The sequence below is a fragment of the Boudabousia liubingyangii genome, from assembly GCF_001907245.1.
GTDB lineage: Bacteria > Actinomycetota > Actinomycetes > Actinomycetales > Actinomycetaceae > Boudabousia > Boudabousia liubingyangii.
Genome location: NZ_MQSU01000004.1, coordinates 288357 through 346027, shown reverse-complemented (window position 1 = coordinate 346027; position 57671 = coordinate 288357). Strand labels below are relative to the sequence as shown.

The following is a 57671-nucleotide window of genomic DNA, read 5'->3' as shown; positions in this document are numbered from 1 at the left end:
TTCCGCCTTGGATGTCTCTGTGCGAGCACAGATTCTCAACCTGCTTACCGATCTAAAAGATGACCTAGGCCTTTCAATGGTTTTCATCTCCCACGATATTCAAACCGTTCGTTACGTTTCAGACCGTATCGTGGTTATGAATGCGGGCAAGATCGTAGAAGAAGGACCTTCGAAGCAGATCCTCGAAAATCCCAGTGATCCTTACACTAGGACGCTTCTTGGAGCTGCTCCGACCCTACTCCATCCGGAACTTGGTTAGAACTTTTTATCACCCAAAAAGATCTAGAGAAGAGGCTTAATATCGTGTCAGACCATCGGTACGTTGTCGGGATTGACATCGGTGGCACCAAAACTGCGGTTGGCGTTGTTTCAGATGAGGGACATATTCTTCATCAGGGAGAATGTCCAACTGATACTAAGGGCGGCCCCGAGCAGATCATCAGGAATGCCTGTCAACTAGTTGTCGAAATGGATGACTATGCAGCAGCACAGGGATTGCCACTTCTAGCAATTGGGATCGGCTCAGCGGGGGTCGTAGAACCCGGCACCGGTCGCATTTCCTCCGCCACGGACGCCATTCCTGGTTGGACAGGCACCGAATTACGCCAAGACATTCAGAAAATCACTGGACTTCCGACTTGGGCTGAAAACGACGTTCATGCCCATGGTCGCGCAGAAGCCTGGTTGGGCGCTGGTAAAGACGCCTCGTCAATGCTCCTAGTTGCAATCGGTACTGGCGTGGGCGGTGCGTTCGTAATCGACGGACAGAGCTTCCTTGGACAAAATGGCGTAGCCGGGTTAGTAGGTCACTACCCCATTCCACAGGCAACCGGGATCGATTGTACGTGTGGTGGAGAAGGCCACTTTGAAGCCCTTTGCTCTGGTCCGGCAATTTTGGATGCCTATAAACGTGCCGGCGGATCCGCAAAAGATACTAGGGAAGTTGAAGAACTAGCTATCAATGGTGAGGACTTGGCAAAGCGAGTCTTCCAGGAGTGTGCGACAGCTACTGGTCAAGCACTTGGCGGCTTAGCCAATCTATTGGATCCAGAGGTTATTGTTCTGGGCGGAGGAATGGCCAATGCTGGTGACCTTTACTGGGAGCCACTGCGGGCAGCGTACCAAGCGGAACTAATTCCGTTCCTTAAAGATAAACCCTTATACCCAGCCAAACTAGGTAGATATTCTGGCATCATTGGTGCCGCCAAACTAGCATTCGCAAATCTTGACTAGGAGATATTTAAATGACTCTCAAGGAACAACTCGAAGGCAAACTCATTGTCTCCTGCCAGGCTTACCCGGGTGAGCCGTTACGCGAGCCACACATCACCGCAATGATGGCCAAAGCCGTCGTCGAGGGTGGTGCCGCAGCCGTTCGCGTCCAAGGTATCGAAGATATTAAGGCGACCGCTGAAGCCGTAACGGTTCCAGTAGTTGGCCTGTGGAAAGACGGTCACGAGGGGGTTTATATCACCCCTACCCCGCAGCATGCTCGAGCCTGTGCCGAGGCGGGTGCAGACATTGTCGCCATCGACGCAACAGACCGGCCTCGTCCTGATGGCTCAAGCTTTGCTGACTGTGTGCGCGCCACCCACGAAGCTGGAGCATTGGTAATGGCCGACTGCTCTTGCCTTGACGACGCTGTGCGCGCAGAAGCAGATGGTGCAGACTTCATCGGCACTACCCTAGCGGGTTACACCGAGTCTCGTCCTAAAACCGAAGGCCCGGACCTTGAACTTGTCAAAGAGGTTCTAGGTGCAGTGACAAAACCGGTCATTGTAGAAGGTCGAATCCACTCCCCCGAGGATCTTAAAGCCGTCATGGAGCTAGGTCCTTGCTCAGCCTGCGTAGGTACGGCGATTACGCATCCGACCTCGCTAACCAAGTGGTTTGTAGCTAAGCTACCAGCCTAAGGATCCGCCTGGAAATAGCACCGGTAGCTTTCGCGGAACGTGGGAGTACTTAGCCACTCTTCCAACAGACAAAAAGGGGCCCGGATTCATCATCCGGGCCCCTAAATGCTGTCTAAATCAGCCTCTTAGAGTAGCGCCAAAACGCTTCTCTAGCTGAGCACAGATTCGCTTACGGATATCCTGAATCTCTGCCGCGGTAAGAGTCTTATCCTGCCCACGCATACGAAGGGCAAAGGCTAGTGACTTCTTATCTGCACCGAGCTGTTCAGAGCGGTACTCATCGAATAAAGCTACTGACTCTAGCAACGGTCCCGCAGCCTTCTTGAGTTCAGTCAGCACATCGCCAACGGCTAGGTCTGCCGGCACGATGAAAGCAAGATCTTCCTTAGCGACCGGGTAAGTAGAGATAGCCTTAACCTGGAAGGGATCACCCGAGATCTGTTCAATCAAAACCGAAAGATCAAGCTCGAGCGCTACTGAACGAGCCGGCAAGTTATAGTTCTTGACTACCTGCGGGTGCAGTTCGCCAGCATAACCAATCACTTGCAGTTTCTTACCTACTCGCAAACGTAGTTGTGCTACCCGACCCGGGTGGAACGGAGCCACAGATTCGCGCGAAATAGGTAGAATTCCTTGGCCTTGCAGGGCACGGAGGTTAACGCCAGTGGGTTCCTCCCCCTCGTAAAGCGGAGCCGCAATAACGAGCTTCGCACCAAGGACATCAGCTACCAAACGAGCAGTTTCTACGGCATCCGCCCAATCGTAATCACGGGCAGCATTAAGGGGTGCAGGACCAGCGTTCTTGCCACCCCAAACAGCACCCAAGTGCCACGGCTGAGCCGGTACCTGACGGTGAATCTGAGCAAGTTCTTCCTGTGAAGGAGCAAAGCTCTTCGGAAGCTCAGCAGGTTCACAACCATCCGGTAGCGTTACCATTCCAGTTTCGAAGATCGCAAAGTTCTCATTGCCTCGGGCCACATTTCGCTGAGCGACATCGAGGAGCGAATCCAAAACTGAAGTACGCATGAACGGAGCGTCATCAGCCATCGGATTAGCTAGTCGAACTGCCCGACGACGCGTATCTCCCGCCGGAATCATCTGCAGGTCATGCGCCGCTCCGATGAACGGGTATGACAGGACTTGAGTCAAATGGTTACCACAGAGTGCAGTAGCGACCTCTCTGCGGGCACGAATCGCCGGGGCCAAGCCGCGACCGGCAACGGCTTGAGGCAAAATCGAAGGAATCTGATCATAGCCTTCAAGACGAGCTACTTCCTCAACTAGGTGAACCGACGCTTCAATATCCGGACGCCATGAAGGAACGGTTACGCACCAAGTTTCCCCGGCTTCCTCGATCTGGCAACCGATCTGGGTGAGGGCCTCACGGACCTGAGATTCGGTGTATTGGACTCCAATTAGGCGTTCAGGGAAGCGCCAATCGAAATCAATCACCGTGCGAGGGGCAGTATTGTTGACGTCGCCAACAGCCGACTCAACCTGAGCGCCACCGTATTCAACTAGCAGGTCAACTGCACGCTGCAGGGCTGCCGCAGGTAGCTCCGGATCGGTGCCACGTTCAAAGCGCTTAGCTGCTTCGGACGGAAGCTTGTGCCGGCGCGCGGTTCGGGCAATAGAAATTCCGTCAAAGTGCGCAGCCTCGAGAAGCACTGAGGTGGTAGCTTCCGAAACTTCTGAACTCGCGCCACCCATGACGCCTGCCAAACCAAGGATTCGTGCACCAGTGTTACCTTCTGGCGAATCTGAGATGACCAAATCTTCTACCTGTAGTTGACGATCGACATCATCTAGGGTCTTCAAAGATTCGCCTTCATTCGCACGACGAACCACGATCGGTGCGGCCACCTGCGCTAAATCGTAAGCATGCAAGGGCTGTCCCAGATCAAGCATCACATAGTTCGTGACGTCAACGATCAAGGAAATCGGACGCATGCCCGCAGCGATCAAACGCTTTTCCATCCATGCGGGAGTCTTTGCAGCCGGGTCAAGATTCGTTAGGACACGGGTTGCAAACCGATCACAACCGACATTTCCGCGAATCGGAGCCTGATCTTCAAGACGGACCTCAAAAGCATCCGCACTAGCAGCGGGGACCTCAAGTTTTTCAACAGGATCAACGAATGCCGCACCCGTGGAGTGCGAGTATTCGCGCGCCACACCACGCATGGAGAAGCAGTAACCACGGTCCGGGGTAATGTTGATTTCTAGGAGTTCTTCTCCCAGGCCCAGACGCGACACGAGATCAGTGCCAACCTCAGGAACGGGGCCGTCTAGGTAATCCTGAAGAATGATAATGCCCTCGGAAGATTCGGCTAGGCCGAGCTCAGTTTCCGAGCACATCATGCCATCTGAAACATGCCCGTAAGTCTTACGTGCGGCGATTTCGAATCCGCCGGGCAATACAGCGCCAGGAAGCGAAACAACTACGTAGTCTCCGACCTCAAAATTGTGGGCACCACAGATGATCCCCCGAGAAGGAAGATCGGAAGGTTCTTTTCCGGTACCTGGTTCGTCATTGTACTGACCGACATCTACGCGACAGTAATTGATAACCTTACCGTTTGATTGTTCTTTGGGATCGCGGGTTAGGACCTTACCCACTACTAGGGGTCCCTGTACTGCAGGGGGCACGATCTGCTCTTCTTCTAGACCCACCTTTACCAGTGCGGCGGCGAGCTCTTCAACGGTAGTTTTCGGGTCGACGGCGACGTGTTCGCCCAACCACTCTAAAGAAACATATGGCATGTCACTGTCCCCTTCCGAAAAGACCAAACTGCTGGGAGAAACGAACATCGCCCTCAACGATGTCGTGCATATCAGAAATACCGTGACGCAACATCAAAGTACGTTCAATACCCATACCGAAAGCAAAACCTTGGAATTCTTCCGGATCAATTCCGCAGGCGCGCAGCACGTTGGGATTAACCATGCCGCAGCCACCCCATTCGATCCATCCCGGGCCGCCCTTCTTCTGCGGGAACCAGAGGTCCATTTCAGCACTGGGCTCAGTGAAGGGGAAGAATGAGGGACGTAGGCGGGTCTTGGCTTCCGGGCCGAACATGGCCTGGGCGAAGTGGTCGAGGACGCCCTTTAGGTGTGCCATCGTAAGGCCACGATCCACCGCTAGGCCTTCTACTTGGTGGAAGACGGGAGTGTGGGTCGCGTCTAGTTCGTCTGAACGGAATACCTTACCAGGGCACGCCATGTAGAAAGGCGGTTCCCCCTGAGTCATGGTGCGTGCCTGAACTGGTGACGTATGGGTGCGCAGCACTAGGTGAGGTGAAGAGTCCGCGCCCTCGTTAATGGAGGCAGGATCAATGTAGAAGGTATCCTGCATGGCTCGGGCCGGGTGATCCGCGTCGATATTCAGAGCATCAAAGTTGAACCATTCGTGTTCAAGTTCTGGACCTTCTGCGATGCTCCAACCTAGGCCAGTGAAGTAATCACCGATTTCTTGCTGTAGCAGTTCTAGCGGATGGCGGCCTGCCGGTAGGGCTCGTTCTACAGGAGCAGTCACGTCCACGGTTTCTGCGGCAAGTGCGGCGGCAAGTTCCTGCTCAGCTAGTTCTTCGGCACGTTGGTCGTAGGCAGCTAGAATTTCATTCTTTGCTGCGCCTACCTTTTTACCGAACTCGGCGCGCTTTTCAGGCGGAACGTCCTTCATAGCTTTTTTAGCTGAGGTAACAACGGATTTATCACCAATCCACTGTCCTTTAATCTGTTTTAGATCAGCGACTGTACTTGCGCCGGCGAATGCTTTTTGTGCTCCAGCTACCGCTTCATCAAGCTGGTCAAAAAGGGTGCTTTGATCGGCCACGTTTGGCTCCTCCATCTAGTGCTCCCAAAATCGGTTAGACAATATCGTGTACTATTCTATCGCGCTTGCCCATATTGAGCTTTGCAGTGTATTGAGGTTCGCTTTTATTGCCTTAGCACGGTATGGTTTTTCTATGAGTATTGAAGCATCAGATCTAGCCAAACGTGCGCCCCTTGGGGACCTAAAACCTGGTCATGTTAGCCCCAGATTGAAGGTTCCGGCGGAAATCGAACGTCCCGAGTACCTATTCCATGATGGTCCGGAAGTTGTTACTGCCGCTGAAATTAAAACTCCGGAGACGATTGAGCGGATTGCTCGCGCGGGAGAGATTGCCGCGAATGCGGTGGCCCTAGTTGGACGCGCTATCAAACCCGGAGTTACCACGGATGAACTAGACCGTTTGGCGCACGAATACCTTATTTCCGAGGGGGCTTACCCCTCCTGCTTGGATTACATGGGCTTCCCGAAATCGATTTGCACCTCTATTAATGAAGTAATCTGCCATGGCATTCCTGATGATCGTCCCCTAGAAGAGGGCGATATTATCAATATCGACATTACGGCCTACAAAGATGGGGTTCACGGCGATACTTGCGCAATGTTTACCGTGGGAGAAGTCGATGAAGAATCTCAAAAGCTCATTGATGTGACTCGCAAGTCTCTAGAACGTGCGATCAAGGCAGTTAAACCCGGCCGAGAGCTTAATGTCATTGGTCGTGTAATCGAGTCTTATGCGAAGCGCTTCCAATATGGGGTAGTTCGTGACTACACCGGTCATGGGGTGGGCGAGGCCTTCCACTCTGGGCTAATAGTCCCTCACTACGACTGTGCTCCCAACTATGACACGGTAATGGAAGAGGGTATGGTATTCACAATTGAGCCCATGCTCACACTTGGCACGGTAGAATGGGAACAGTGGGATGATGACTGGACGGTAGTTACCGCTGACCGCGGACGCACTGCCCAGTTTGAACACACTATCGCGGTCACCGCCGACGGTGCCCGGATTTTGACACTCCCGACAATTTAACGGGTCTCTGACCCGCTGTTTGGGCTCAAAGATTGAGCCTCATAGAAAGGAAAGACATTGATTGCCTTCGGAATCGATATTGGTGGTTCGGGGATCAAGGGCGCCCCGGTAGATCTTGAAACCGGTGAGTTCGCTGCAGAACGCCTTCGCATTGAAACGCCTCAGCCCTCTACCCCGGAAGCCGTTTGTGCTACCTGCGCCGAGCTAATCAACCACTTTGACCTAGATCCTGAGGTTCCGATTGGCATTACCTTCCCGGCGCCGATGAAGCACAATACGATTCGCTTCGTGGCTAACCTTGATCAGGCCTGGACGGGACAGAATGTTTCCGCCCTGATGAAAGAACAGATTGGGCGGGAAGTAATCGCCGTTAACGATGCTGACGCTGCTGGCTTTGCTGAGACTGCCTTCGGTGCCGCCAAGGACGTGCCGGGTCTGGTCATTGCTACCACGCTGGGAACCGGAATTGGTTCAGCCCTGATTTATAACGGTGTCCTAGTTGAGAACTCTGAGCTAGGCCATCTAAAGATGTACGGGGACTCGGCCGAAAAGTATGCTGCTGCCTCGATCCGTAAGCTAGAAAACTTGAGCTGGCCCGAATGGACTGCGCGTCTGCAGGAATACTTCGGCTACGTAGATATGCTGTTCTCTCCCGATCTCATCGTCGTCGGCGGCGGGGTTTCTAAGAAGCATGAGAAATTCTTGCCGAATATTAAGCTGGGATGCCCGATCGTACCGGCACACCTGCGGAACACTGCTGGCATCGTTGGTGCCGCTGCATTGGCAGCACAGGCTAAAGCTGAGGGATGAGCCGCCCGATACGCCGGGTTCTGTCGCGCCGGTAAGGCATAATGCCTGCCGGCGCGGACGGCCATTTATCTAGGCGCAACTGTTACCAGAAGGCTCTAGCAACCTACCCGTGGACTATAAGAGCTAATTAGCGTCCACTGTTTGGTCTTGCTCCCGATGAGGTTTACCTAGCAGATGAAGTCACCTTCACCTCTGGTGGTCTCTTACTCCACCGTTTCACCCTTACCAACTATCCGTTGGCGGTCTGTTCTCTGTGGCACTAGCTCGCGGGTCACCCCGGGTGGCCGTTAGCCACCATCGTGCTCTTTGGAGCCCGGACGTTCCTCGGCAGTAAAACTGACGCGACCGTCTGGACGACTCATCCGCCCAAAACCATACCACGAAAGCTCTTAGTAATGATTATTTTGCTTCCTCCCAGCGAAGGAAAGAACTTCCCGGACCCAAGCACTAAAAGTTCTGCCAAGGGTCAGCTGAGCAGGTCGGAGCTATTGGCGGCTTTACCTTTCAATCAAGAGTTACAATCCAGCCGAGAACAAGTTCTAGACGAATTAACCTCTCTCCCTCTGAGCGAGGAAACCTTTGAAACTGTTGGGGTCACTATCCGAAAACAAGACGAGGTGGCGGCTACTTTAGAGATGTTCTCATATCCTCCCCAAGCGGCTCGGGAGGTTTATTCCGGGGTGCTATATCAAGCCGCCGATTGGAATCAGTGGAAGTCCAACGCAGTTGCTGAAAATTGTTTTGTCGTTTCAGCACTCTGGGGACTCGTCCGTCCCTCTGATCTAATCCACGCCTACCGCTGTCCGATGGGCACTAAACTCCCCCAGCTAGGTGCCTTAAAATCGTTTTGGAAGCAACCGATTTCCAAGGTCTTAAACCGACTTGCGCAGGACGAACTGATCGTTGATTTACGATCCGGAACCTACCAATCGGTTTGGCCGGCCACCCAAAAACAGGCCGAACAAGCTAAGTGTGTTTTCGTCCCAGTCAAGGTAGTTACCTTGGTAAAGGGGGTCGAAAAAGTTGTCTCCCATAATGCGAAACACGCGCGCGGAGAGCTAGCCGGCTTCCTCGTCAAGAATAATCTGAGCTGCAAGACTCCTGAGGAGCTCTTACAGGCCGCCCAAGCAATGGCCTTAGATGGAGGGTACTCAGTGCGCGAAGCGCGCCTAGAAGATAAATCTGAGCGGGTTTTCGAGCTGATTTTAAGGACCGAATAAACGCGACAGCTCCCACCCCTGAGCACTAAGCGATTACTTCATTACCGTCCTGATCATGGATTCGCACTAGAATCCATTCAAAATCATCACTACAGACTAATTCATCAACCGGGGCGGTCCGGATTCGTTCCCATTCGGTGGCAGAGAACTGGATCGTCATTCCTTCTACCTGACGACCATGCAAGGCCACAGCCCCGATTCCGCCGGTTGATTTTCGAATTTCGTCGTATTCCCTTGTGAGTTCTTCACCGGCTACTTGCATAGCTGCCTTACGTCGGTCGATGAGCGGCTGCGCCTGTGACTTCAGATCAGCGAGCTCATTATCGCGCTGTTCATGAAGGTCAGATACCTGGGAGGACAGTTCAGACAAAGAAGTTTCGGTCTGAGCAATACCTGCTTCTAGCTGCTCGACCTCGGACTCTAAATCAAAGTGTTCCTCTTCAAGATCAGAGATACGCTTCTCGAGCGTGGCGATTTCTTCAGCACGAGTATTGAGCTCTCGGAGGTCCCCTAGTCCGGCCTCCTGCCTTTCCTGCTGCACCTTAAGACGAGCAGTGGTCTTTTCAATATCCGAGTCAAGTTTCTTCAGTGCTCGCTGAGCATCATTGCGTGCGGCTTGAGACTGGGCCAGAGTACGAGTGAGCTCATCTTGCTTGCCACGCAACTCCATGATCTGTTCATTCTGAGGCAGATGCTGCGAGTCATACGAAAGGCGCGCTAAACGAGTATCGCAATCTTGCATCTCTAATAGGGCAAGTTGCTGTTTCGGGGTAGCCTTCATCTCACTGTTCTCCTTCACCGGTGGGAAGCCACAAAACCCAAGGTTCCGTAACTGCCTTTGATACAACTACTTCAATGTTAAAGCCGCACTCTTGGAAGCGCTCTTGCAGCGCCTTCTGTGCTAGTTCACACCAGACAACTTCAGTGGCCCAATGGGACCCACATAGCAAGAATGGCCGGCCACCCTCGAGATGCTCAGAGGCGGGGTGATGACGTAGATCGGCAGTCAAGAAGACATCTGCTCCGGCCGCTCTAGCATCTGCCAGCAGGGAGTCGCCCGCTCCCCCACTAACTGCAATAGTCTGTACCTGAGCATCTAGCTCCCCGCCAGCTAAGAGGCCCTGTGGCCCCGCAGGCAAGGCATTGGCCACCCGTTGCGCGAATTCCCTGAAAGGTATCGGTTGAGGAAGCTTTCCCACGCGCCCGAGGCCAGGGTGAGTGTCATTGCCGGAAGAAATGAGAGGCTCAGAATCATTTAACCCGACGGCTTCAGCTAAAGCTTGGGCTACTCCAAACTGGGCCACATCAGCATTGGTATGTGCGTTAAAGAGTGCACAACCGCCAGAAATCAACTGATGAATTAACTTACCTTTCGGGTCATCAACAGGCACAAAAGAGGTACCTCGTAGATAAAGCGGATGGTGAGTAAACAGCAGGTCGTATTGACCGGTGAGCGCCTCTGAAACCGTTTCTTGGACCGGGTCAAGAGCTAGCAAAATCCGCCTAACCGGGGCTGCAGGATCACCGCAAATCAAGCCAACGCGATCCCAATCTTCGGCCAACTCTGGGGGATACAAAGAATCTAGGATCGTCCTAACTTCGGCAAGTGTAGCTACCTTATCTAACTCTTTACTCATAGGGAAAGTGTAACGGAGTTGCGAAAACAAAAGCGAGCCTAATGAAAAAATCATTAGACTCGCTTCATGGTGGGCCCGGCCGGACTCGAACCGACGACCCCTTGGGTGTAAACCAAGTGCTCTAGCCAACTGAGCTACAGGCCCGAAGGTGGTTGCGTGAGACCTAGCTAATCTCAAGAGAGGAGGGAGAGAATAATACGTGGTAAACAATGTTCACCAGCAACTAAACTCACGCAACCGTGCTTGAGAATAACACGGAAAAGTCTTAAATCAAAACCGAAACTCTGATTTTTGAGAGACGCAACACATTATTTTGTTATAAATCACTATTGCCGCTTACGTGCCGCTAATCGCATCCCGGACCATTCTGACCCAAGCGCCTTAGCAGATGTCGTTGACAACCCTGCTACTTTAGCAGCTTCTGAGATTTCTGCAGGAGATACATGCTGATCTAGGCCGGCTTTGGGAGTCAAAACCCAAATTTGTCCGCCATTTTCTAGGTTAGATAAGGCATCCACAAGCAGATCAGTGAGATCCTCCACATCCCCATCTTCGGCTCGCCACCAGATGATCGCACCATCAACCATGTCAGAGTAGTCCTCATCGACAAGTTCAGAACCGATCTGCTCAGCGATCTGGTCGCGGAGACTTGGATCGACATCCTCATCCCAATAGAACTCCTGAACCACCGTATTTGGCTCAAACCCAAAATCGTGAGTGGCACCTTGAGTTGACACTTCCGGATATCCCCTTTCAAAAATCTTCTAGCGGAATTGCTAGAAACAATTGCTAGTGCCTAAAATCTCAGATTTTCGCAATCCGCGCAAATCAAATTAGAAACCGCGGAAACATGCGGGTATATTTGGGCAGAAAGTCCCTTTACGTCGCAAAAAAACGCGTTTAGAGAGACAATATTCTAGTAAGTATTCGAATGGAAGCCAGAACGGCTTCTATTAGTCACGAGTGGAAGAAGGATCCGTGAGCGAACTCAACGAGACCAGCCCCCTCATCAACGGCCTGCTAAGCCAGGTCCCTGATATCGATCCAGAGGAAACTAAAGAATGGATCGAATCCCTTGATGGGCTTATTGAAGACAAGGGCGGACCTCGCGCCCGTTACATTCTTTTGTCGCTACTTCGCGAAGCGCGTTTGCAAAACGTTTCCGTTCCGCAATCGCTAACCACCCCCTACGTAAACACCATTGGTGTGCACCAGGAACCCTACTTCCCCGGTGACGAAGTTACGGAGCGTCAGATCCGCCGTTGGATCCGCTGGAACGCAGCTGTTCTAGTAACCCGCGCTCAGCGTCCCGGCGTTAAGGTTGGCGGTCACATCTCGTCCTACGCTTCTGTCGCTACCCTGTACGAAGTCGGTTTCAACCACTTCTTCCGCGGCAAGAACCACCCCGGCGGCGGTGACCACGTATTCTTCCAGGGCCACTGCGCACCCGGTAACTACGCCCGCGCCTTCCTAGAGGGACGCTTGACCGAAGACGACCTCGACGGTTTCCGTCAGGAAGTAAGCCACGACCATGGCATTCCTTCCTACCCCCACCCGCGCCAGATGCCTGAGTTCTGGGAATACCCCACCGTTTCGATGGGCTTAGGCCCCGCCGAAGCTATCTACCAGGCTTGGTTCGATAAGTACCTACATGAACGTGGTATCAAGGATACTTCCCAGCAGCACACTTGGGCCTTCCTTGGTGACGGCGAAATGGACGAGCCCGAATCCCGCGGCATGCTCCAGCTAGCCGCCCAGCAGGGCCTCGATAACCTTACCTTTGTGGTCAACTGTAACCTGCAGCGTCTTGACGGCCCGGTCCGCGGTAACGGCAAGATCATGCAGGAACTGGAAGCATTCTTCCGCGGCGCCGGCTGGAACGTCATCAAGGTCGTTTGGGGCCGTGAATGGGACGTGCTATTAAACGCCGATAAGGATCGCGCTCTAGTCAACCTAATGAATGAAACCCTCGACGGTGACTACCAGTCATTCCGCGCGAACGACGGTGCCTTCATCCGTGAAAACTTCTTCAACCGTGATCCTCGCACCAAGGCGATGGTTAAGGACTGGACCGATGAACAGATTTGGGCACTAAAGCGTGGTGGCCACGACTACCGCAAGGTCTACTCTGCATACAAGGCAGCTATGGACCACACCGGTCAGCCGACCGTCATCTTGGCACACACTGTTAAGGGCTACGCACTCGGCACCCACTTCGCTGGTCGTAACTCCACTCACCAGATGAAGAAGCTAGCCATTGATGACCTCAAGGCATTGCGCGATCGTCTGCAGATTCCGATCACTGACGAACAGCTCGAGGCAGATCCTTACTTGCCGCCTTACTACAAGCCGGAACCGAATGACCCGGCCTTGCAGTACATGATTGAGCGTCGTGAAGCCCTTGGTGGCTTCCTACCCTCACGTCCGCGTCAGGATGGCGAGCTTCCGATGCCTGCCGATAAGATCTTCAACTCTTTCAAGGCTGGTTCCGGCAAGATGGAAGTTGCCACCACCATGGCCTTTGTGAAGATGCTTAAGGACATGATCAAGGACAAGGGCATGGGCAAGCATATTGTCCCGATCATCCCGGATGAGGCCCGTACCTTCGGTCTTGACGCGATCTTCCCAACCGCTAAGATCTTCAACACTCATGGTCAGAACTACACCCCGGTAGATGCTTCCATGATGCTGTCCTACCGCGAATCAAAGCAGGGGCAGATTCTGCACACCGGCATTAACGAAGCCGGCTCTGCTTCCGCCTTCCAGGTTGCAGGCACGTCTTACGCCACCCATGGCGTACCGATGATTCCGGTATACATCTTCTACTCGATGTTCGGCTTCCAGCGCACCGCAGACCAGTTCTGGGCTGCCGGTGACCAGTTGTGCCGTGGCTTCATCATTGGTGCGACCGCAGGCCGCACCACCCTAGCCGGTGAAGGCACCCAGCATATGGATGGCCACTCCCCGATTATTGCTGGCACCAATACCGCAGTGGTCCAGTACGATCCGGCATACGCCTACGAAATCGCATACATCGTCAAGGATGGCTTGAACCGTATGTACGGCCCGGACCAGAGCCGCGACCGTAACGTCATGTACTACCTAACCGTGTACAACGAGCCCATCCACCAGCCTGCAGAACCCGAAAACGTTGATGTCGATGGCATCCTCAAGGGTATCTACCAGGTTGCTGGCAACGGCGAACAAAACCAGGTTGATCTACTAGCCTCTGGTGTGGGTGTCCCGTGGGCCGTCAAGGCTCGCGAGCTACTTGCGAAGGACTGGGGCATCAACGCCGGCGTTTGGTCGGTAACCAGCTGGCACGAGCTACGTCGTGATGGTCTAGCCGCTGACAAGCACAACCTGCTGCACCCGGAAGAGGAAGCACAGACCGCCTACCTCACCCAGAAGCTGCAGGGTCAGTCCGGTAACTTCGTTGCTACCTCTGACTACGATCACCTAGTTCAGGACCAGATCCGTAAGTGGGTTCCTGGTAACTACTCGGTCCTAGGTGCTGACGGTTTCGGTTTCTCCGATACTCGCCCAGCTGCCCGTCGTCACTTCTTCATCGATGCCGAATCCATGGTTGTCGCGGCACTATCTCAGCTAGCCGAACAGGGCAAGCTAGATCGCCACGTCGTCAAGGAAGCCATCGACAAGTACGACCTATTCAACGTCAACGCCGGTACCTCCGGTAACGACGCAGGTGAAGGCGAAAGCGACTGATAACAGCTTGCGCTAAGCAGAGCTAAACTTTGGCGGGGTATCCGAAAGGGTACCCCGCCAAAACTTTTTAGCACCACCCTTTCAGACAATACCTTGCATCAGGTTTTAACAATAAAAATGTTGGGTGCTGAGGTCATTCCTCAGCACCCAACACTATGATTTTGCGACTTCAGCTCTTAGAACCCGTAGTCGGGGATCGGCACGATAGGTGCAAACTCTTCCGGAACCTGATCCTCATCGACTGGAATCTCTACCGGACCTGAGTAAACCGGAACCGCAAGATTTTCAGGAGATAGAATCTTATCTACCTGTTCTTCAGCTAGTAAGCCCTTTTCGATCACTAGATCACGAACCTGACGACCAGTGGCCGCAGCTTCCTTACCGATCAGGTCACCATTGTGGTGGCCAATGATGTCGTTGAAGTAGGTGATGATACCGATCGAGTTCATCACGTATTCCTTGCAACGTTCTTCATTAGCTTCTAGGCCCTCTACACAGTATTCACGTAGGGTACGGCAAGCATTGGTGAGTAGACGCAACGACTCATATAGAGACTGCATAATCACCGGTTCCATTACGTTCAGCTGCAACTGGCCAGCCTGAGCAGCCATCGTGACCGTAATGTCATTGCCGAACACCTTGAAGCACACCTGGTTTACGACCTCAGGGATTACCGGATTTACCTTTGCTGGCATAATCGAGGAACCGGCGGCGCGTTGAGGCAATCTAAGTTCCGCCAAGCCCGCACGAGGACCAGAACCAAGAAGACGTAGATCGTTACAGATCTTGGAGAGCTTCACTGCAGTGCGCTTCAAAGTTCCGTGCATCGAAACGTACTGTCCGGTGTCCTGGGTAGCCTCAATGAGGTTTGCGGCGCCTACTACCGGCGAACCGGTAACCTCAGCTAAACGTTCAACAACCCTAGCAGCATATCCAGGCGGAGTGTTTAGGGCAGTACCGATCGCGGTAGCACCTAAGTTGGTTTCCAGAAGCAAACTGGCATTATTTTCTAGACGAGCATCTTCTTCTGCTAAGTTGATAGCAAAAGCGGCCATTTCTTGGCCCAGGGTCATAGGCACAGCGTCCTGTAGCTGGGTACGTCCCATCTTGAGAACGTTGCGGAACTCTAGGCCCTTTTCTGCGAAAGCATCGGCCAGACGGGCAAGCTCCACTCGGAAAGTGCTGACGCTAGCGAAGGTAGCTAGACACAGACCGGTTGGGAAGGTGTCGTTGGTCGACTGTGAACGATTAACGTGATCATTGGGATCAATCACCTGGTAATCACCGCGGGGACGCCCAAGCATTTCTAATGCCAAGTTAGCGATAACTTCGTTGGTATTCATATTTACCGAAGTGCCAGCGCCACCCTGGAATAGATCAATGGGGAACTGATCCATGCACAGACCATGATCAAGGATCGCGTCGCAGGCGGCAACGATTGCATCGACCCGCCACTTTCGCATCGTGCCCAAATCACCATTGGCTAGTGCACACGCTTTCTTGACCTGCACCATTGCACGGATCATTTCGGGGAAGTCATTCAGGGTCATACCTGATATCTGATAGTTTTCGATTGCGCGTAGGGTATGAACACCCCAATATGCGTCAGCGGGAATTTCCCGCGCACCTAGGAGATCTTCTTCGGTCCTGGTTTCGCTCATGAAATACACCTCAAGATTGTGATTATGATCGGACTTAGTCCACTCCAAATTCTAGACGTGATTGTGACTAAAAACTACCTGAAACACTTTAGGATTCAGTGTCTTGAGTTACATTTGTTAGAAATGTAAACATATCCTGCGCATTATGCCATTGAGCAACCATGTCATCGCTCAAACTGACCTTAAATTCCTCTTCTATTTGGGCCACAATTGCCCAGATTGAAAGTTGATTCAACCCCAGTTCAGAAAAGCTCTTTTCGAGCCCAAAGTCTGCCGCCTCACCCGGCAAATAAGGAACTATGATGCCAACTAGCTGTTCTAATAAACTATCAGTCGAGGCCGACTCAACCTCTGGAGTATTAGTCTCCACCGCTGAAAGTTCAGCAGCTTCTGCAGACTCAAATTCCGAGGTACTGTCTTCTTCTTCGAGTTGCGCTTTCAATGCCGCTAAGGCTGACAGATCCACGTTCTCTCACCCAACCTGGTGCAACCAACGAACGGGATTTTCGGGCTGTGCTAAACGGAAAGGTTCAAGCTCTTCGTCCCAAGCAGCTCCAAGAGCCATTTCCAGCTCATCACGCATTTGTTCAGCCGTTAGCCCCGCCTGTAATGCGCGCCGAACTCGAAGTTCTGAAACCACTGTATTACCGCAGGAATCGAGTTGGGAATAGAAAATGCCCAATGAGGGCGTATGCATCCAGCGTCCCCCATCAGCATTCACAGAAGGATCTTCCGTAACCTCGAACCGTAGGTGTTCCCAACCTCTAAGAGCTGAAGCAATACGCGCACCGGTACCAGCGGGACCCATCCACGCTACCTCGGCACGATACATACCCGGGCAAGCGGGCTGCGGGACCCAATGGAGTTGCAAAGGCGCACCTAGGGCATCCGCTGCTGCCCACTCGAGATGTGGACAAAGCGCCTTAGGTGCTGAATGCACAAAAAGTACACCGTGCGTTTGTGACCCGGTCATAGTGCCTCCTTTTGAGGGTCGTCTTCCCCTACGTCCTCAAAAACACTAACCAGTGCTACGGCTAGTGCCAGTATAGACGGATTGGGGCATCAGACTCAAATGAGGCACCCGCGTGTGGCAGAAAGGAAGCCTAGGATAGCCCCGAGATTACACCCTCGTCATCGATATCCATCCCTAGAGCAGCCGGCTTAGCCGACAAACCAGGCATGGTCATCATGTCCCCCGCTACCAACACCACGAAACCTGCGCCAGCGGATAGGCGAACCTGACGAATTTGCAGTTCGTGTCCTTCTGGCGCACCTAAGGCCTTCGGGTCGGTGGAGAAAGAATACTGAGTCTTAGCTACACAAATCGGCAGGCCAGTGTATCCGGCTTCCTCGATCTGCTTAAGACGTCGCAAAGCACTAGGAGCAAAAGAAACCGAATCAGCGTGATAGACCCGCTGCGCTACCTGCTTAGCTTTCTGCTGATAGTCATCCGCAAGGTCATAGGCGAAAGAAACTTCAGGTGCCGGCTCAGCTAGTAGTCCCAAGACAGCATCGGCCAATTCCAAAGCTCCCTGAGAGCCCTCGGCAAAGTGAGTAGCCGGAACGACCGGGCAATCCAGGAGCTGCTGGACGGTAGCTACTTCCTCGTCAGTATCGGACGGGAAACGGTTAAGAGCCACCACTACCCTAGTGCCGAAGACGTCCTTCAGGTTCTCTAGGTGACGGTTAATATTGACAATGCCCTCAGCTAGTTTTTCAGGTGCTGGATTATTAAGTTCCTTCACGGGCACTCCAGCTTGATACTTAATCGAGCGAATAGTCGCCACCAAAACCGTCACCTCAGGCTTTAAATCACCTTGACGACAGAGAATATCGAAAAACTTTTCTGCCCCTAGATCCGCACCAAACCCTGCTTCAGTGATTGCTACATCGGCAACTGACAGGGCCGCTCTAGTAGCAACTAGCGAGGAGCAGCCATGGGCGATGTTGGCGAAGGGACCACCGTGTACAAAAGCAGGATTGCCCTCTAGCGTCTGCACTAGGTTGGGCTTCATAACGTCCTTTAGGATTACTGCCATAGCCCCGACAGCGCCTAGCTCGCGTGCCGTGACCGGCTGCTTATCTAGGTTCAGGCCAATCACGATATTGCCTAGCCGCTCTTTAAGATCACTAAAATCACTGGCTAAACAAACAATCGCCATGATCTCAGAGGCCGATACAATATCGAATCCGTCCTCGCGCAGGAAACCATTGAGAGGGCCTCCCTGACCAACAGTGATCTGACGAAGAGCCCGATCATTCATGTCCATGACTCGACGCCACCAGATCTGTCGGGCGTCAATACGGAGTTCATTTCCCTGGTGAAGGTGATTGTCGATCAGAGCAGCCAAGAGGTTATTAGCCGCCGCGATGGCGGGAAAATCTCCGGTGAAAGCCAGATTGATATCTTCCATAGGGATGACCTGTGCGTATCCCCCACCGGCGGCACCACCCTTGATTCCAAAGACGGGTCCCATGGAAGGTTCACGAAGTGACAGGGCGGCGGAAGTACCGCGGGCGTTGATGGCGTCGGCTAGACCCACCGAGGTAGTGGTCTTACCTTCCCCGGCCGGGGTTGGCGACACGGCGGTCACTAGGACTAGCTTGCCCTTGTTGGAGCTTTCTTTAAGTGCCGCGGGTTTAACTTTAGCTTTGTTGTAGCCATAAGGCTCTAGTTCCTGGGTTGGTAGCCCTAGTTTTTCAGCAAGTTCGATGATGGACTGAGCTTTTTCTTCTGCCGCGCGGGCAATTTCAAGATCGGTGAGCATATTTTTCCTTTATGGGAGGTAGGGACGAAAAGCGCCCTCAGCAAATTAGCCGAGGGCGCGTTAATCGTTAATCCATGATCTTGCGGACTTCTTTCATTGCCCGCGCACGGGTCTTGCGATCTAGACGATCTAGGTAAAGGTGACCATCGAGGTGGTCACATTCATGCTGTAGACAGCGAGCCATGAGCTCTTCGCCTTCGACGGTAATTTCTTTTCCGTCAAGGTTGAAGCCGGTAACGCGCGCGTACCAGGCACGCTTAGTGGGGAACCATAGATTGGGAACCGATAGGCAGCCTTCGTCTCCGTCTTGGTATTCGTCGAAGTTCAGTTCGTCAATGACGGGGTTTAGGACGTAGCCGATTTCGCCATCGATATTCCAAGAGAAGGCGCGTAGAGAGACACCAATCTGGTTTGCGGCTAGACCGGCGCGGCCGTCAAGATCTACGCCTTCCAAGAGGTCGTCGACCAAGGTCTTAACGCGTTTATCTGAAAAATCGGTAATCGGTTCACAGGGGGTCCGAAGGACCGGATCGCCAACGACGCGGATATCTCTAATAGCCATGGTTACTTTGCCCCTTCTTGGTGAGCATTGATCATTTCGGTTAGGCGAGCTACAGCCTCTGCAACCGGCAGCTCAAAACGTTCACCCGAACGACGGTCACGGATTTCGACCTGGCCATCCTTCAAGCCGCGACCGACAACAAGCACATAGGGCATGCCCAACAACTCGCTATCCGCAAACTTCACACCAGCAGATACCTTCGGACGGTCATCGTAAAGAACTTCGAAGTTCTGGCTTAGCTCTTCAGCTAGCTCTTCAGCGGTAGCAAAGATCTCTTCGCCCTTACCGGTTGCTAGCACGTGCACTTGGAAGGGAGCTAGGTCCACCGGCCATGCTAGGCCTGCATCATCACAGTTCTGTTCTGCCAAAGCAGCTAGGACACGTGAAACGCCGATGCCGTAAGAACCCATGGTAACAACCTGAGACTTACCGTTTTCGTCTAGGACCTTGAGGTCAAGAGCTTCAGCATACTTGCGGCCCAGCTGGAAGATATGTCCGACCTCAATACCGCGAGCTAGCTCTAGTGGGCCAGAACCGTCGGGAGCCGGATCCCCTTCACGGACCTCAGCGGCCTCAATAGTGCCGTCAACTTCAAAGTCGCGACCCATAACTAGGTTAAATACGTGGTGATCTTCTTGGTTTGCGCCAGCGATCCACTGAGTACCAGCTACTACGCGCGGGTCAACTAGGTAGCGCACGCCGGCAAGTTTGTCGTCTTCGTCGTTGCTTTCGGCACGAGCCGGAGACTGGGGGCCAAGTACCTGCGGACCGATGAAGCCGGCAACCAATTCGGGGTGCTTAGCTAGGTCTTCGGGGGTAGCCATCTCCACCTCGGCCGGGGAAACTGCCGCCTCCAAACGCTTCATGTCAACTTCACGATCACCTGGCAAACCAACCGCTAGCACCTCACGGGTACCATCAGGATGAACCAAAGTAACCATGACGTTCTTCAGAGTGTCGGCAGCGGTCCAAGCGCGATCTTCACGCGGGAAATCACGGTTAGCCAGTTCCACCAGAGATTCGATGGTCTTGGTTCCGGGGGTAGGCTTGACCTCTGCTTCCGGTAGGCCTTCGGTGCTTAGAGGGTCAGGCGCAGTGGTGACAACCGCTTCTGCGTTCGCAGCATAGCCACCCGGAGAACGCACGAAGGTGTCTTCACCAATCTCGCAGGGATGCAGGAATTCTTCAGAACGTGAACCACCCATAGCACCGGCGGTAGCTGAACAGATAACTACCTCTAGGCCAAGACGGGCAAAGATTTTCTGGTAAGCCTCGCGCTGTTTAGCGTATGAATCATCAAGTCCAGAATCGGCTAGATCGAAGGAGTAGGCATCCTTCATCACGAACTCACGGCCACGAATCAGACCCGCACGAGGACGCGCTTCATCACGGTACTTGGTCTGGATTTGGTACAGGGTTAGTGGTAGATCCTTGTACGAAGAATAAAGGTCCTTTACCAGCAGGGTAAACATTTCTTCGTGCGTAGGTGCCAACAGATAGTCGTTACCGCGACGGTCAGCTAGGCGGAAGAGGTTCGGGCCGTATTCGGTCCAGCGGTTAGTAGCCTCGTAGGGTTCCTTAGGTAGTAGCGCCGGGAAGAGAACTTCTTGGGCACCTGAGGCATCCATCTCTTCACGAATAACAGCTTCAATCTTGCGTAGTACTCGAAGGCCTAATGGCAACCATGAGTATACGCCCGGGGCAACGCGGCGGATATATCCAGCGCGCACTAGTAGTTTATGGCTGTTGACCTCAGCATCAGCTGGGTCTTCGCGCAAGGTCCGAACAAAATAGTTGGACATTCGGTTTAGCACAGTATTGCCCCTTTAAATAGCTTTCTGATATTAAAACTGGTTCTTCTCAGATACTTGTATCGCTAGCGATTATAGTACGTCGACGTCCGGTTGGCCGGACCCGGGTTCCAAGCCCATCTGTTTGGCCAACTCGTTGGCTTTTTCGATCAGGGTTGGAACGATTTGGTCTTCGGGAACGGTCGCAACGACCTCGCCCTTAATAAAGATCTGTCCCTTGCCGTTTCCGGAAGCGCAACCTAGGTCCGCTTCCCTAGCCTCGCCCGGTCCGTTAACGACGCAGCCCATTACGGCCACACGCAGCGGGACGGTAAGGTCTTTAAGACCCTCAGTAACGTCCTCGGCAAGCTTGTAGACATCAACCTGGGCGCGGCCACAAGACGGGCAGGAAACGATTTCTAGGGTACGTTCACGCAAACCAAGAGACTGCAGAATCTCAATGCCCACCTTAACTTCCTCAACGGGCGGGGCCGAAAGCGAAACCCGGATCGTGTCGCCAATCCCGCGTGAGAGTAGCGCCCCAAAGGCGGTAGCGGACTTGATCGTTCCCTGGAAGGCAGGACCTGCTTCAGTTACGCCCAAGTGGAGTGGCCAATCCCCCGCCTCAGAAAGCATCTCATAGGCGCGAACCATAGTTACCGGATCATGATGCTTCACCGAGATCTTGAAATCATGGAAACCATGCTCCTCGAATAAAGAAGCTTCCCAGACGGCAGACTCAACGAGCGCTTCCGGCGTGGCCTTACCGTACTTTTGTAGCAGGCGCGGATCCAGCGAGCCCGCATTCACGCCGATCCGCAAAGAACAGCCATAATCCGAGGCAGCCTGGCAGATATCCTTAACCTGATCATCAAATTTACGAATGTTACCGGGGTTTACACGTACTGCGGCACACCCGCCCTTGATCGCCGCAAAAACGTACTTCGGCTGGAAGTGGATATCCGCGATTACTGGAATATTGGATTGTTTCGCAATAATCGGAAGCGCATCGGCATCTTCTTGACGAGGACAAGCCACACGTACGATATCGCAGCCAGCCGCAGTTAGTTCCGCAATCTGCTGCAGAGTCGAGCCAATATCGTGAGTTTTGGTGGTGGTCATCGACTGAACCGAAACCGGCGCATCGCCACCGACTAGGACGTCACCAACCCGGATTTGGCGGGTCTGCTTACGAGGACGGATAACCGGGCGTGGTTCTTTAACCGAGGGCATTCCCAAGGAAACTGATTCAGCCAACTGAAACTCCAATCGAAATCTCGCCCTAGACAACCGGGGCGACTATATCTGCTACAAATAGGATAACCGTCATTAGCAACAAAATGCCCATTACCCCGTAAGAAAGTGGGATTAGCCTAGCCACATCCGCTGCCCCGAGGTCATTTTGTCCCCAAAGCTTGCGCTTTGCTTTCCGGGCGCCTTCGAAAAGTGCCCCAACAATATGACCACCGTCTAGGGGTAGCAATGGAATCAGGTTAAATACGAACAGTGCCATATTCAAGGCTGCCAAGATCGACAGGTAGGCGGCTAGCTTATCTAGCGGACCCACGAGCGGATTTTGGTTTCCGCCCACGGCGGCACCCATTTGGACCACCCCAAGGACTGAAACTGGTACTTCCTTTTCCTGCTCGTAATAGCCAAAGATTTGACCGGCACGATGCCAAAGAGTCTGTGGAAGACGAATAATGAGTTTAGCAGTGCCGGTGAACTGGTCAGAAACCATGGTAGACATCTCTGCGGCGGTGGCACGTTGACGCTGGATTTCAGGAGCAATCCCGATCATCGAACGACCGTCTTTGACCTTTACCGGTACCGACATGCTTAGGTGTTCGCCCGCTCGATCAACCTCTACCTTAAGTTCCTGCCCTTCAGGCTGGGCTGAGATCTGATCGACTAGGTTTTGCCAGCTTGAGACGGTCTTCCCGTCCACACTAAGAATTTTGTCACCGGGCTTGATCCCGGCCTGTGAAGCACCACAAGCAGTAGCGGGCGTATCGCAGGCGACTACCTCAGAAACCACGGGGATGGGTTTTAGCATGCCAATGGCTCCCATTGACAGGACCGTAAAGATCACGGCAAGCACCAAGTTGGTAATGGGTCCACCTGCCATGACGATGACCTTTTGCCACCAGGAGAGCGTGTAAAAAGGACGCAAGTCGGGGTGTGCTTGGATCTCTTTTGCAGACTCTGCACGCGCTTCCTCGACCGCATTTTTCGGTGCTGTTTGTTCCCCAGATTCAGCCTCGTTAGCCGCCTCAGGTACGATCCGGTCATTTACCGGAGTGGGGCGCAGCATTCCAAGAATTCGTACGTAGCCACCAAGCAGGATGGCTTTCAAATGGTAGGTGGTGGTGCCGATTTTCCGTTTCCAGATCGTCGGGCCAAAGCCCACGGCATATTCGGGCACGCCGGCCCCGAAGTACTTAGCGGGAAGGAGGTGCCCGAACTCATGGATAGCGACGGAAAAAATCAATCCAATCAGCAATACCAAGATCCCAATGGTCTGCCCCACTTACACTCCCCTTCTATCAGCTGTTATCGATGTTTTAAAGTCTATGCGCTTAGGCCCAGCAGCTGCTGAGCACGTTTTACGGCCCATGTCTGAACCTCAAGTAGCTCTTGTAGCTCAGTGATCGCTACGGTCTGGTGTTCGTCACAAACCTGTCGAACCGTATCGACAATGCCTAAGAACCCGCACTTACGGTCGCGGAAAGCTTGCACCGCTACCTCGTTAGCAGCATTCATTACCGCCGGGGCACTACCGCCTTGTTTAGCTACCTGTCGGGCTAGCGTGAGAGCGGGGAAGGCCTCGTGATCTACCGGTTCGAAGTCCCAGCTGAAAGGCTCAGAAAAATCCTCTGCGGGGGCAACGTCGCTTAGACGTTCAGGCCATGAGAGTCCAAGAGCGATGGGAATCAACATCGAAGGCGGGGACGCCTGTAAAAGCAGCGACCCGTCATTCCACAAAACCCCTGAATGAATATGGGATTGAGGATGAATCACCGGTTCAATCGCTTCAGGATCAAGATCGAAAAGCAGATGGGCTTCGATGAGCTCTAGCGCTTTGTTCATCAGGGTTGAAGAATTGATGGTGACCACTGGGCCCATGGCCCAAGTGGGATGTTTAAGCGCATCCTCGACTGAGACATCAACTAGATCTGCGCGTTTCTTACCCCTAAAGGGCCCACCCGAGGCGGTAAGAATCAGCTTCCGAACTTCACTACGTCCGGTAACTACCGGCATCGTTAGGCCTCGTTCGTGCAATCCAGATTGTAGGCACTGGTGAATGGCACTGTGTTCAGAATCGACGGGGACGATTTGTCCCGGATATTGCTGGTGGGCATTAACTAGCGGCCCGCCAGCAACTAGGGATTCTTTGTTCGCTAATGCTAAGGTAGCGCCGGTGTCTAGGGCTGATAAGGTGCTGCTTAGACCAATGCCACCGTTTATCCCGTTTACCACTACCCCACTAGCCGAACAGGTAGCAGCGGCTTGTGCTGAGGCTCCAGTGCCAGTAATAATCTGGCGTTTTAGCTGAGCAACACCGGTTTCCTGTTCTCGCAGTCGAATCAGGTCCGCTAACTCATCTGCCCTGGGTTGCTCAATGGCAATCGTAGGCGCCTGGAACGCAACTGCTTGGGCAGCAAGTAGTTCTAGGTTATTTCCCCCGGCCGATAGCGCGGTTACCCTAAATTTCTCAGGGTTGCTTTCGATAACCTCTAAGCATTGAGTGCCGATTGACCCAGTTGAACCTAAGAGGACAACTTCTCGCACTGGTTACTCCACGGCAAGCATTACTTCGAGGACACGGTTCAAGTAGGCATCCACGACTGCCTCATCATAGGCTTTTGATCCCCTAGCGGAGCGGAATACAACAGTTCGGACGTCATTGGCAGTCAGATCTGAACCATCATTAAAAAAGGCCGAAATCACGTTCATGAATTCATCGACTTCAGAACGACGGTAGCCGGGATACCCACGCTTAGGAGAGGGGAAACGCTGGCCAGCTTCAGACAAAAGACGTGGGTAGAGGGTAGCGGCCCGCTCAGCGACGAAATCAAGCCAAGCTTGCTGCCCATTTCGATTGACGAAATCGGCACGGTCTCGCTTTACGAAAGCAGCAATGAGTCGATCCAATGTGGTATCTACTTCAACCCGCGAGTATCCGCCACGCTCTTCTTTAAATACCTTTTCAAGCACGGTATTAGCATCGATCTCGGTTGAGTCGCCCTCATATGCCGCCCGTGCCTCTTCCAAGAAAGCATCGACTTCAGCTACGCTGTAGCCCTTTCGCAAACTACCAACTCTGCTAAACATTAGTAATCTTTGCCCTCCTAGCGGCACTCTTTTGATTATTAACCTCGGTGGCTAGCTGACCGCAAGCTCCGTCGATATCCGACCCTCGGGTATCTCTAATAGTAGTCGTAATTCCATTTTCGCGAAGCTGACGCACAAAGGCATCTTGCTGTTGCTTTGTGGAAGCTGTCCAGATGGACCCGGGAGTGGGGTTCAATGGAATGGGATTGACGTGTGCCCATCCTTTACCACGACGGTTCAGCTCATCAGCTAGGAGCTGAGCACGCCAGGTGTGGTCGTTCATGTCCTTGATCAGGGCGTATTCGATTGAGACACGCCGTCCGGTAACGCTGTAGTAGTGGTAGGCCGCATCGAGCAGCTCCCCCACCTTCCAGCGTGAGTTAACCGGGATGAGTTCATCTCTTAGCTCGTCATCAGGAGCGTGGAGGGAAACAGCCAAAGTGACCGGGATTCCTAGGTCAGCAAGTTTGTAAATTACTGGAACCAAACCCACCGTCGAAACGGTGATTCCGCGAGCTGACATACCAAATCCCTCTGGGGCAGGATCAGTCAGGCGCTTTAGGGACTGGACCACGGCCGGATAGTTAACCAGTGGCTCCCCCATGCCCATAAATACGACATTAGATAGTCGAGCAGAGCCGGTACTTAGAGCTCCGCTCTCTGAGAGGATCATGGCATGGCGAACCTGTTCGATGATCTCTGCCGTAGAAAGGTTACGGGTCAGTCCCATCTGTCCGGTAGCGCAGAAGGGGCAGGCCATACCACAGCCAGCTTGAGAGGAGACGCAGAGTGTGGTTCGTCCGGGATAACCCATTAGGACCGATTCAACTCTAACTTCGTCGAATAGTTCCCAGACCTGCTTAATGGTCGAGCCTCCGTCAGCCTTGAGCTCAGCGACTGAAGTGATGAGACTTGGACATAGCTCTGAAGCTACGAAGTCGCGCATTCCCGCGGGCAGGTCGGTCATTTCTTCCGGGTCTGCTAGTTTTGCGCCAAAGTAATGTCGCGAGATCTGGTCCGCACGGAATGCTGGGAAACCAGCTTCTTTAAGCACATTTTTACGGTCTGCTAGAGACAGATCAGCAAGGTGAGCTGGGGGTTTCCCCTTTCGTTTTTGAGAAAAGGAAATTACGGGTTTGGCATCAGGTCGGGTTGCGCCCTGTGGGGGTTCGTCAGTTGGGCGTACCTGCCTGAGGTTCTTCGCCTTTAGGGCAGCGATTCGAGGATCAGTTTCCACTGGTTTTCACCATCCAAAAGCCATATGCATAATCAGGAAACAGGCCGGAGCGGTTACTAGCAAGGAATCGAGTCGATCCATTACGCCTCCGTGGCCCGGGAGGATATTACCCATGTCTTTTAGGCCGAGGTCGCGTTTAAGGAGTGATTCAGCTAGGTCGCCGGCTGTGGCGGTTACGGCGCACAAAAGTCCGAGGATGATTCCCCACCAAGGACGGGCCCCCATCAGGTACATGCCAATCGTGCCAATTAGCAGCGTGGCAGTGATGGAACCGGCGAATCCTTCCCAGGATTTCTTCGGAGAGATGGAAGGTGCCATAGGATGCTTCCCGAACATGACTCCGGCAATATAACCACCAGTATCGTTACCCACGGTAATAAGTACGAAAAGCAGCACCGGCCAAATTCCACGGAGCAGCAGCAAAACTGCGAAAGAAGCTAGAAGTGGTACGTACCCTAAAGCAAATGCCGAAACCGCAATATTTCGCAGGGTCTGCCTAGAGGAATACCCCGAAACTAGATGCCAGATGATGGCAGCTCCTAAAGCGGCGTAATAGGAAACAAACGCCGCTTCCATTCCCAGTTTGAAGGCTGATACCAAAATGCCAATCGCACCTACGGCCATTACTGGGTAGGCAATGTCTGCGTGGGCTCTTTCGAAAGCTGCCTTCAGCTCAGACAAAGCGATTAGCGAGCCGATACAGGCTAGGACTAGGAAGCCAACAGGGGTAAAGACCATCGAAAGCACTAGTACGGTAGATAGCACTACTGCTACGCCAATTGCAGCGGGTAGGTTTCGACCGGCTTTCGAGGTACTCTTAGGCGCCCGCGCGGCGTCCTCTAGGGTTACAGGGACACTGGGCGGGCGTCTGAGATGTTTACGGGTGGTTTTTAGTTCTGCCATCAGACGGTAAGAAGCTCTGACTCCTTAGCAGAAAGAATCTCATCGACCTCGTCAACGTGACGCTTGGTTAGAGCTTCTAGTTCCTTTTCTGCGCGTGCTACTTCGTCTTCGCCGGCGTCGCCGTCTTTCTTCATCTTATCCAGTGATTCCTTGGCATTACGACGAATACCGCGGATGGAAATACGACCATCTTCAGCTTTCCCCTTAGCCTGCTTGACGTAGTCTTTACGGCGTTCTTCGGTTAGTGCCGGAAGGGTAACGCGGATAACGTTGCCGTCATCGGTGGGGTTTACGCCTAGGTCAGACTCACGGATGGCCTTGAGGATTTCGTTGACAGCGCCGCGATCGAAGGGGCTGATTAGCACGGTGCGGGCTTCAGGGATCTGGAAGGAAGCCAGCTGCTGCATCGGGGTGGGAGCGCCATAGTAGTCCACCATCAAGCTGGAGAACATGCCTGCGTTTGCGCGACCAGTGCGGATAGCTGCGAATTCTGATCGAACCACGTCGACAGCCTTGTCCATCTTTTCTTCTGCTTCGAGCAGTACTTCGTCAATCATTGACAGCCTTCTTTCTAGTGGGCTAGTTTTTCGCTGGTTACGAGGGTTCCGATCTCCTCACCGAGAAGAGCAGAAGTGACGTTTCCAGGATCGTTCATCCCGAAAACACGCATGTTTACATTATTATCCATGCAAAGGGAAAATGCTGCCGCATCAACGACTTTTAGTCCCTGAGCCAAAGCTTCTTGGTAGGTGACCTGCTTTAGCAGTTTAGCTTCAGGATCTTTCCGGGGATCAGCAGTGTAAACGCCGTCAACACCGTTCTTGGCCACTAGTACTTCATCGCACTTAGTTTCGAGGGCGCGCTGAGCAGCGACGGTATCGGTTGAGAAGAAGGGCATACCAGCTCCGGCGCCGAAGACGACGACGCGTCCCTTCTCTAGGTGCCTGATGGCACGTAGCGGAATGTAGCTTTCCGCGACCTGTCCCATGGCGATTGCGGTCTGTACGCGGGTGCTTACTCCCTGTTGCTCAAGGAAGTCCTGTAGGGCAAGGGCATTCATCACGGTGCCAAGCATTCCGACGTAGTCTGCGCGTGCCCGATCGAATCCGCGCTGTGATAGTTCGGCGCCACGGAAGAAGTTGCCGCCGCCTACTACTACGGCGATTTCTACACCGGCTTGGTTAGCAGCTTTGATTTGCGAGGCAATGTCGGCGAGGACGTCCGGATCAAGCCCGATGGTGCCACCACCGAATACTTCTCCGGATAGTTTTAGCAGGACTCGTCTACGCGACGTTTCAGTGGTCATAGAAAGAACCTTTCCTTGTGCACAGTGCTTTAGCTTAGTTTACCGCGAATAGACAAACAAAGAGCCCCGGACACGGGGTCCGGGGCTCTTTAAGTTTAGTCTCAGGCGCCTACGTGGAAACGCTTGAAATCTAGAACCTGTCCCTTGGTGGCGTCAACGATCTGACCCACGGTGGACTTGGGATCCTTAGCGAAAGGCTGATCCAGTAGGCAGTTCTCCTTGAAGAAGCCACCTAGACGGCCTTCGACGATCTTCGGTAGTGCAGCTTCCGGCTTGCCTTCGGAACGGGTTAGCTCTTCAAGAGTGTGACGTTCCTTCTCAACGACCTCTGCCGGAACGGATTCGCGGCTTAGGTATTCGGGCTGGTAAGCAGCGATGTGCAGAGCAACATCGTGTGCAACCTCGGCGGCGGCAGCATCGGTGGCTACTAGCACGCCAACCTGCGGGGGCAGGTCGGGGTTGGAGTGGTGTAGGTAAGAGGTAACAACCGGAGCTTCTAGACGAACCATCTTGGAAACAACGATCTTTTCACCAATCACGGATGCGATAGAGTCGACTAGGTCCTGAACGGTACCCTGCTCAACCGGAGCGGATAGTAGGGACTCTAGATCATTAGCGCCGGATTCTACGGCAGCAGCTAGAACCTGGTTGGCGAAGTCGATGAACTTTTCGTTCTTAGCAACGAAGTCAGTTTCGGAGTTAACTTCAACCATTACGCCGACCTGGCCGTCGCCCTGATCAGCAATGCTGGACAGTACTAGACCAGCGGAGGCGCTACGACCTTCACGCTTGGAGAGGGACTTGATGCCCTTTAGGCGGATGATCTCTAGAGCCTTTTCGAAGTCGCCTTCAGCTTCTTCGAGGGCTTTCTTAACATCCATTAGGCCTGCACCGGTCTTGGCGCGTAGGTCCTTGATGTCAGAAGTAGTGTAGTTAGCCATTAGCTTTGACCTTTCGCTTTAATCAGGCTTCTTCGGATTCAGACTTAGCTGATTCTTCAGCTTTTGCTTCGGGAGCGGCTTCAGCGGGAGCTTCAGCCTTCTCTTCGGAAGCGTCAGCGTTTAGTAGTTCGCGCTCCCATTCGGCTAGCGGTTCACCTTCAGCAGCTTCTTCAGCACCGTTCTTGGCGCCGGAGCGGGCGACTAGGCCTTCTGCACAGGCGTCTGCAACGACGCGGGTTAGTAGTGCAACGGCGCGGATGGCGTCATCGTTACCGGGGATACGGTAGTCAATTTCGTCAGGATCGCAGTTGGTGTCAAGAATTGCCACAACCGGGATGTTTAGCTTCTTAGCTTCAGCAACCGCGAGGTGTTCCTTCTTGGTGTCAACAACCCAGAGAGCTGAGGGGACCTTGGCCATGTCACGGATACCGTTTAGGGTGCGTGATAGCTTGTCCTTCTCACGACGCATCATTAGCAGTTCCTTCTTGGTGTACTGCGAAGCTGCGACGTCTTCGAAATCGATCTGTTCTAGTTCCTTCATGCGCTGGATACGACCGGCGACAGTCTGGAAGTTGGTTAGCATACCGCCTAGCCAACGGTGGTTAACGTAGGGCATACCTACGCGGGTAGCCTGCTCCTGCACGGTTGCCTGAGCCTGCTTCTTGGTTCCAACGAACAAAACGTTGCCACCGTGTGCAACAGTCTGCTTTAGGAAGTCGTATGCAATGTCAATGTCAGCAACGGTCTGCTGCAAGTCAATGATGTAAATGCCGTTACGTTCGGTGAGGATAAAGCGCTTCACCTTCGGGTTCCAACGACGGGTCTGGTGACCGAAGTGAACACCTGCTTCTAGGAGTTCACTCATCTTGACGACTGCCATTTCAATCCTTTCCACGCCTTTTGGCGCGAGGACACGTTAATGTCCTTTTTCTTTGTTTCAGTTGCTTACAGATTACTTTTGCAATCTGCCCTAGTGCCCCTAGGCTTAACCAAGAAGGGAATCCTTCCGACTGCGGCTAAGCACTTATTTCAATTTGAAATGCGGGCACGCGAAGTCGCCCACGAGTGGGCGCTAAAGAGATAATAACGTAAAACTCAAACTTTCTCTTATTTCCCAAGGGGATATTGCCGTTCTCGTGTCGACCTTCACAAAAGGCTTCCACAAGTTCCGTTTTCCCCAATCTGAACTCGCTGATTCCCTCCCCTTTTACTTCGAAAGATATTTTCTCGGTGGAACATCAAAACTTCGGAAGGGAAATAATGCACTCGAATATTCTCCTGATCTTTCGTGCTCTCAGTTTTCCACTGATGGCCAATATCCTATTTCTCTCCTCCTTTATTGGCGAAGCACCGCAGTTTATCCCGGATCCGACCATGACTATCGGTACGGTTACTAGAACATCTCTGCCCAGCTCAAGTGGGGATAGCGTTTCTTGGGATGGAAGTTTCGCGCGGCCCTTGCGGTCCCTTAATGTATTAGTCCCGTTCTCAGCCCCGGATTCGCACTTCGGCGCTGGACATCGGGTTGTTACCTTGAGTTGCCATAGGGGCGAAACGATATTCTCCCCTGCCGCGGGAACAGTTTTTGCCAGTGGTGAGGTTTCCGGAACTAAGTACTTTTCCATCCGCCATCTAGGAAATTTCAGAACCACTTTCACTGGCGCTACCTCTTCGCTACCTGTAGGGGAAAGTGTCTATCGCTCCCAGGCGGTCGGGGCTTGCATTTCTGAGCGTCTAATGTGGGGCGGAAAGTTTGATAAATACAACTATCTTGACCCAATCTCGCTTATTTCCGACACTAGGCTATTGCTCCCCTAGTTTAGGCACGAGGAAATGCCTGTAAGTAGACCTTCGCTAGACGCGCTTGATCGACGTGCGTATATCGTTGTGTAGTGCTCAAGGCCGAGTGCCCAAGATAGTCCTGCACGACTCTAAGATCAGCGCCTGCTGAGAGCAAATGTGTGGCGGCAGTGTGCCGAAGATCGTGTGGTGAAATATCGGGCACACCAGCTTGTATAGAGGCTTGGTGTACTTCGTTGCGTACTTGCCTCTGATCAAGGCGGTTCCCTCTATTACCCAAGAATAGGGCTTTCTCTGCCGGACTTATTCGGAGCATCGGACGCCCAGCTTTTAAATACGCTTCAAGGGCCCGAGCCGCTGGAATCCCGAAGGGAATAACTCTTTCTTTTTGTCCCTTACCCATAACTCGAATGGTTCGATTAGCAAAATCTATATCTTCGACATTCAAACTAACAAGCTCGGAGACACGCATCGCGGTCGCATAGAGCAGTTCCAAGCAACACCAGCGCCTTACCGCATGCGCTAATTTCTCGCGGTCTCCCAGGTCCCGTTGCAAGATCGCTTCAGCTTTTGCAGTTTTTAGTAACTGCGTGACTTGTTCGGTGCTTAACACTGATGGCAAGTGCTTTCCTAGCTTCGGCGTTTGAAGACGTGAAGCGGGGTTATTCTTAACGATTCCTTGCTGTTCGGCCCATTTAAAGAAGGTTCTTAGAGTGGCAGCTTTGCGGGCGACTGAGGCTCTTCCCAAGCCAGCTGAGACCTGAGCACCGAGCCAAAGTCGTAACATTGGATAATCTATTTCATCAAGTGTTTTCAGACCTTTATGTTCTGCTTTCAGGTCGTTAAAACAAAGCGTTAAATCTGAGATATAGGCTCGAATAGTATGCTCACTGTAACCTTTATCAAGCGCCAAATGCTTTTCAAAGGCAGTTAGCTCTGCAGTTGCATACCGGTTTTCCATACCCTGATTATGTCACGAGTTTCTTCCCATCCGTTGGTATCTACCATTGGGCGTTTTAAGAATATATCCACCTAGTTCCAGGGTCGAAAGTATTCTGGCGACCATAAAGTGATCTATGCCGGTGACCTCGGAAAGCTTGTCGATTGACGCAATTCCAGAAAGCGGAAAGGCGTCGAATACTCTCTGTTCAGCTTCGTCTAAACCCATGGTGGCATTCTGTGATTCTATTTTCATTACCGAGTCTAGGCGGTCGAAGGAGAATAATTCTCCGCGTTCCGTTGCGATCATCTCTAGGATGTCTTCCGCAGAAGAAATTAGGTGGGCGTGATTTTTGATGAGATCATTGGAGCCAACTGACAGCGCTGAGTTTATAGGTCCTGGAACTGCCCCCACGGGTCTGCCAAGTTGCAAGGCCCTTCTTGCGGTAGCTAAGGCTCCTGATCGGGCAGAGGCCTCAACTACAACCGTCGCGGCACTGAAAGCAGCGATTAGGCGATTTCGGGCTAAGAACCGCCATCGTGCTGGCCGCCACCCGATCGGTATTTCGCTTAGCAAGGCGCCGTTTCCATCAATTATTTGACGTTGTAGGCCTGCCAATGCCTGCGGATAAAAATGGTCGAGCCCACCAGCCATGAAGGCAATGGTACGTCCCCCTACGCTTAGAGCTCCCTCATGAGCCGCCGCATCTACACCAAAAGCTCCACCTGACACGATTGTGGCGCCAGCAGAAGCGAGTTCGGCAGCTAAGTCGTAAGCCACTCTCTGAGCATACCGACTGCATGCTCTGGCACCCACGATAGCGATTGGCAGACTGGATGAGAGTTCCCCACGCACCCACATTCCGATGGGGCTTTCCTCTCCCAGATCGTCTATTAACTGTGGCCACGAGTGATCTTCCGAAGTAATAAAAGCAGCGGAGATCGATTCAAGTGCTTGTACCTGAGCTTTGACGTCGATCGCAGCGATCCGGCTTTTCAGGCTATTTTTTAAACGATTTAACTGAGCAGCGCCAAGATCATTTTGAATTTCAGTTATGTTTTTTGGGATTAATCCGTTCTGTTCGAAAACCACGGCCAGAGCCTGGGAGGAACTAACTCTCTGCAATAGTCGATTTACTAGCGGATTGGGCGGTTCGACTAAATTAGCCCAGATGAGTTTCCCTATCTGAGGATCCTTAGAATCGGTAATTAAGTCATGGATTTTTTGCTTGTAGTTAGCACCCATCAAAGCTTGAGAATTTTCGCTCTTAGATGTCATTTTCTAGCCCCTGTTGTCTAAGCATTAAAGCTGTTTTTACGGACTCTGAATCTGGGATTTCCTGGTCAGCTAGATCAGCGACGGTCCATGCCACCTTTAAGACTCGGTCAAGTCCACGCATGGTAAGGACTCCTCGATTCACCAGATTTCGAAGTTGATAAAGTAGCTGAGAATCCATTCTGGAGTTCAATGCGCTGAGGGTTTTACCATCTAGTTGCGCATTGGTGCTAAGCCCAAATTCTGAAAGCCGATATTGTGCCCGGTCACGCGCTTGACAGACCCGTTTTTGGACTTCTTTTGAAGTTTCGGTTGGCTTGTCTAGGCTTGATCCTAGGATTGGGGTTTCTACCTGCACTTGGATATCAATCCGGTCTAAAAGTGGACCGGAAAGACGCTGTAAATAACGCCGCTGTGAAAGAGAGGAACAGGTGCATCGTCTTTTAGTTGAATAGGCGTATCCACAGGGACATGGATTTGCGGCTAAAACTAGTTGGAAATCTGCTGGCAATACACTGCTGCTTCGCAGTCGTCTAATCGCGACCTGCTTAGACTCAAGTGGCTCCCTCAGTGCATCTAGGACTCGAGGCGCGAATTCTGGTGCTTCATCTAAGAACAGCACTCCCTGATGAGCCTGAGTAATTGCCCCGGGAATCGGAAGTGGACCACCACCGCCAATTAGTGCCGGTAGCGTAATTCCATGATGAGGGGCGATGAAGGGACGTGTTCGTTTGATCTTTATCAGATCTGCGCTTCGATCTAAGGCAATTGAGTCAATGCAGGCACATTCAAGTGCTTGCTCACTTGTTAGCGGAGGCAAGATTCCAGGTAGCGCCTTTGCGAGCATGGTTTTTCCCGACCCGGGAGTTCCATATAGGAACAGATTATGGCCACCCGCTGCCGCCACTTCCAAGGCCCGCTTCGCTAACTGTTGTCCGTGAATCTCGGATAGATCGATGATTGCCGGCTCTTGTTGTGTTTCTGGCCGTTCTTCGTGATGACGTTCTTCTCTAAGTTGTAATTCCGGCAAAGCGCAGGTGTTCTTACCGCTTAAGATTGCTAAGACTTCTCTCAGATGCCGGCATGGAAGTATTTCGATCCCTGGGACCAGAGAGGCCGGGGCAAAGTCCTCAAAAGAGACGATTACTGCCTGTGCACCATTTTTCTTCGCTGCTAATACCGCGGGAAGGATCCCTCGCACCGAATGTAGTTTCCCGTCTAGCCCTAGTTCGGCGATTAAGAAATGAGTATTGAGGTTCTGCGCTGGCAACTTCCCTTGGGCCCAAATTAGGGAAACTGCTATTGCCAGGTCGAGGCCGGAGCCCGATTTTGGAATCTCAGCTGGGAATAGGTTAATGGTGACGCGATGATTTCCTAGAGAGAATCCACAGCTAGAAACTGCGGCTCGAACACGCTCTTTAGACTCCCGTAAAGAGGCATCGGGCAACCCCACTAGGGTGATAGCTGGAAGCCCAGCTGAAACTTGAGTTTCTACGACTACTGGGATACCGCTAATCCCCGAGAGTGAAATACTTCTTGTTGCCACCACAGTAGACATCAGAAACCTTCAATTCGGTAGATGCTTACTTGCGGTATGGGGTTATTGCGACAGAAGTGCACTTCGCAGACCAGCATCTGCAGGCGATAGAAATCGCTTGGTTTTTCTTGTTCCAAGTAGGTGCTGATAGCTCTTTTTAGATTTCTAATTTTTCTTGCATTTACTTGTCCAGCTCCGCTACCACTACCTGTCGAGAGTCTGGTTTTTACTTCGACGAAGGCTAAGGCCCCAGATCTTTCCGCAATTAGGTCAATTTCGCCGTACTTACAGTTCCAGTTTCGATCGACTATTTTCCAGTCGCTTTTAGTGAGTACTCGAGCTGCTAATTCTTCCCCTAAAGCACCGACTTTTTGATTATGTTTAGGTACTCGCTGATATTTCATGAAATAACCTCCATGCCTAGAGAATGAGGCATGGAGGTTATTTGGTTTAGATCTGTTGAGACTATTTGGGGAAAGCTATGGGTGTGGAAAACTAGTTTGAGATTTCCAAATCATTGCGTGTTAGCTCTTCCACGTTTACATCCTTGAAAGTCACCACGCGGACATTTTTTACGAATCGTGAAGAACGATAAATATCCCAGACCCAAGCATCGTGAAGAGCAAGTTCAAAGTAGATTTCGCCACCGGTCGAACGAGCCTGCACATCTACTTGATTAGCCAAGTAAAAACGTCGTTCCGTTTCTACCACATATTTGAAGAGTGGCAGCACGTCACGATACTCACGAAATAGCGCTAACTCATGCTCGTTTTCAAAACGTTCTAGTTCTTCACGACTCATGGCCCCTTCTTTCTTCGCTCTTTGTCACTCCGGGAATCTTCCACGACTTGCGATGCCACGGACTGAGTCCGAGTTGTCCAATCGCGGCAATGTGCTTTGCTGAAGCATATCCCTTATTGGAACTCCAATCGTACCCCGGATCTTCTAACTCGCACATCAGCTTGTCTCTTGCGACCTTAGCCAAAACTGAAGCGCCAGCAATCGAAGCGCATTTTAGATCGCCTTTTTTCACGGTCAAGACCCTTGGCATCGGGTGTGGCTGAGCTTCGGGTAGCTCCACATCCCAAAGCGAGAGGAGGGCTTGTTCTTTGGGAGTAATGAAATCGAAAATGCCATCTAACAGGACAGCTTCGACTTTGAATCCCTGCGCAAGTAGATTATTTATTCCTCTAAAAGCCGCAAGTTGCAATGCGGTGGAAAGACCATAGGTGTCGATTTCCTCAACCGTCGCGATTCCGAGGGCATGCCCAAGCGACCAGCTCTGGACCTGTGCCACTAATGATTCACGACGCTTAGGGGTTAAGCATTTTGAATCCTTTAGACCTTGGGGCGGAGGTGTAACGTTACGATCTACTAAACAGAGTCCTAGGTACAGGGGTCCGGCTAGGGCTCCCCTGCCAACTTCATCAATGCCACAAACAGTGGAGTATTCCTTAAGCAGTTCAGTCTCAAGGTCTAAATCAGCATCTAGGTTCATGTTCAGTTACCAGAAGCTGGTGGAACCTTTGAATAGACATCTCGGTATTCGGCGAGTTTTGCCCACCGGTTATAGGGCCAGACAACTACGAATGCCTTTCCCAGTACAGAGTCGATTGAGATAGTTCCCTGATATTGGTTTTCCATGTGTTCACGGGAATCTGCTGAATGAGAGCGGTTATCTCCCATAACCCAGAGTCGACCAGCAGGAACGGTGACGGAGAAATCTTTGAGTGAAGGCTCTTGCCCGTCAGCAACGTAGGGTTCGTCGATTGGAACACCGTTGATTTTCAATCTGCCCTTTTGATCGCAGCATTCAACCCGATCTCCGGGGAGCCCGATGACCCGTTTGATTAGCTGCTGGTGGGTTAAGTCTGCGCGCACACCGGACCAAACTAGGGGTTTTTCCCACCAAGCAAGTTTACTTTCCGGTGGTTGCCCTAACCAATCGTCATTGTCGGCAAAGACCACAATATCGCCACGTTCAATGGGCACCCACGCGGGGGTAAGTTTAGAGGCTAGGACATAGTCTCCCGGCATCAGTGTGGTTTCCATCGAGCCTGATGGAATATAAAAACGTTGTACCACAAACTGTCGAATACCGGTCATTACCCCAATCGCAATCAGAATTACGAATAGGTATTCAAATAGTTGGCGAGGCAGCGACCGGGGTGTTTCCCTGAGCGCAGAGTGCGCGACGGGGCCCGATTCCGTGAGACGACGTTTTTTCAAGCTACCTCCTATTAACCAATAAGCATTCTACCGCTAATTAGAGGAGGTGTGCCCCAACACGGGGCACACCTCCTCTATCGGCTTTAAATGCAAGATTACTTAGCAGTGCGCTCGCGGCGCTCCTTAACCTTGGCTGCCTTGCCGTGACGCTTACGTAGGTAGTAAAGCTTGGCACGACGAACGTCACCGCGGGAAACGACCTCGATGGAATCGATGGTCGGAGCGTTAACCGGGAAGGTACGCTCAACACCACAACCGAAGGAGACCTTACGGATGGTGAAGGTTTCACCGATACCAGCACCACGGCGTGCAATTACTACACCCTGGAAAACCTGGATACGAGAACGGTTACCTTCAACAACGCGGACGTTGACCTTTAGGGTATCCCCGGGACGGAAGGGGGGAATATCAGAACGAATCTGAGCTGCTTCGAGCTCGTCAAATTTCCTCATTATTTTTCCTTCACGCTCTAGCCGTAGGTCTTCGAACGTGTCTCAGCGCTTAATGCGCGACTTCATTTTTGTGGTAGTGCTTTGCGGTCCCCCTACGGCAGGCATCCGCACACTTCCACAAGAGACTATTGTGCCAAAAAACCCAATAGTTAGCTAGCTAAATCCCGGTGGGAATGGTTACTTTTCCAAGAGATCTTTACTTGCCGCTGCCCTCGGAGGCGTTAGACGTGCCATTAATGCTGCATCTAATTCAAGGACTTGCAGGTCTTCTCCTGGAATCTCAGAGCTAAGCAAACTACGAAGATTACGACGCTGGCTGTTTGAGGCCCGCTTGAACCCGGCATCCAAGAGCGCATTTAAAGCCGGGGTGGCACCTGTTTCAGCTTGGGGCGCAGCTACGAAAACCTGTCCTTCGCCGAATAGCGTGTGCCGGATATCTGCAGCAGCTTCAAGAACTTCGAAGGCTGAGATCAAGTCACCACAGGGATGATCGAGAAGCAAAACATAGTTTTTCTTCTTGTGAATCAACTTGGTAATCACTGGGGAATGAGTAGTCTTGAATCCACCGGTTTGTTTAAGCGCCGCCTCAGTAACATTTGAGAGTCGCTCCGAATGAGCTTGGTTAGCAGACTCAATAGCAAAAGCATAGCCGCGTAGCGCTAGGAAAAGTCGGTCATAGGTGCTTAGGTTAGCGCGGGCCTTACCACCGATTTGAAGCAGATCAGGACGAACTTCGGCAGTTTTTTCCAGCGCACGATCATGGCGCCAGGCGTTTATATCAGCGTGATTTCCGGACTTAAGTACCTCGGGAATTCCCAAGCCAGCGACTTCCGCCGGGCGAGTATAAATCGGGTACTCAAGCAGACCCGATTCCCCGTGTGATTCTTCCGTAAGTGACTCTTGGTTCCCAATTACCTCCGGGACCAAACGAGCGATAGCCTCAATGGCGACCACAGTAGCGGACTCTCCCCCATTGAGGACATAGTCACCGAGGGAAAATTCAATTACTTCGGGGCCCTCTTGATCTTTTAGTGCTTCAACAAAACGCGCGTCAATGCCTTCGTAGCGACCGCAGCAGAAAGTCAACTGTTGGTATGTGGAAAGCCGTTGGGCAAGTTCCTGAGTTAGTCTAACTCCAGAAGGAGACGGCACCAAAATAGCCTGTTGGGAGCCGGAGGCGTGTTCTTCCGATGAGTTTTCCGGCAGCGAAGAGAGCACGGACTCTAGGGCATTAAGCCAGATATCAGCGCGCATGACCATCCCGGCGCCACCACCGTAGGGGGTATCGTCGACTGATCTATGTGGGCCTTCTGCCCAGTCACGGAGATTATGGGTTTGAATCTCGAGTGTTCCAGAGGTCTGAGCTTTGCCCAGTAGTGAGACATCTAGAACTTTGAAGAAGTCAGGGAAAATCGTGAAGATATCGATCCGCATGTTCTGACTCCTTTATTCCTCACCGGCTTCGAGTTCGAATAGCCCTGCTGGTGGGTCGACCGTGACGCTCTGGGCGTCAAGATCTACCTCTGGGACTAATTCTAAAACAAAAGGTAGTAAAACTACCTTCCCACTGTGTAGCTTAATTTCCAGAATCTCTTGCCCAACGGAGAAAATGAGTTCGGTGACAGTACCAATTTCTTGTCCGTCTAGGTCAAGAACCTTTAGCCCTCTTAGCTGGTGTGGATAGTAGGCATCGGGTTCAGCAGTTTCGTCACTGTCTACTAATAATTCGCAGCCACGGTAGTTGGCGGCTGTTTCCGGATTCTCGAGTTCTTCAAAGGCGGCAACAATCTTGGCGCCCTGTTTTCTAAGACCCTTAACGGTTAGTGGTGCCAGTTTTGGGTTGCTGGGGCGAAGAATATTACCTTTGGCGAATCGCTCCCGAATATTATCGGTGCGAATTTCTAAGCGCACATATCCCTTGAGACCTACTGGGGCGCCTACTTTTGCGACAATTACGTCCATATTTCCCTGCTAGATATGGAAAGCCGGCTGGCTCTTGGATTATTAAGAACCAGCCGGCTAAACACTTAGATTAGAGGTCCGTATCGATTACATCGACACGAACCGAACCGCGTGTCGAGATGCCATTGATGACCGTGCGTAGTGCTTTAGCAACACGTCCGCCACGACCGATGACGCGACCCAAGTCATCTGGTGCTACTCGAACTTCTAGTAGCGGTCCACGACGAGTATTCTTGCGGGTCACTTCCACCGCATCAGGGTCATCAACGATGCCCCGGACTAGGTGCTCAAGTGCATCTGCGAGCATGCTCAGGCCTCCTCGGCGGGTGCTTCTTCAGCAGCCGGAGCTTCTTCGGCGGGTGCTTCTTCAGCTTCAGCAGCTTCCTTTTCAGCAGCCTCGGCAGCAGCCTTTTCGGCGGCTTCCTTAGCAGCGGCTTCAGCAGCAGCGGCCTTTAGCTTTTCAGCAGCCTTAGCGGCTTCTTCCATAGCCTTCTGGGCGGCCTTTTCAGCAGCGTCGGCGTCCTTGTACTGAACACGGGATTCAGTGTTCTTGGCGCCCTTGAACTTGGCCCAGTCACCGGTTAGGTCGAGCAGGTGCTTTACCTGGTCGGAGGGCTGTGCGCCCACGCCTAGCCAGTACTGTACTCGCTCAGATTCGATCTGAATGAGTGAGGGGGTTTCCATCGGGTTGTACTTGCCAACCTCTTCAATGACGCGACCATCACGCTTCTTGCGAGAGTCAACGACAACGACACGATAGAACGGTGCACGGATCTTACCCATGCGCTTTAAACGAATGCGAACTGCCACTTTAGTGGTCACTCCTATACTTATCTCGGTTTGGGCCACCCGTTAGTACCGGTGGGATTCGGTCCCAATCTGGGCCCTGTAATGCGTTTTTCGCTCTGAGAGGGGTCGCAAAAAACGAGTACAAACATTTATTGTGCCAGACAAAGCCGTCAAACACGAACTTTGGCTTGACTTGATGACGTGTAGTTCCTCACTTAGGGCTTAAAGTTGGCCCAGCATGCGTTTCACGTCATCAGGCAACTCGGGCAGTTGTTCTGAGGCACCTTGGTTCTGTGGCGCTCCCCCAAGATTGCCGAGGGCGCGCGGCGGCACCTGGCTGCCGCCACCAAAGCTGCTACCGCCACCCGTAGTGGTGGGTGCGTCAAGCTGCTTGGCTTCCTGAACTCGCTTTGCCGGGTTACCCGACTTAACTTTGCGCGATTTCTTTGATTTCTTGGCGGCTTTCTGCTGGGCACGCTTTGTTGCGCGACCGCCCGGCATGCCTGGCATGCCGGCCATTCCGCCCATGCCCGGAAGACCGCCGCCCTTCATCATCTTTTGGGCTGCTTCAAAACGCTGCACTAGGCCATTTACGTCCTGCACCGTGGTACCGGAACCCTTCGCGATACGAAGTCGGCGGGAGCCGTTAAGAATCTTCAGGTCGGCGCGTTCTGCGGGGGTCATCGAACGGACGATGGCTTCGATCCGGTCGATTTCCCGTTCGTCAAAGTTCTCTAGCTGTTCCCGGAACTGTCCCGCACCGGGAAGCATCTTGAGCAGTTTCTTCATGGATCCGAGCTTTCGGATCTGCTGCATCTGCTGTAGGAAGTCATCAAGGGTGAAGTTACCGGCCATCAGCTTTTCAGCAGCGGCCTGGGATTCCTTTTCGTCAAAGGCTTTTTGGGCCTGTTCGATAAGGGAGAGGACGTCACCCATGTCTAGGATTCGGGAGGCCATCCGGTCCGGGTAGAAGCGTTCGAAGTCGTCCATTCCTTCGCCGGTAGAGGCGAAGAGGATGGGGGCACCAGTAACACCTCGGACCGAAAGCGCGGCACCACCGCGGGCGTCACCATCAAGTTTGGAGAGAACCACACCGGTGAAGCCCACGCCGTCACGGAATGCGGTTGCAGTGTGGACCGCGTCCTGACCGATCATGGCATCAAGAACGAACATGATTTCGTGCGGGTTCACCGCATCGCGAATCTGTCGAGCCTGTTCCATCAGCTCTTCATCTACACCGAGGCGGCCGGCGGTATCGACGATCATTACGTCGTAGCCGTTCCGGATAGCATGGTCTAGACCGGAGCGAGCCACATTTACGGGGTCGCCGACGCCGTTACCAGGTTCTGGTGCCCAAACGGTCGCACCGGCGCGTTCACCGACTACCTGCAGCTGGGTAACCGCGTTGGGACGTTGCAGGTCAGAAGCTACTAGTAGTACTCGCTTGTTATCTTCAGCTAGGTATTTGGCTAGCTTTCCCGCCAAGGTGGTTTTACCAGCACCCTGCAGACCGGCAAGCATGAAGACGGTCGGACCACGCTGTGCAAAGTGTAGGTCCCGCGCTTCTCCACCTAGGATCTCAACCAGTTCGTCGTGGACGATCTTGACGACCTGTTGTCCCGGGTTTAGTGACTGGGTGCGCGTTGCCCCGTAGGCTTTGGTCTTTACGGCTTGCGTAAATTCGCGAACCACCGGAAGGGCCACGTCGGCATCGATAAGGGCGCGGCGAATCTCGCTGACTGTTAGGTCGACATCGGATTCACGCAGCAGGCCTTTGCCCCGTAGGCGTTTAAATGATTCTGAGATCTTATCTGATAGGGATCCGTACACGTTTAGCTTTCCTTCGCGTTGTTCTTCAGGGAACTAGCATAACACTGCTGTTGGTTTACTCGGTTAGCCGAGGATAGAGTCCACAAAAGCTTCCGCATCGAAGGGAGCCATGTCGTCTGCGCCTTCTCCCAGACCGACAAGTTTGACGGGGACACCTAGTTCTTTCTGTACCGAAACGACGATGCCACCCTTAGCGCTACCGTCTAGTTTGGTAAGGACGATACCGGTAACCTTTGCGACCTCGGCGAATACGCGGGCCTGAATGAGACCATTTTGACCGGTGGTGGCGTCTAGGACTAGCAGGGTTTCGGTTACTTGGGTGCCCTTTTCGATAACGCGACGGATCTTGCCTAGTTGGTCCATCAGTGAAGACTTGTTGTGTAGGCGTCCGGCGGTGTCAATCATGACCACATCGGCAGTGGCGTTGGTGGCGTGTTGTACGGCTTCGAAAGCCACGGAGGCAGGGTCAGCGCCTTCTCGGTCAGAACGCACTACTTCTACCCCAACGCGTTCGCCCCAGGTTTGTAGCTGGTCGGCTGCGGCTGCACGGAAGGTATCGGCCGCGCCTAGGACGACATTTTTGCCTTCTGCGACGAGGATACGCGCTAGCTTTCCGACTGTGGTGGTCTTACCGACACCGTTTACCCCTACGACGAGGACGGCAGCGGGGGCGGTTTGTCCGTCGGGTCCGGTTTGCGGGCTGAGGTTCAGCTGTCGGTCCCATTGCGGGTTGACTTGTTCTAGCAGCAGTTCTCTGAGCAGTGCCTTGATCTGGTCTGCGTCGTCTAGGGAACGTACTTTGACTTCGGTGCGCAGCTTTTCCATGATTTGGTCGGTGGCTTCTAGGCCGAGGTCTGCTGCCAGTAGAGTTTCTTCGAGCTCTTCCCAGTCGGATTCGGAGAGGTCACCGCGAGATAGAACGGATAGCAGTGCTTTCCCGAGGACGCCCGATTTGGCTAGGCGGGCACGCAAGCGGGTCATCCGGGAGGGCAGGGATTCGGGGGTTTCGAACCTTGGTCCTTCGGCTTCGGCTGCTTCTTCGCCGGCTTCTAGATCGCGTTCTTGGTCTGTTTCAAGTTCTGCGGGTGCGATCGTGGTTTCGTCGGTTTCGGTTTGGTCTTTTTTGGAGAAGTGGTCCCATCCAAAATAGGCCAAAACGGCTGCTAGTAGCGCACCGATCGTACCGTAGGCTTCAGGCTGTGAAAGAAAATCGTAGAAACTTTGCATGAGCCCTATTCTAATCACAAAGTTGAGGAAAGAACTTTTGTAACGCCTTCACGCATAGTGATGCCGTATAGGGCATCAGCCACTTCCATCGTACGTTTTTGATGGGTAATGATGATTAGCTGCGATTTTTCTTTTAGCTGTCGGAAAATTCGTAGCAGTCTGGTTAGGTTTGTGTCGTCAAGGGCCGCTTCGACCTCGTCCATCACGTAGAAGGGTGAGGGGCGCGCGATAAAGATAGAGACCAGCAGGGCGATTGCTGCTAGGGACCTTTCGCCGCCGGAGAGTAGCGATAGGCGGGAGATCTTTTTTCCGGCGGGGCGGGCAGCAATCTCCACCCCGGTGCCTAGGAGGTCTTCCGGGTCGGTGAGTCGAAGTTCGCCGTGTCCACCAGGGAATAGGGTTGAGAACACACCAGAGAAGGCTTTCGCGGTATCTTCGTAGGCGGACTCGAAGACTTTTTGGACGTGTTCGTCTACTTCGTCGATTAGGGAGAGTAGGTCTTTCCTCGAATCGGTGATATCGGACAACTGCGAGTTCAGGTAGTCGAAACGCGACTGGGCGGCATTTAGTTCTTCGAGGGCTAGGGGGTTAACTTTCCCTAGTCGTTCTAAGCGACGTTGGTTAAGGGCCAGTTCTTCGGTAGCTTCAGCCAATTGAAATTCTGGATCCTCTGGATATTGTGCTTGGATCTCTGAAGCGCTCATGCCTAGTTCTTGAGCAATTTGGGTCTCGAGGTTTTCTAGATGAACCTGTAACTGGGCGATTTGGACTCGTTCGTTTTGCCGATCTTCATTTAGCGCTTCCAGATCGCTTCGGACCTGTTCAAGTTGTTTCGTTAGCAGGCTCCGGCTTTTTTCGCTTTCCTGCTGTTTTGCGGAAATCTCTGCTCGGGCTTGAGAGGCTAGTTGGTGGCCTCTGCGGGCTAGGCGCAAACAAGAATTGGCCATATCAATCACGAGTTCGACCTGTTGGGCAGCTTTCTTTCGTCGTGCTTCTGATTCTGCTGCCCGTTGCCGTCGGTCGGTTTCTTGTTTGGCGGCACTTTCTAGTGCTTGAGCTTGGGTTTGTAAACGTCGAACTTGGGCCTCTAGATCGGCGATTTGGGCAGAGAGTTGCGATTCTTGATCACGGGTTTCTGAAACCCGGGTGGTGATGCTGGTGAGTTGTTGTTTACAGCGTTCAACTTCTTCCACACCTAGCGGAGTAGGTAGCGCATCAAGGCTGTTTTGAGCCTGTTCAAAGCTCTTTTCTAGTTCTGCCCGCTCTTGCTCAATACGTTCTTGGCGTGCCTGAGTTCGCCGAACTTCTTCTGCGGCGACTCTCTCCTCGGTTTCTAGGGTTGAGCGTTCTACCACGGCCTGGGCGGCAGCTGCGTCTGCTTCTCTGAGTAGTTTTAACGCTTGGTTACTAGCCTTGAGGTTATTATCTAGGGTAGTTCTAGCTTGGCTTAGCTCTGCTTGTACTTTCTGGTGGAGTTGTGAAAGTTCCTCAATCTTCGCTTTAATTTTATTTTGCTCAGATTCAAGCTCAAGTAGGTTAGTTTCGCGGGTCCCCGGTCGGGATACTGAATATGGGGTACACAGTAGTCCAGAGGGGAAGAGTATTTTTTTAGCCGAGGGGGCCGCCTCGAAGATTTCTTGGATTTCAGTAAGACTGAGGCTTTCTTCTGCGGTGTAAAGCAGCACTCCCGAAAGTAGGTTCGCCACCAGGTCTGCGGGCAGCTTACTAGTTTTAATGAGGTCATGAGCCCACTGAGTATGCTTTGGGGCCTTGGGGGTCTTTTGCTTTCGATTCGGTGGATAGAGGACTTCAAAAGCCCCTTGGGAGTCGGTTTCCCCAGATAGTAGGGAATCAATTGGATAGACCTCAGTAAGTTTTTGATGGGCGTCTTGTGCACTGGCGAAGACGATCCCCTGAAGTTCGGTGCCGAGCAGGAAGCTGATGGCGGAGGTCCACAGATCGGGGACTTCTAGGTTTTGTACTAGATACCCTAGGCCGTCCTCGGTGAATAGGCCTTCGTTGAAGGTTTCCTGGGTTAGGTGGGAGTCTAAAATTTGTTCGAGGGCGCTTAGCCGGGAGCGCGCTTGGACTAGTTCACCGCTTACTTCCCGTTCTTCTTGTAGCAGTTGGTCGACTGCTTGCCGGGACTTTTGAACCGCAGTTTCTGCTTGCTCGCGCTGAGCTAAGGCTGCACCTTGAGAGTCGAGGGCGGGCGTTTTGAAATCTGCTAGTTTGCGGCTGGCTTCGCGATGGTGTTGCTCTGCTTCTTCGAGGGTTGCTTGCAGATTTTTCTTTCGTTCCGCCAGGGCGGCAAGCTGTTCTTTAGCGGATTCGATTCTTCCCTGCACACGAGCTAGCTCAGCGACTTGGTTAGAACGTTGGTTCGATTGCTGCGTTAGGGTATTGGCAGCTTGGCTTTGTTCCGCCTCTAGTCGGGCGCGACTAACAGTAAGTTCACTAAGGTCACTTCGTTTTTGGTCTGCAGTCTGCTGGACCTCTTCTGCTTGACCACGGATCTCTTCAGCCTGCTTTTTTAGACTCTGAGGATCAGGACCCATGCTTGCCGCTTTGGGTCGCAGGTGGGCAGCTCGCTCGACCGCGATCTGCTGCATGGTGGAAGCCCGTTGGATTAGTGCCGTGTAGGAATCACAGACTGCCACAGAGTTTGCGAACTGGCTTTGGAAGGCCCCTTCATCTTGTTTTGCTTCCAGTTGGGCTTTGAGTTCATCCCGTTGCCGGATTAGGTCTAGTCGGTGTTCTTCTCGATGATTTAGTGCCCGGTTTTGATCGTGTAGCTGAGTTTTGATTGCGCGCCACTGAGTCCCCAGGATTTGGCCTTTCAGTTCACGAATCTGGGCATTAATTTGGGCCGCTTTGGAAGCGGCTTGAGCCTGTCGAGCTAGTGGAGAGAGCTGCCTTTTAAGTTCGTCTCGTAGGTCTTGTAAACGGGCAGTCTTAGAGTCAAGCGAAGCTAGTTTGCTTAGGGCTCGTTCTTTACGTCGACGGTGTTTGAGTACCCCGGCGGCTTCATCGATAAGGGCTCGACGTTGTTCCGGGGTGGCGTTGAGGATCGTGTCAAGCTGTCCTTGCCCAACGATGACGTGCATCTGTTTCCCCATGCCCGTGTCCGAGAGTAGTTCTTGGACATCAAGTAATCGGGCGGGGGCACCATTAATTTCGTATTCTGATCCGCCGGTGCGAAACATGGTGCGAGTGATGGTGACTTCGGAATAGTCAATGGGTAGGGTGCCGTCAGTATTGTCAATAGTGAGCGATACCTGGGCTCGCCCCAATGCTGGACGGGTTCCAGCACCGGCAAAGATCACGTCGGCCATCTGAGAGCCGCGTAGATTTTTGGCTCCCTGCTCCCCCATTACCCATGAAAGTGCATCGACCACATTTGATTTTCCTGACCCATTAGGGCCGACCACTGCCGTAATACCAGGTTCAAAATTGAGCGTGGTACTGGAGGCAAATGATTTAAAGCCCTTTAGGGTCAGTGATTTCAGATGCATGGCAGCTAGTTAATGACCTAGTTTTCAGGTTCTAAACCGGCTAGTTCTTCCATCTTGCGGCGACCAAGGATGGTTCGAACCACACCAATACCAATGAAGTACAAACCGGATACCCACCAGAGGATCTTTACGATCAGGTAGCTTTGCCCCACGGTTGCCAAAAGGAATACGGTGGTAACCAACCAAGTAACCGTTACCGCGATGTTCAAGGGCATCCAAGTCTTTACTCGCAACGGGTGAACGAAAGCTAGCGGTGAGAGCGTCAGGATCACGATAATGATCGTGGCAATGATATTGAAGACTGATCCGGTGCCCAACACGTAGAAATAGATGGCGACAATGTTCCAAGCCGCGGGGAAGCCGACGAAGTAGTTATCGGTCGCTTTCATTCCCTTATTGGCGTAGCAGAACATTGAAGAGGCGGCGACGATAATCGCCATTGCTAGGGCAAGAGGACGAGGCCCAAGCGGGATATGTAGGTATAGGAATACTGCCGGGATGAAGGTCCAAGTCATATAGTCGACAATGTCGTCTAGGATTACCCCATCAAACCAAGGCACGACCTCGGAAACGCGGGCCGCGCGGGCAAAGGTGCCGTCAATCGCATCAACCAATAGTGCGATTCCTAGGTAGATCCACATCATTCCGATCTTGCCCTCGATCAAGCTGGTTAGGGCAAGGAAACCCCAGGCTACGCCGGTGAGGGTAAACATGTGGACGCTCCAAGCTGCCACTTTTTGTTTTAGCGTAAAGCTGGGCTTGGTTTCTGCAGGCGTGGGCTGACTCATCAGGACACTTTCTGGTTGATTACAATTAGGACTACTTTAACCCAAATAGTTGGCGAACGGCTCCAGCCAAGGCGACAGATCCGAAAACTACTACCCCATTGGCGTCCAAAGAACTGCCATCGGTTTGGCTTAGGGCGACCGCTTTATCTACTGCTTCTGCAAGTACTGGTTCGGCGTACACCCGGTCTGGGCCGAAGATGTCTTCCGCGATTTCCTGCAGGTCGCTAAGCGGCATTGCCCGAGGGTTATTCAGTGAGGTAACCACGATTGCCTCTAGTTCGGGCTCCATAATTCCGAGGACATCTTCCACGGCCTTATCTGCCATGGCCCCGAATACCGCGAAGGTTCGTTCGAACTGGAAGTTCTCTGCTAGGGCTGCCTGCAGGGCGGTAGCACCCGCCGGGTTATGGGCGGAATCCACCAGTACCGTTGGGGAGCTCTTGACGACCTCTAGGCGGCCGGGACTGTCTGACTGGTAGAAACCCTGTTCTACAACCTCGGCCGAAAGTGCCTTTCCGCCGAGGAAGAGTTCCACCGCGGCCAGCGCTGTGGCCGCATTTTGGGCTTGGTGGGCCCCAAATAGGGGCACGACGATCTGTTCGTAGCGTCCCGCTGGGGTTTGAATATCAAGCACTTGTCCGCCCACCGCAGCCTGTCGCTGGAGCACTTCAAAGTCTTGGTTTTCAAAGCGAATTAGGGCATCTTGTGACTTTGCGAAGTCGCGCAAGATCTCTTCTGCGGCGGGTTCTTGGACGCTGGCCACGACGCGCGCACCCGGTTTTATGATCCCAGCTTTGGTGGTGGCGATTTCTGAGATAGTGGATCCTAGCCAGCGTTCGTGATCCACCGCAATTGGGGTAAATACCGCTAGGGAATCGCGAATGATATTGGTGGCATCCCAGGTGCCGCCCATCCCGACTTCAATCACGGCAACATCAACGGGGGCGGCAGCAAAAGCCGCGAAGGCCATCACGGTAAAGTATTCAAAGAATGAGAGTCGGGAACCACCCTGAGCCTGCGATTCTTGGTCGACTAGTTCTACAAAGGGTTGGACGTCATCATAGGCTTGGCAGAAGGCTGCCGCGCTGATGGGGGCTCCATTGATGCTGATTCGTTCTCGCACGTCACTGAGGTGCGGAGAGGTGAAGCGACCGACGCTTAATCCAGCGGAACGGAGCAGCGAATCGATCATCCGTGAGGTGGAAGTTTTCCCGTTGGTGCCAGTAATGTGAATGGCCGGGTAGCTATCTTGGGGATCGCCCATCAGGGCCATGACCCGTTGGACTCGTGCTAGCGAAGGCTGTGGGGTGTGTTCGGGAACGCGAGCGATGATCTCCTGGTAGATGCTCTGGACGCGGGCCAGTTCTTCGGGAGTATCGATAACTGGCAAGCTCTCGATGTCATCATTTTCAGCAGCTTGATCGTCAAGTTCAAGCTGCGGATATAGATCCTCTAGTTCTGACATGTTGCCCCTTCTGATTGGTATTCGACCGGTACTACTCTAATGTGCTTTGGCAACTAAATAAACTGGAGGATCCGACCGAAGAGTATTCGGCCGGATCCTCATCAGTTTTTTTAGCTTAGGCCTTTGCCAGTTCTACCAGTAGTTCATTGCCACCAGTTTCCACCGCTAGCTCTAGGGCTAGGGTTTCTTTGGCAATCATTTCTGAGAACTGTTGCAGTGCTGCGGCGGTTTCAGCCGGTGCCGTCAACTTCAGGTTGATGCGGTCAGAAACATGCAGGTCAGCAGCCTTACGTTCATCCTGAATGGTGCGGATGGCATCGCGGGCGATACCTTCACGTTCAAGTTCCTCGGTCAAGGTGGTATCTAGGACCACGAAGGCACCAGAGGAAAGCACCTGGGCGACTTCACCTTCCGGAGCAGAGACCTGTAGGTTGAGCTCGAACTGACCCGGCTCGAGGGTAACCGCGGCGCCGTCAAGTTCGACACCGGGGAAGGTTACCTTACCGTCGGCAGCTTCCCACTGGCCCTGCTTCTGGGCGGCGAAGAGCTTGGAGGTGAGCGGGCGAACCTGCGGACCAAACTCACGCGGGTTCAAGGTCAGCTGTTGGGAGACCTCATAACCGGAGCCTTCAGGCTGCAAGAATCGCACATCCTTGACGTTAATCTGGGCGGCAATCAGCTCTGCGAAGGGCTTGAGTCCTTCTGCCTGAACCGAAACGACCGTGAGGTGGCTGAGGGGCTGGCGGACGCGTAACTTGTGTAGTTTACGCAGACCGTGTGCGCCAGAGACGATCTCGCGGACCTCGTCCATAACCTGGACGAGTTCGGGATCGGCAACGGCCTCGGGCCAAACCGGCCAATCGGTTAGGTGTACTGAGCGGCCACCAGTTAGGCCACGCCAAACCTCTTCGGTAACTAGCGGGAGCAGCGGAGCAGCCACGCGCATCAGGGTTTCGAGCACCGTGTAAAGGGTGTCGAAGGCCTGCTGGTCTTCATCCCAGAAGCGGTCACGACTGGTACGCACGTACCAGTTGGTCAGTAGGTCTAGGTGCTCACGGATACGGCCGGTCGCTTCAGTAATAGCGTAGGCATCTAGGTCCTGGGCAACCTGGTCAGCTAGTTCCTTAGTGCGAGCTAGAACGTAACGGTCCATGACGTTCAGGCCCTTAACTAGCTCAGCATTTTCGAGGTCGAGTAGTTTCGCCTCATAGCCGGCACCGTTATTGCAGGTACCCGAGTAGAGTGCGAAGAAGTAGTACGCGTTCCAGAGCGGCAGCAGGATCTGACGGACCTGGTCGCGGATTGATCCTTCGGCGACGGCGAGGTTACCGCCGCGGACCACCGGGGAGGACATGAGGAACCAGCGCATGGCGTCCGCACCGTACTTGTCGAACATTAGTCGGACGTCCGGGTAGTTACGTAGCGACTTGGACATCTTTAGGCCGTCGTCACCGAGGACGATACCGTGCGAAACACAGTGGGTGAAGGCGGGACGGTCGAATAGTGCAGTGGCTAGGACGTGCAGGGTGTAGAACCAGCCACGGGTCTGACCAATGTATTCAACGATGAAGTCACCCGGGTAGTGGTTTTCGAACCAGTCCTGGTTTTCGAACGGGTAGTGGACCTGCGCGAAGGGCATGGAGCCGGATTCGAACCAGCAGTCTAGGACGTCGGGGATACGACGCATCATGGACTTTCCGGTCGGGTCGTCCGGGTTGGGACGCACTAGGGTGTCGATGAAGGGACGGTGCAGGTCCTTGACCTCTACCCCGAAGTCCTTTTCTAGGTCCGCAAAAGAACCGTAGACGTCGGTGCGGGGGTAGTTGGGGTCGTCAGAGACCCATACCGGGATGGGTGCGCCCCAGAAGCGGTTACGGGAGATGGACCAGTCGCGAGCGCCCTCGAGCCACTTGCCGAACTGGCCGTCGCGTAGGTGCGAGGGTGTCCATTCGATCTGCTGGTTTAGTTCAACCATGCGGTCGCGGATCTTGGTGACCGCTACGAACCAGGAGGATACGGCGCGGTAGATCAGCGGGCGACGGCAGCGCCAGCAGTGCGGGTATGAGTGCACGTAGGACTTCTGCTGTACTAGCACGGGTCGGTATTCCGCAGCGCGTTCTGCTAGCGGGCCGGAGGCATCACGAAGGTCGTGGATGATGGGCTTGTTAGCTTCAAAGACCTGCTGGCCTTCGTAGGCGGATACCTCGTTGGTGAAGCAGCCGGCTTCGTCTACGGGCAGGAAGACGTCGCGGATGCCCTTTTCGAAGCAGACGTTCATATCGTCTTCACCGAAGGCGGGGGCCATGTGGACTAGACCGGTACCGGAATCGGCGGTGACGTAATCAGCGGAAACCACGGTCCAGATGGCGTGGTTTTCTTCGTTGGGGTTGGCTTCTTTGGCGCCGCGTGCTTCGAGGTTCTGGTAACCGGTGGCCTTGAGCATGCGGTCTACGAAGAACTCGAACATCGGGTAGTAGGTACGGCCCACCAGTTCGGCACCGGCGAAGGACTCGAGTACCTCGTAGTCCTCCCCTAGTTCCTTTTCGTAGGCGCCCAGTAGATCCTGTGCGAGGATGACGGTTTCGCCTGCTAGTTCGCCATTCTGGGGGCGGACTCGCACGTAGGTGAACTCGGGGTTAACCGCGATGGCCTGGTTTGAGGGCAGGGTCCACGGGGTGGTCGTCCAGATCAGGGCAAGGTCGCCGCGCTGGCCGTCTTCTGCCTGCAGACGCACGCCTACGGTTACGGTATTGTCCTGGCGATCTTGGTAGACGTCATCATCCATCTTTAGTTCGTGGTTGGATAGTGGCGTCTGGTCTTTCCAGCAGTACGGGAGGACGCGGTAGCCCTGGTAGGCCAGGCCCTTATCGTAGAGCTGCTTGAAGGCCCAAATGACCGATTCCATGAAGGTGGGGTCTAGGGTCTTGTAGTCATTGTCGAAGTCCACCCAGCGGGCCTGGCAGTTGATGTAGTCTTGCCATTCGTCGGTGAACTTGAGGACGGAGGTGCGGCAGACTTCGTTGAATTTGGCGATGCCTAGGCCACCTTCGCCTTCGATGTCGTCTTTACCGTTGATTCCGAGGATGCGTTCGGCTTCTAGTTCGGCGGGAAGGCCGTGGGTGTCCCAGCCGAAGCGGCGTTCGACGCGGCGTCCGCGCATGGTTTGGTAGCGGCCTACGAGGTCTTTGACGTAGCCGGTTAGTAGGTGCCCGTAGTGAGGTAGACCGTTGGCGAAGGGCGGGCCGTCGTAGAAGACGAATTCGTTGGAGCCTTTGTCACCGGCCGGACGGTTATCAATGGAGGCTTGGAAGGTGCCGTCTTTTTCCCAGTAGTTCAGGATCTCTTTTTCGAGTTCGGGGAAGTTGGGGCTGGCTTCTAGGCTGCCGGATCGGTGCTGCGGGTAAAATGCCTGCGAGCTCGAGTTTTCGCTCATGCTTTCCTCACGTGATGGTTATGGACTTCCTTATCCGAGGGCGAAGAGCCAGTTTGACTCTGCGCGGTACCACCCCGCTTGCTCACCTTTTGGCGAACCACTCATTGACAGCTATTTCGGGCTTATCCGTCCGGTTCTAGTGAGGTTTCCCCGTTCTTCCGGAATGCTCGCCGGTGATACCTCAGTTTCCTGAGCCGGGTCATAGCGCGTTTAGTTTAACAAATCGTTTACGACTGAGCCAGATGGACTGAAAGCTTTGCAAGGGGGATCACTTTTAGTTGGACTTAACTAGATGTCTTCTGCTCATAAGCCCTTGCAGTGGTTTGACTTCCGCCCGGCGATAAGGTGCGAGAATCAACCAGTCGCAGTCCTGCGGTTCGGTAAGACAGACCCCTAGGGTCGAAGCAGACCCAAAGAATGTCGAATAGGACCCAGAGGGTGACGATGCTAGTCAGCAGGTCGGATCTAAACGCCGTTAGGGCCCAGACTCCTTGAACCGAAATCGCCCGGACTAGAAGTTTCCATCGTGGAGCTGCTTCTGGTTTTAACCAGACGATTCTTTGTCCCCATGAGGCTCCTGAACCTGAAAACGCCGACCGAAGGATGACGATCTCAAGCATGACGAAAATCAGTACTGGATTCCACTTGGAATATTCTTGCAACGGCAGGTGTAACCCTAGGAGTTTGTCAGCCACTACTACCATCCCGATCAGTAAACCGGTAGCAAGAATTACGATATTTAGGATTACGTAGTCTAGGAACATTCCAGCCAAACGCCGCCACCTCGTGACGGGGCGTGCTAGGTGTCTGCGGGTACGTAGATACTTTGGAGACTCCACGAATCTTGGGATTAGCAAAGCGATCAAATATCCTAAGGCGGTACCTAGGGTGTTCGTGATTAGATCGTTCACGTCGGCTACTCGATATTGGCAGGACGTCAAGCCGAAATTACCGGTGTATTGAGTTAATTCGACTAGGCTGGAAACTAGGAACCCAAAGCCCACAGAAGGCCAGAATTTCCAGATCAAGAAATCAGAACAGATCATCCCCAGCGGTACGAAAAGCAGTACATTCAGGACCATTTGCATAACGTCAAAGCTGGTTATGATCTGCAGTAGGGGCAGTCCTCTTAGGTGATGCCACATGTCTATGAAGTAAACCGTGGGATCTAGGATGAGGGTGTGGCCCCGCCCCTCACAATAACCTCCGCTAGTATCGGGCAGTGGAAATAGCGTATAGGCAATTAACGCTGAGACGTAGACAAAGGTTGCGACAGTCCAGAGCAAACGGCCAGCGAAGAAACTCCCATACCGGCGGTATTGCCAGATCAAGACCGGAGCGAAGGCAAGAATGGAAATACCTAATCCCACGATTAGGGACCAGTAGGCTTGAGCGAGCAAGTTAGTCCTTTAGTTTTCCGCAAATAAAGCGGATGCGGCGAGTTTCCTCACCGCATCCGTCATCCCATCAACACAGAGCAAAGCTATAAATGAACTGAGTCACTTATTGCCTCTGTAAGGCCTATCCTACTACAGATATTTTCCCTTCGCTGCTTCAAACGCAAATTTTCTTTCAAGTTTTTCTATTTTTGAGTAAAACTTGCGTAATTGTCGCGACTAGGTGCTGGTAGCGGCCAGAATGTCGTTTCAGTCGATTACTAATTCTGCTTCTAACACCCGAGTCTCCCCCGGGGCCAGCAAAGACATCTCTTTGCATTCCTCACGGTTAAAAGCATTCGTGACGAATTCACAAGGCTCTAGAGCCAGCGAGAGGTTGGGACGGTTCTCTAAAAAGTCGCCGGTGTAAACATGGAAAATACCAACACCAGGACCGTTTAGAACACCGCGATAGTGCATTGTCAGCTGGTATTCTTCGGTTTCTAGATTCGCGACGGGACGCAAAAGATCAGTAAAGGGAGTATCAATGCCTTCGGTGACGTCAAGTTCCACCACTCCCCCGGTGGGTTCGTAGGCAGCGGCTCCGGGGAGCGGAATTAGATTCTCGTCTGCCTGGACTCGAGCTTGCGCGTCAAAGCTTAGGCGATAGCTTCCCGTGTGCTTGAAATATGGATGCCATCCCAAACCTACCGGCAATTCTTTTTCGCCCGGATTGTAAGCTGAAACCTGAGTGATCACACCCTGTTCGGTTAGTTCATAAGAAACCTGTACCACCAGGTCGCCAGGGTAGCTCGATCCAGCGGTTACCTTGGTTTCCAGTAATACACGGTGCGGTTCTTGCTCAACCACGGTGAAATCTTGGTTGTACACCAACCCGTGAAGGCCATCTCGAAGTCCTGGTTCCCGCTCCCCCAGATCATATTCTTTTCCGTCAAAGGTGTATCGGGCGTCCTCGATCCGGTTAGACCAGGGGGCGAGGATGGCACCCCGGTAGCCGTCTAAAATTTCCCATTCTGACCGGTCAGCATATCCAGAGATTACTTCTACCGGTCCATTTTCAGTTTCTTTAGTAAGACGGTTTAGTAGTGCCCCATTGAGAATTACCTGCGCGCTAAAAGGCCCCTTTTTAAGTTCAAGGTTCTGCGGTAGTTCAAGGTTCGTGGAACTCATTCCTTCACTCCTTCGTGGTATTAGGCATTCGTTAAATAGTATAAGGGGCGGAATCGGATTTTGAGTTCCAATTCCGCCCCTTGTTTGGGTCTTAATACGGCTTACTTTTGAGGTGTAATCACGAAGTTGACCAGCTTAGGTGCTCGGACGATCACCTTTCGTAGCGTTCCCTCGGCGAGGGCGCCACTAACCGCTGCGGTTTCACGTGCGGCAGCTTCTAGATCGGCTTCAGCGATTTCCGGATCAACTTCCAGCTTGGCACGGACCTTGCCGTTGATCTGGATGATGCAGGTAACCTCGTCAGCTTTAAGCAGTTCAGTATCGGTCACTACCGGGAAATCGTGCGTGATTAGGGACTCTGCGTGCCCCAGTCGTTCCCATAGTTCTTCCGCTAGGTGCGGCGCTACGGGAGCCACCATGAGAATCAGAGGTTCAACCGCGGCGCGAGGCACCGGGTTTAGACCCGTGAGGTGATTGTTAAGCACGATCATCTTGGCGATTGCCGTGTTTACACGCATATTTCGGTATTCTTCGGTGACCTCCACGATGGTCCGAGCTACCAGCTTCTGGGTCGGTAGGTCCGGAGTCTCATCGGTGACAGTGACTTCGCCGGTGTTCTCATCGATGACATTTCGCCACAGTCGCTGTAAGAAACGCTGGGAGCCAACTACTGCCCGCGTATCCCAGGGACGGGACATGTCTAGCGGGCCCATGGACATTTCGTAGACGCGGAAGGTGTCAGCCCCGTACTCGTCACACATTTCATCGGGCGTGACAATGTTCTTTAGGGACTTACCCATCTTGCCGTATTCACGGTTTACCGGCTGCCCCTGGTAGGTGAAGCCGGTCTGTTCGTCGCCTTCTACCTCGTCAGCCGGGACGTATTGGCCACGCTGGTCGGTGTAGGCATAGGCCTGAACGTAACCCTGGTTGAAGAGTTTATGGAAGGGTTCGGATGAAGAAATGAAGCCCAGGTCGAAGAGGATCTTGTGCCAGAAACGGGCATACAGCAGGTGTAGCACCGCATGCTCAACGCCACCGACGTAGAGGTCAGCACCGCCAGAGGCGTCTTCAGTCTGAGCACCCAGCCAGTACTTTTCGTTCTCGGGGTCGATCATGGCCTGATCATTGTGCGGATCGGCGTAGCGCATTTCGTACCAGCAAGAACCAGCCCACTGAGGCATGGTGTTCGTGTCACGGTAGTACTTCTTTAGGCCCTCACCTAGGTCTAGTTCCACCTCTACCCAGTCACGCACGCGACCAAGTGGCGGCTCAGGTTCACTATCGCGGTCTTCCGGATCAAAAGCGCGCGGCTTGAAGTCTTCCATTTCGGGAAGCTGTACGGGCAGCATGGATTCGGGCAGGGCGTGAATTCGGCCTTCTTCATCGTAAACTACGGGGAAGGGTTCACCCCAGTAGCGCTGACGGCTGAAGAGCCAGTCACGTAGTCGGTAACTGGTGGCGGCTTTACCGATACCAGCGGACTCAAGCCACTGGGTCATCTTGGCTTTAGCCTGTGCCTTGTCTAGGCCGTTAATGTCGATCTGATCATTAGCAGAGTTAATCACGGTGCCATCTTCGACCCAAGCAGTTTCGCCGTCGTAGTCTTCCGGGGCGGAAATCGTCTGGCGAATGTCTAGGTCGTACTTCTTGGCAAAGTCAAAGTCACGCTGATCATGCGCCGGGACTGCCATAATCGCGCCGGTTCCGTAACCCATCATGACGTAGTCGCCGGTGAAGACCGGGATCTGTTCACCGGTTACCGGGTTGGTGGCAAAACGGCCGGTGAAGACACCGGTCTTTTCCTTGTCTTCGGCGGCGCGATCCATTTCAGACTGCTTAGCTGCCTGTTCCTGGTAGGTTTCAACGGCTTCGCGCGGGGTGGCAAAACCACCGGTCCAAGCTTCCCGGGTACCTTCGGGCCACTCAGCGGGAGTTTCAGTGAGATCTGCCAGTAGCGGGTGTTCAGGCGAGAGGACACAGAAGCTGGCTCCAAAGAGGGTATCCGGGCGGGTAGTGTAGACCTCGAAGCTTTCCTCACCGAAGGGGAAGGTGACGCGAGCGCCCTCGGAACGGCCAATCCAGTTGCGCTGCATGGCGGCAACCTTTTCGGGCCAGTCGATGGTCTCTAGGTCCTTTTCGAGGCGGTCGGCATAATCGGTAATCCGCATCATCCACTGGCGTAGCT

Annotated in this window: 50 protein-coding genes, 1 tRNA gene and 1 other RNA gene (2 of these 52 cut by a window edge); 7 read left to right on the top strand and 45 right to left on the bottom strand. The window is 53.1% G+C overall.

Annotated elements, in window-relative coordinates; genetic code table 11:
- The 3 genes in view from BSR28_RS08310 to BSR28_RS08300 are tightly spaced (at most 44 nt apart) and all read left to right on the top strand, a layout consistent with a single transcriptional unit that may run on beyond the window.
- Nucleotides 1–259, top strand: the 3' end of a protein-coding gene (locus BSR28_RS08310; protein ID WP_073709404.1) for an ABC transporter ATP-binding protein. The gene continues 557 nt to the left of window position 1, outside the view; only the last 259 of its 816 coding nucleotides appear in the window; the start codon falls outside the window, past its left edge; it ends in the stop codon at nucleotides 257–259.
- Between the two features lie 44 nt (nucleotides 260–303).
- A complete protein-coding gene (locus BSR28_RS08305; protein WP_073709405.1) occupies nucleotides 304–1233 on the top strand; it encodes an ROK family protein in 930 nt (309 codons plus the stop codon).
- Nucleotides 1234–1244: 11 nt separating this feature from the next.
- Nucleotides 1245–1913, top strand: coding sequence for an N-acetylmannosamine-6-phosphate 2-epimerase (locus BSR28_RS08300; protein ID WP_073709406.1), 669 nt, complete (start codon nucleotides 1245–1247; stop codon nucleotides 1911–1913).
- A gap of 117 nt (nucleotides 1914–2030) precedes the next feature.
- On the opposite strand, the gene pheT is transcribed toward BSR28_RS08300, so the two are convergent.
- Together pheT and pheS are read right to left on the bottom strand one after the other, a co-directional pair.
- A complete protein-coding gene (pheT, locus tag BSR28_RS08295; RefSeq protein WP_073713909.1) occupies nucleotides 2031–4676 on the bottom strand; it encodes a phenylalanine--tRNA ligase subunit beta in 2646 nt (881 codons plus the stop codon).
- A gap of 1 nt (nucleotide 4677) precedes the next feature.
- Nucleotides 4678–5763 (bottom strand): phenylalanine--tRNA ligase subunit alpha, encoded by a 1086-nt coding sequence (gene pheS / locus BSR28_RS08290; protein WP_073713908.1) that lies wholly within the window; start codon nucleotides 5761–5763, stop codon nucleotides 4678–4680.
- A 118-nt stretch (nucleotides 5764–5881) separates the two neighbouring features.
- Between pheS and map the strand changes: the two genes are divergently transcribed.
- Together map and ppgK are read left to right on the top strand one after the other, a co-directional pair.
- On the top strand, nucleotides 5882–6778 hold the full coding sequence (map, locus tag BSR28_RS08285; RefSeq protein WP_083563233.1) for a type I methionyl aminopeptidase: 897 nt from the start codon (nucleotides 5882–5884) through the stop codon (nucleotides 6776–6778).
- Between the two features lie 60 nt (nucleotides 6779–6838).
- Complete coding sequence (gene ppgK / locus BSR28_RS08280) at nucleotides 6839–7588, top strand: polyphosphate--glucose phosphotransferase (protein ID WP_198928953.1); 750 nt, start codon at nucleotides 6839–6841, stop codon at nucleotides 7586–7588.
- On the opposite strand, the gene rnpB is transcribed toward ppgK, so the two are convergent.
- Nucleotides 7582–7949, bottom strand: an RNA gene (rnpB, locus tag BSR28_RS08275) — RNase P RNA component class A. The genes ppgK and rnpB overlap by 7 nt on opposite strands.
- Nucleotides 7950–7983: 34 nt before the next feature.
- Between rnpB and BSR28_RS08270 the strand changes: the two genes are divergently transcribed.
- On the top strand, nucleotides 7984–8808 hold the full coding sequence (locus BSR28_RS08270; protein WP_073713907.1) for a YaaA family protein: 825 nt from the start codon (nucleotides 7984–7986) through the stop codon (nucleotides 8806–8808).
- A gap of 25 nt (nucleotides 8809–8833) precedes the next feature.
- Here BSR28_RS08270 and BSR28_RS08265 read toward each other — a convergent pair whose 3' ends face one another.
- The 4 genes from BSR28_RS08265 to BSR28_RS08250 all read right to left on the bottom strand — a co-directional run bounded on the left by BSR28_RS08265 (nucleotide 8834) and on the right by BSR28_RS08250 (nucleotide 11182).
- The gene (locus tag BSR28_RS08265; protein WP_073709411.1) at nucleotides 8834–9589 is read right to left on the bottom strand and encodes a zinc ribbon domain-containing protein; all 756 of its coding nucleotides are present in this window, start codon (nucleotides 9587–9589) and stop codon (nucleotides 8834–8836) included.
- A gap of 1 nt (nucleotide 9590) precedes the next feature.
- Nucleotides 9591–10445 carry a Nif3-like dinuclear metal center hexameric protein gene (locus tag BSR28_RS08260; protein WP_158020337.1) on the bottom strand — a complete coding sequence of 285 codons (855 nt, stop codon included), beginning with the start codon at nucleotides 10443–10445 and terminating at the stop codon, nucleotides 9591–9593.
- A gap of 67 nt (nucleotides 10446–10512) precedes the next feature.
- Nucleotides 10513–10589 (bottom strand) — tRNA-Val (locus tag BSR28_RS08255).
- Between the two features lie 182 nt (nucleotides 10590–10771).
- Complete coding sequence (locus BSR28_RS08250) at nucleotides 10772–11182, bottom strand: DUF3052 domain-containing protein (protein WP_073709412.1); 411 nt, start codon at nucleotides 11180–11182, stop codon at nucleotides 10772–10774.
- 241 nt (nucleotides 11183–11423) lie between these two features.
- Between BSR28_RS08250 and aceE the strand changes: the two genes are divergently transcribed.
- A complete protein-coding gene (gene aceE, locus BSR28_RS08245; RefSeq protein WP_073709413.1) occupies nucleotides 11424–14171 on the top strand; it encodes a pyruvate dehydrogenase (acetyl-transferring), homodimeric type in 2748 nt (915 codons plus the stop codon).
- 176 nt (nucleotides 14172–14347) lie between these two features.
- On the opposite strand, the gene aspA is transcribed toward aceE, so the two are convergent.
- The 38 genes from aspA to leuS all read right to left on the bottom strand — a co-directional run.
- Complete coding sequence (gene aspA, locus BSR28_RS08240) at nucleotides 14348–15832, bottom strand: aspartate ammonia-lyase (protein ID WP_073713905.1); 1485 nt, start codon at nucleotides 15830–15832, stop codon at nucleotides 14348–14350.
- 88 nt (nucleotides 15833–15920) lie between these two features.
- Entirely contained in the window at nucleotides 15921–16298 is a 378-nt protein-coding gene (locus tag BSR28_RS08235) for an acyl carrier protein (protein WP_073713904.1), read from the bottom strand.
- Between the two features lie 6 nt (nucleotides 16299–16304).
- On the bottom strand, nucleotides 16305–16805 hold the full coding sequence (locus BSR28_RS08230; protein ID WP_073709416.1) for a DUF3145 domain-containing protein: 501 nt from the start codon (nucleotides 16803–16805) through the stop codon (nucleotides 16305–16307).
- Between the two features lie 130 nt (nucleotides 16806–16935).
- Complete coding sequence (locus BSR28_RS08225; RefSeq protein ID WP_073709417.1) at nucleotides 16936–18600, bottom strand: formate--tetrahydrofolate ligase; 1665 nt, start codon at nucleotides 18598–18600, stop codon at nucleotides 16936–16938.
- Nucleotides 18601–18667: 67 nt separating this feature from the next.
- Nucleotides 18668–19162 (bottom strand): peptide deformylase, encoded by a 495-nt coding sequence (locus BSR28_RS08220; RefSeq protein WP_073709418.1) that lies wholly within the window; start codon nucleotides 19160–19162, stop codon nucleotides 18668–18670.
- Nucleotides 19163–19164: 2 nt separating this feature from the next.
- Nucleotides 19165–20964: a proline--tRNA ligase gene (locus BSR28_RS08215; protein ID WP_407922462.1), complete on the bottom strand. Its 1800-nt coding sequence runs from the start codon at nucleotides 20962–20964 to the stop codon at nucleotides 19165–19167.
- Nucleotides 20965–21045: 81 nt separating this feature from the next.
- On the bottom strand, nucleotides 21046–22185 hold the full coding sequence (gene ispG, locus BSR28_RS08210) for a flavodoxin-dependent (E)-4-hydroxy-3-methylbut-2-enyl-diphosphate synthase (RefSeq protein ID WP_073709551.1): 1140 nt from the start codon (nucleotides 22183–22185) through the stop codon (nucleotides 21046–21048).
- Between the two features lie 49 nt (nucleotides 22186–22234).
- Nucleotides 22235–23482 (bottom strand): M50 family metallopeptidase, encoded by a 1248-nt coding sequence (locus BSR28_RS08205; protein WP_073713903.1) that lies wholly within the window; start codon nucleotides 23480–23482, stop codon nucleotides 22235–22237.
- 41 nt (nucleotides 23483–23523) lie between these two features.
- Nucleotides 23524–24744, bottom strand: a complete 1221-nt coding sequence (dxr, locus tag BSR28_RS08200; protein ID WP_073713902.1) for a 1-deoxy-D-xylulose-5-phosphate reductoisomerase — start codon at nucleotides 24742–24744, stop codon at nucleotides 23524–23526.
- A 3-nt stretch (nucleotides 24745–24747) separates the two neighbouring features.
- The gene (locus BSR28_RS08195) at nucleotides 24748–25287 is read right to left on the bottom strand and encodes a DivIVA domain-containing protein (RefSeq protein ID WP_073713901.1); all 540 of its coding nucleotides are present in this window, start codon (nucleotides 25285–25287) and stop codon (nucleotides 24748–24750) included.
- The gene (gene rlmN, locus BSR28_RS08190) at nucleotides 25280–26524 is read right to left on the bottom strand and encodes a 23S rRNA (adenine(2503)-C(2))-methyltransferase RlmN (RefSeq protein ID WP_233120640.1); all 1245 of its coding nucleotides are present in this window, start codon (nucleotides 26522–26524) and stop codon (nucleotides 25280–25282) included. Before rlmN ends, BSR28_RS08195 begins: the two co-directional genes overlap by 8 nt.
- 6 nt (nucleotides 26525–26530) lie before the next feature.
- On the bottom strand, nucleotides 26531–27427 hold the full coding sequence (locus tag BSR28_RS08185) for a phosphatidate cytidylyltransferase (protein ID WP_083563231.1): 897 nt from the start codon (nucleotides 27425–27427) through the stop codon (nucleotides 26531–26533).
- Nucleotides 27427–27984 (bottom strand): ribosome recycling factor, encoded by a 558-nt coding sequence (frr, locus tag BSR28_RS08180; protein WP_073709423.1) that lies wholly within the window; start codon nucleotides 27982–27984, stop codon nucleotides 27427–27429. The genes BSR28_RS08185 and frr overlap by 1 nt, the downstream gene beginning before the upstream one ends.
- A gap of 14 nt (nucleotides 27985–27998) precedes the next feature.
- Nucleotides 27999–28733 (bottom strand): UMP kinase, encoded by a 735-nt coding sequence (gene pyrH / locus BSR28_RS08175; protein ID WP_073709424.1) that lies wholly within the window; start codon nucleotides 28731–28733, stop codon nucleotides 27999–28001.
- A 101-nt stretch (nucleotides 28734–28834) separates the two neighbouring features.
- Nucleotides 28835–29674 (bottom strand): translation elongation factor Ts, encoded by an 840-nt coding sequence (tsf, locus tag BSR28_RS08170; RefSeq protein ID WP_073709425.1) that lies wholly within the window; start codon nucleotides 29672–29674, stop codon nucleotides 28835–28837.
- Between the two features lie 22 nt (nucleotides 29675–29696).
- Nucleotides 29697–30554, bottom strand: coding sequence for a 30S ribosomal protein S2 (gene rpsB, locus BSR28_RS08165; RefSeq protein WP_073709426.1), 858 nt, complete (start codon nucleotides 30552–30554; stop codon nucleotides 29697–29699).
- Nucleotides 30555–30912: 358 nt separating this feature from the next.
- The gene (locus BSR28_RS08995; protein ID WP_125899207.1) at nucleotides 30913–31299 is read right to left on the bottom strand and encodes a hypothetical protein; all 387 of its coding nucleotides are present in this window, start codon (nucleotides 31297–31299) and stop codon (nucleotides 30913–30915) included.
- A 194-nt stretch (nucleotides 31300–31493) separates the two neighbouring features.
- Nucleotides 31494–32435, bottom strand: a complete 942-nt coding sequence (locus BSR28_RS08155) for a tyrosine recombinase XerC (RefSeq protein ID WP_073713899.1) — start codon at nucleotides 32433–32435, stop codon at nucleotides 31494–31496.
- Between the two features lie 12 nt (nucleotides 32436–32447).
- Nucleotides 32448–33692, bottom strand: coding sequence for a DNA-processing protein DprA (dprA, locus tag BSR28_RS08150; RefSeq protein WP_073713898.1), 1245 nt, complete (start codon nucleotides 33690–33692; stop codon nucleotides 32448–32450).
- Nucleotides 33682–35247 carry a YifB family Mg chelatase-like AAA ATPase gene (locus BSR28_RS08145; protein ID WP_073713897.1) on the bottom strand — a complete coding sequence of 522 codons (1566 nt, stop codon included), beginning with the start codon at nucleotides 35245–35247 and terminating at the stop codon, nucleotides 33682–33684. The genes dprA and BSR28_RS08145 overlap by 11 nt, the downstream gene beginning before the upstream one ends.
- Nucleotides 35247–35630: a YraN family protein gene (locus BSR28_RS08140; protein WP_073713896.1), complete on the bottom strand. Its 384-nt coding sequence runs from the start codon at nucleotides 35628–35630 to the stop codon at nucleotides 35247–35249. The genes BSR28_RS08145 and BSR28_RS08140 overlap by 1 nt, the downstream gene beginning before the upstream one ends.
- Before the next feature lie 91 nt (nucleotides 35631–35721).
- On the bottom strand, nucleotides 35722–36027 hold the full coding sequence (locus BSR28_RS08135; protein ID WP_073709432.1) for a DUF2469 domain-containing protein: 306 nt from the start codon (nucleotides 36025–36027) through the stop codon (nucleotides 35722–35724).
- Nucleotides 36017–36724 carry a ribonuclease HII gene (locus BSR28_RS08130; RefSeq protein WP_073713895.1) on the bottom strand — a complete coding sequence of 236 codons (708 nt, stop codon included), beginning with the start codon at nucleotides 36722–36724 and terminating at the stop codon, nucleotides 36017–36019. Before BSR28_RS08130 ends, BSR28_RS08135 begins: the two co-directional genes overlap by 11 nt.
- 2 nt (nucleotides 36725–36726) lie before the next feature.
- Entirely contained in the window at nucleotides 36727–37455 is a 729-nt protein-coding gene (gene lepB / locus BSR28_RS08125; protein WP_073709434.1) for a signal peptidase I, read from the bottom strand.
- Between the two features lie 95 nt (nucleotides 37456–37550).
- Entirely contained in the window at nucleotides 37551–37907 is a 357-nt protein-coding gene (gene rplS / locus BSR28_RS08120; protein WP_073709435.1) for a 50S ribosomal protein L19, read from the bottom strand.
- A 177-nt stretch (nucleotides 37908–38084) separates the two neighbouring features.
- Nucleotides 38085–39341: a tRNA (guanosine(37)-N1)-methyltransferase TrmD gene (gene trmD / locus BSR28_RS08115; RefSeq protein WP_073713894.1), complete on the bottom strand. Its 1257-nt coding sequence runs from the start codon at nucleotides 39339–39341 to the stop codon at nucleotides 38085–38087.
- 12 nt (nucleotides 39342–39353) lie between these two features.
- Nucleotides 39354–39869, bottom strand: a complete 516-nt coding sequence (rimM, locus tag BSR28_RS08110; RefSeq protein ID WP_073713893.1) for a ribosome maturation factor RimM — start codon at nucleotides 39867–39869, stop codon at nucleotides 39354–39356.
- Between the two features lie 70 nt (nucleotides 39870–39939).
- On the bottom strand, nucleotides 39940–40176 hold the full coding sequence (locus BSR28_RS08105; protein WP_073709438.1) for an RNA-binding protein: 237 nt from the start codon (nucleotides 40174–40176) through the stop codon (nucleotides 39940–39942).
- A 2-nt stretch (nucleotides 40177–40178) separates the two neighbouring features.
- Nucleotides 40179–40679 carry a 30S ribosomal protein S16 gene (gene rpsP, locus BSR28_RS08100; protein ID WP_073709554.1) on the bottom strand — a complete coding sequence of 167 codons (501 nt, stop codon included), beginning with the start codon at nucleotides 40677–40679 and terminating at the stop codon, nucleotides 40179–40181.
- Between the two features lie 201 nt (nucleotides 40680–40880).
- Nucleotides 40881–42488: a signal recognition particle protein gene (gene ffh, locus BSR28_RS08095; protein ID WP_073709439.1), complete on the bottom strand. Its 1608-nt coding sequence runs from the start codon at nucleotides 42486–42488 to the stop codon at nucleotides 40881–40883.
- A gap of 63 nt (nucleotides 42489–42551) precedes the next feature.
- Nucleotides 42552–43715 carry a signal recognition particle-docking protein FtsY gene (gene ftsY / locus BSR28_RS08090; RefSeq protein WP_073709440.1) on the bottom strand — a complete coding sequence of 388 codons (1164 nt, stop codon included), beginning with the start codon at nucleotides 43713–43715 and terminating at the stop codon, nucleotides 42552–42554.
- A 14-nt stretch (nucleotides 43716–43729) separates the two neighbouring features.
- Entirely contained in the window at nucleotides 43730–47230 is a 3501-nt protein-coding gene (gene smc / locus BSR28_RS08085) for a chromosome segregation protein SMC (protein WP_073713892.1), read from the bottom strand.
- A gap of 17 nt (nucleotides 47231–47247) precedes the next feature.
- Nucleotides 47248–48018, bottom strand: a complete 771-nt coding sequence (locus tag BSR28_RS08080) for a CDP-alcohol phosphatidyltransferase family protein (RefSeq protein WP_073709442.1) — start codon at nucleotides 48016–48018, stop codon at nucleotides 47248–47250.
- 31 nt (nucleotides 48019–48049) lie between these two features.
- Complete coding sequence (locus BSR28_RS08075) at nucleotides 48050–49483, bottom strand: bifunctional folylpolyglutamate synthase/dihydrofolate synthase (RefSeq protein WP_073713891.1); 1434 nt, start codon at nucleotides 49481–49483, stop codon at nucleotides 48050–48052.
- Between the two features lie 115 nt (nucleotides 49484–49598).
- Nucleotides 49599–52916, bottom strand: a complete 3318-nt coding sequence (gene ileS / locus BSR28_RS08070; protein WP_073713890.1) for an isoleucine--tRNA ligase — start codon at nucleotides 52914–52916, stop codon at nucleotides 49599–49601.
- A gap of 284 nt (nucleotides 52917–53200) precedes the next feature.
- The gene (locus BSR28_RS08065; RefSeq protein WP_073713889.1) at nucleotides 53201–54316 is read right to left on the bottom strand and encodes a VanZ family protein; all 1116 of its coding nucleotides are present in this window, start codon (nucleotides 54314–54316) and stop codon (nucleotides 53201–53203) included.
- 246 nt (nucleotides 54317–54562) lie between these two features.
- Complete coding sequence (locus BSR28_RS08060; protein ID WP_073713888.1) at nucleotides 54563–55483, bottom strand: aldose 1-epimerase; 921 nt, start codon at nucleotides 55481–55483, stop codon at nucleotides 54563–54565.
- Nucleotides 55484–55584: 101 nt separating this feature from the next.
- Nucleotides 55585–57671, bottom strand: the 3' portion of a protein-coding gene (gene leuS, locus BSR28_RS08055; protein ID WP_073713887.1) for a leucine--tRNA ligase. Its footprint extends 778 nt past the window's final position; 2087 of the gene's 2865 nt are visible here — the last part of the coding sequence; its start codon lies off the right edge, out of view; the stop codon is at nucleotides 55585–55587.

Excerpts from the sequence above, each read along its gene's own strand:
- BSR28_RS08300 (WP_073709406.1), top strand. The coding sequence starts at position 1,245 with ATGACTCTCAAGGAACAACTCGAAGGCAAACTCATTGTCTCCTGCCAG.
- pheT (WP_073713909.1), bottom strand. The coding sequence starts at position 4,676 with ATGCCATATGTTTCTTTAGAGTGGTTGGGCGAACACGTCGCCGTCGAC.
- pheS (WP_073713908.1), bottom strand. The coding sequence starts at position 5,763 with ATGGAGGAGCCAAACGTGGCCGATCAAAGCACCCTTTTTGACCAGCTT.
- map (WP_083563233.1), top strand. The coding sequence starts at position 5,882 with ATGAGTATTGAAGCATCAGATCTAGCCAAACGTGCGCCCCTTGGGGAC.
- BSR28_RS08270 (WP_073713907.1), top strand. The coding sequence starts at position 7,984 with ATGATTATTTTGCTTCCTCCCAGCGAAGGAAAGAACTTCCCGGACCCA.
- BSR28_RS08265 (WP_073709411.1), bottom strand. The coding sequence starts at position 9,589 with ATGAAGGCTACCCCGAAACAGCAACTTGCCCTATTAGAGATGCAAGAT.
- BSR28_RS08260 (WP_158020337.1), bottom strand. The coding sequence starts at position 10,445 with ATGAGTAAAGAGTTAGATAAGGTAGCTACACTTGCCGAAGTTAGGACG.
- aspA (WP_073713905.1), bottom strand. The coding sequence starts at position 15,832 with ATGAGCGAAACCAGGACCGAAGAAGATCTCCTAGGTGCGCGGGAAATT.
- BSR28_RS08230 (WP_073709416.1), bottom strand. The coding sequence starts at position 16,805 with ATGACCGGGTCACAAACGCACGGTGTACTTTTTGTGCATTCAGCACCT.
- BSR28_RS08225 (WP_073709417.1), bottom strand. The coding sequence starts at position 18,600 with ATGCTCACCGATCTTGAAATTGCCCGCGCGGCAGAAGAAAAAGCTCAG.
- BSR28_RS08220 (WP_073709418.1), bottom strand. The coding sequence starts at position 19,162 with ATGGCTATTAGAGATATCCGCGTCGTTGGCGATCCGGTCCTTCGGACC.
- BSR28_RS08215 (WP_407922462.1), bottom strand. The coding sequence starts at position 20,964 with ATGTCCAACTATTTTGTTCGGACCTTGCGCGAAGACCCAGCTGATGCT.
- ispG (WP_073709551.1), bottom strand. The coding sequence starts at position 22,185 with ATGCCCTCGGTTAAAGAACCACGCCCGGTTATCCGTCCTCGTAAGCAG.
- BSR28_RS08195 (WP_073713901.1), bottom strand. The coding sequence starts at position 25,287 with ATGTTTAGCAGAGTTGGTAGTTTGCGAAAGGGCTACAGCGTAGCTGAA.
- BSR28_RS08185 (WP_083563231.1), bottom strand. The coding sequence starts at position 27,427 with ATGGCAGAACTAAAAACCACCCGTAAACATCTCAGACGCCCGCCCAGT.
- frr (WP_073709423.1), bottom strand. The coding sequence starts at position 27,984 with ATGATTGACGAAGTACTGCTCGAAGCAGAAGAAAAGATGGACAAGGCT.
- pyrH (WP_073709424.1), bottom strand. The coding sequence starts at position 28,733 with ATGACCACTGAAACGTCGCGTAGACGAGTCCTGCTAAAACTATCCGGA.
- tsf (WP_073709425.1), bottom strand. The coding sequence starts at position 29,674 with ATGGCTAACTACACTACTTCTGACATCAAGGACCTACGCGCCAAGACC.
- rpsB (WP_073709426.1), bottom strand. The coding sequence starts at position 30,554 with ATGGCAGTCGTCAAGATGAGTGAACTCCTAGAAGCAGGTGTTCACTTC.
- BSR28_RS08995 (WP_125899207.1), bottom strand. The coding sequence starts at position 31,299 with ATGGAAAAGTACTTAGTTCCGGAAACCTCACCACTGGCAAAAACTGTT.
- BSR28_RS08155 (WP_073713899.1), bottom strand. The coding sequence starts at position 32,435 with ATGGAAAACCGGTATGCAACTGCAGAGCTAACTGCCTTTGAAAAGCAT.
- dprA (WP_073713898.1), bottom strand. The coding sequence starts at position 33,692 with ATGACATCTAAGAGCGAAAATTCTCAAGCTTTGATGGGTGCTAACTAC.
- BSR28_RS08145 (WP_073713897.1), bottom strand. The coding sequence starts at position 35,247 with ATGTCTACTGTGGTGGCAACAAGAAGTATTTCACTCTCGGGGATTAGC.
- BSR28_RS08140 (WP_073713896.1), bottom strand. The coding sequence starts at position 35,630 with ATGAAATATCAGCGAGTACCTAAACATAATCAAAAAGTCGGTGCTTTA.
- BSR28_RS08135 (WP_073709432.1), bottom strand. The coding sequence starts at position 36,027 with ATGAGTCGTGAAGAACTAGAACGTTTTGAAAACGAGCATGAGTTAGCG.
- BSR28_RS08130 (WP_073713895.1), bottom strand. The coding sequence starts at position 36,724 with ATGAACCTAGATGCTGATTTAGACCTTGAGACTGAACTGCTTAAGGAA.
- rplS (WP_073709435.1), bottom strand. The coding sequence starts at position 37,907 with ATGAGGAAATTTGACGAGCTCGAAGCAGCTCAGATTCGTTCTGATATT.
- trmD (WP_073713894.1), bottom strand. The coding sequence starts at position 39,341 with ATGCGGATCGATATCTTCACGATTTTCCCTGACTTCTTCAAAGTTCTA.
- rimM (WP_073713893.1), bottom strand. The coding sequence starts at position 39,869 with ATGGACGTAATTGTCGCAAAAGTAGGCGCCCCAGTAGGTCTCAAGGGA.
- BSR28_RS08105 (WP_073709438.1), bottom strand. The coding sequence starts at position 40,176 with ATGCTCGCAGATGCACTTGAGCACCTAGTCCGGGGCATCGTTGATGAC.
- ftsY (WP_073709440.1), bottom strand. The coding sequence starts at position 43,715 with ATGCAAAGTTTCTACGATTTTCTTTCACAGCCTGAAGCCTACGGTACG.
- smc (WP_073713892.1), bottom strand. The coding sequence starts at position 47,230 with ATGCATCTGAAATCACTGACCCTAAAGGGCTTTAAATCATTTGCCTCC.
- BSR28_RS08080 (WP_073709442.1), bottom strand. The coding sequence starts at position 48,018 with ATGAGTCAGCCCACGCCTGCAGAAACCAAGCCCAGCTTTACGCTAAAA.
- BSR28_RS08075 (WP_073713891.1), bottom strand. The coding sequence starts at position 49,483 with ATGTCAGAACTAGAGGATCTATATCCGCAGCTTGAACTTGACGATCAA.
- ileS (WP_073713890.1), bottom strand. The coding sequence starts at position 52,916 with ATGAGCGAAAACTCGAGCTCGCAGGCATTTTACCCGCAGCACCGATCC.
- BSR28_RS08060 (WP_073713888.1), bottom strand. The coding sequence starts at position 55,483 with ATGAGTTCCACGAACCTTGAACTACCGCAGAACCTTGAACTTAAAAAG.